Annotated in this window: 59 protein-coding genes, 3 tRNA genes and 1 pseudogene (2 of these 63 only partly in view); 32 read left to right on the forward strand and 31 right to left on the reverse strand. The window is 70.7% G+C overall.

The genetic code is table 11. The features are described 5' to 3' along the window. The 3 genes in view from ACFXAE_RS07300 to ACFXAE_RS07310 are tightly spaced (at most 46 nt apart) and all read left to right on the forward strand, a layout consistent with a single transcriptional unit that may run on beyond the window. Positions 1-973: the 3' portion of an ABC transporter ATP-binding protein gene (locus ACFXAE_RS07300; protein WP_384709371.1), read on the forward strand. The gene continues 11 nt to the left of window position 1, outside the view; the window shows 973 of its 984 coding nt (coding positions 12-984); the start codon falls outside the window, past its left edge; the stop codon is at positions 971-973. Continuing rightward, positions 960-1,832 (forward strand): ABC transporter permease, encoded by an 873-nt coding sequence (locus ACFXAE_RS07305; RefSeq protein ID WP_384709374.1) that lies wholly within the window; start codon positions 960-962, stop codon positions 1,830-1,832. The genes ACFXAE_RS07300 and ACFXAE_RS07305 overlap by 14 nt, the downstream gene beginning before the upstream one ends. Before the next feature lie 46 nt (positions 1,833-1,878). Continuing rightward, a complete protein-coding gene (locus tag ACFXAE_RS07310; protein WP_384709377.1) occupies positions 1,879-2,469 on the forward strand; it encodes a hypothetical protein in 591 nt (196 codons plus the stop codon). A 13-nt stretch (positions 2,470-2,482) separates the two neighbouring features. Here the strand turns inward: ACFXAE_RS07310 and ACFXAE_RS07315 are convergent, their stop codons facing one another. The 3 genes from ACFXAE_RS07315 to ACFXAE_RS07325 all read right to left on the reverse strand — a co-directional run bounded on the left by ACFXAE_RS07315 (position 2,483) and on the right by ACFXAE_RS07325 (position 4,844). Continuing rightward, the gene (locus ACFXAE_RS07315; RefSeq protein WP_384709606.1) at positions 2,483-3,067 is read right to left on the reverse strand and encodes a flavodoxin family protein; all 585 of its coding nucleotides are present in this window, start codon (positions 3,065-3,067) and stop codon (positions 2,483-2,485) included. 110 nt (positions 3,068-3,177) lie between these two features. After that, a complete protein-coding gene (locus ACFXAE_RS07320) occupies positions 3,178-4,290 on the reverse strand; it encodes an amidase (protein WP_384709380.1) in 1,113 nt (370 codons plus the stop codon). A gap of 56 nt (positions 4,291-4,346) precedes the next feature. Continuing rightward, positions 4,347-4,844, reverse strand: a complete 498-nt coding sequence (locus ACFXAE_RS07325) for a hypothetical protein (protein WP_384709383.1) — start codon at positions 4,842-4,844, stop codon at positions 4,347-4,349. A 180-nt stretch (positions 4,845-5,024) separates the two neighbouring features. Between ACFXAE_RS07325 and ACFXAE_RS07330 the strand changes: the two genes are divergently transcribed. Beyond that, positions 5,025-6,266: a tetratricopeptide repeat protein gene (locus tag ACFXAE_RS07330; RefSeq protein ID WP_384709386.1), complete on the forward strand. Its 1,242-nt coding sequence runs from the start codon at positions 5,025-5,027 to the stop codon at positions 6,264-6,266. Between the two features lie 28 nt (positions 6,267-6,294). Here ACFXAE_RS07330 and ACFXAE_RS07335 read toward each other — a convergent pair whose 3' ends face one another. From ACFXAE_RS07335 to ACFXAE_RS07345, 3 genes are all read right to left on the reverse strand, one after another. Then, positions 6,295-6,768 (reverse strand): VOC family protein, encoded by a 474-nt coding sequence (locus ACFXAE_RS07335; RefSeq protein WP_384709389.1) that lies wholly within the window; start codon positions 6,766-6,768, stop codon positions 6,295-6,297. A gap of 39 nt (positions 6,769-6,807) precedes the next feature. Then, the gene (gene rarD, locus ACFXAE_RS07340) at positions 6,808-7,818 is read right to left on the reverse strand and encodes an EamA family transporter RarD (RefSeq protein ID WP_384709392.1); all 1,011 of its coding nucleotides are present in this window, start codon (positions 7,816-7,818) and stop codon (positions 6,808-6,810) included. 161 nt (positions 7,819-7,979) lie between these two features. Next, entirely contained in the window at positions 7,980-8,834 is an 855-nt protein-coding gene (locus tag ACFXAE_RS07345) for an SDR family oxidoreductase (protein ID WP_384709395.1), read from the reverse strand. Positions 8,835-8,933: 99 nt separating this feature from the next. Between ACFXAE_RS07345 and ACFXAE_RS07350 the strand changes: the two genes are divergently transcribed. Continuing rightward, the gene (locus ACFXAE_RS07350) at positions 8,934-9,314 is read left to right on the forward strand and encodes a winged helix-turn-helix transcriptional regulator (RefSeq protein WP_384709398.1); all 381 of its coding nucleotides are present in this window, start codon (positions 8,934-8,936) and stop codon (positions 9,312-9,314) included. 33 nt (positions 9,315-9,347) lie between these two features. On the opposite strand, the gene ACFXAE_RS07355 is transcribed toward ACFXAE_RS07350, so the two are convergent. The 5 genes from ACFXAE_RS07355 to ACFXAE_RS07375 all read right to left on the reverse strand — a co-directional run bounded on the left by ACFXAE_RS07355 (position 9,348) and on the right by ACFXAE_RS07375 (position 16,054). Continuing rightward, entirely contained in the window at positions 9,348-10,397 is a 1,050-nt protein-coding gene (locus tag ACFXAE_RS07355) for a 2-oxoacid:ferredoxin oxidoreductase subunit beta (protein WP_384709401.1), read from the reverse strand. Continuing rightward, entirely contained in the window at positions 10,390-12,318 is a 1,929-nt protein-coding gene (locus tag ACFXAE_RS07360; protein ID WP_384709404.1) for a 2-oxoacid:acceptor oxidoreductase subunit alpha, read from the reverse strand. The genes ACFXAE_RS07355 and ACFXAE_RS07360 overlap by 8 nt, the downstream gene beginning before the upstream one ends. Positions 12,319-12,450: 132 nt before the next feature. Beyond that, positions 12,451-13,122 (reverse strand): response regulator, encoded by a 672-nt coding sequence (locus tag ACFXAE_RS07365; protein ID WP_384709408.1) that lies wholly within the window; start codon positions 13,120-13,122, stop codon positions 12,451-12,453. A gap of 187 nt (positions 13,123-13,309) precedes the next feature. Continuing rightward, complete coding sequence (locus tag ACFXAE_RS07370; protein WP_384709411.1) at positions 13,310-14,674, reverse strand: sensor histidine kinase; 1,365 nt, start codon at positions 14,672-14,674, stop codon at positions 13,310-13,312. A 108-nt stretch (positions 14,675-14,782) separates the two neighbouring features. Further along, positions 14,783-16,054, reverse strand: coding sequence for a sensor histidine kinase (locus ACFXAE_RS07375; RefSeq protein ID WP_384709414.1), 1,272 nt, complete (start codon positions 16,052-16,054; stop codon positions 14,783-14,785). A gap of 232 nt (positions 16,055-16,286) precedes the next feature. Between ACFXAE_RS07375 and ACFXAE_RS07380 the strand changes: the two genes are divergently transcribed. The 13 genes from ACFXAE_RS07380 (at position 16,287) to ACFXAE_RS07440 (ending at position 28,658) form a co-directional block, all read left to right on the forward strand. Next, positions 16,287-16,679: an NADH-quinone oxidoreductase subunit A gene (locus tag ACFXAE_RS07380; protein ID WP_030860845.1), complete on the forward strand. Its 393-nt coding sequence runs from the start codon at positions 16,287-16,289 to the stop codon at positions 16,677-16,679. Further along, positions 16,670-17,284 carry an NADH-quinone oxidoreductase subunit B gene (locus ACFXAE_RS07385; protein ID WP_384709419.1) on the forward strand — a complete coding sequence of 205 codons (615 nt, stop codon included), beginning with the start codon at positions 16,670-16,672 and terminating at the stop codon, positions 17,282-17,284. Before ACFXAE_RS07380 ends, ACFXAE_RS07385 begins: the two co-directional genes overlap by 10 nt. Further along, positions 17,281-18,759, forward strand: coding sequence for an NADH-quinone oxidoreductase subunit C (locus tag ACFXAE_RS07390; protein WP_384709422.1), 1,479 nt, complete (start codon positions 17,281-17,283; stop codon positions 18,757-18,759). Before ACFXAE_RS07385 ends, ACFXAE_RS07390 begins: the two co-directional genes overlap by 4 nt. After that, positions 18,756-19,724 carry an NADH-quinone oxidoreductase subunit H gene (locus ACFXAE_RS07395; RefSeq protein WP_384709425.1) on the forward strand — a complete coding sequence of 323 codons (969 nt, stop codon included), beginning with the start codon at positions 18,756-18,758 and terminating at the stop codon, positions 19,722-19,724. The genes ACFXAE_RS07390 and ACFXAE_RS07395 overlap by 4 nt, the downstream gene beginning before the upstream one ends. Positions 19,725-19,726: 2 nt before the next feature. Beyond that, a complete protein-coding gene (locus ACFXAE_RS07400; RefSeq protein WP_384709428.1) occupies positions 19,727-20,302 on the forward strand; it encodes a NuoI/complex I 23 kDa subunit family protein in 576 nt (191 codons plus the stop codon). After that, the gene (locus ACFXAE_RS07405; RefSeq protein ID WP_384709431.1) at positions 20,299-20,931 is read left to right on the forward strand and encodes an NADH-quinone oxidoreductase subunit J; all 633 of its coding nucleotides are present in this window, start codon (positions 20,299-20,301) and stop codon (positions 20,929-20,931) included. The genes ACFXAE_RS07400 and ACFXAE_RS07405 overlap by 4 nt, the downstream gene beginning before the upstream one ends. Then, entirely contained in the window at positions 20,931-21,338 is a 408-nt protein-coding gene (gene nuoK, locus ACFXAE_RS07410) for an NADH-quinone oxidoreductase subunit NuoK (protein WP_384709434.1), read from the forward strand. Before ACFXAE_RS07405 ends, nuoK begins: the two co-directional genes overlap by 1 nt. Continuing rightward, positions 21,335-23,332, forward strand: coding sequence for an NADH-quinone oxidoreductase subunit L (locus ACFXAE_RS07415; RefSeq protein WP_384709437.1), 1,998 nt, complete (start codon positions 21,335-21,337; stop codon positions 23,330-23,332). The genes nuoK and ACFXAE_RS07415 overlap by 4 nt, the downstream gene beginning before the upstream one ends. Positions 23,333-23,338: 6 nt before the next feature. Further along, positions 23,339-24,913 (forward strand): NuoM family protein, encoded by a 1,575-nt coding sequence (locus tag ACFXAE_RS07420; RefSeq protein ID WP_384709439.1) that lies wholly within the window; start codon positions 23,339-23,341, stop codon positions 24,911-24,913. After that, the gene (locus tag ACFXAE_RS07425; protein WP_384709442.1) at positions 24,910-26,409 is read left to right on the forward strand and encodes an NADH-quinone oxidoreductase subunit N; all 1,500 of its coding nucleotides are present in this window, start codon (positions 24,910-24,912) and stop codon (positions 26,407-26,409) included. The genes ACFXAE_RS07420 and ACFXAE_RS07425 overlap by 4 nt, the downstream gene beginning before the upstream one ends. Before the next feature lie 262 nt (positions 26,410-26,671). Then, the gene (gene htpX, locus ACFXAE_RS07430) at positions 26,672-27,535 is read left to right on the forward strand and encodes a zinc metalloprotease HtpX (RefSeq protein ID WP_384709445.1); all 864 of its coding nucleotides are present in this window, start codon (positions 26,672-26,674) and stop codon (positions 27,533-27,535) included. Further along, a complete protein-coding gene (locus ACFXAE_RS07435) occupies positions 27,532-27,924 on the forward strand; it encodes a YccF domain-containing protein (protein ID WP_384709448.1) in 393 nt (130 codons plus the stop codon). Before htpX ends, ACFXAE_RS07435 begins: the two co-directional genes overlap by 4 nt. 167 nt (positions 27,925-28,091) lie before the next feature. Then, on the forward strand, positions 28,092-28,658 hold the full coding sequence (locus ACFXAE_RS07440; RefSeq protein ID WP_384709451.1) for an SMI1/KNR4 family protein: 567 nt from the start codon (positions 28,092-28,094) through the stop codon (positions 28,656-28,658). 133 nt (positions 28,659-28,791) lie between these two features. Here ACFXAE_RS07440 and ACFXAE_RS07445 read toward each other — a convergent pair whose 3' ends face one another. Beyond that, on the reverse strand, positions 28,792-29,241 hold the full coding sequence (locus ACFXAE_RS07445) for a hypothetical protein (RefSeq protein ID WP_384709454.1): 450 nt from the start codon (positions 29,239-29,241) through the stop codon (positions 28,792-28,794). Positions 29,242-29,333: 92 nt separating this feature from the next. Here ACFXAE_RS07445 and ACFXAE_RS07450 point away from each other — a divergent pair, with 92 nt between their 5' ends. After that, positions 29,334-29,600, forward strand: coding sequence for a GlsB/YeaQ/YmgE family stress response membrane protein (locus ACFXAE_RS07450; protein WP_384709457.1), 267 nt, complete (start codon positions 29,334-29,336; stop codon positions 29,598-29,600). 128 nt (positions 29,601-29,728) lie between these two features. Here the strand turns inward: ACFXAE_RS07450 and ACFXAE_RS07455 are convergent, their stop codons facing one another. Further along, positions 29,729-30,217, reverse strand: a complete 489-nt coding sequence (locus ACFXAE_RS07455; RefSeq protein WP_024883143.1) for a YajQ family cyclic di-GMP-binding protein — start codon at positions 30,215-30,217, stop codon at positions 29,729-29,731. 245 nt (positions 30,218-30,462) lie between these two features. On the opposite strand from ACFXAE_RS07455, the gene ACFXAE_RS07460 reads away from it, so the two are divergent. Beyond that, a tRNA-Tyr gene (locus ACFXAE_RS07460) sits at positions 30,463-30,544 on the forward strand. A gap of 174 nt (positions 30,545-30,718) precedes the next feature. On the opposite strand, the gene ACFXAE_RS07465 is transcribed toward ACFXAE_RS07460, so the two are convergent. From ACFXAE_RS07465 to ACFXAE_RS07520, 12 genes are all read right to left on the reverse strand, one after another. Continuing rightward, positions 30,719-32,098, reverse strand: coding sequence for a tyrosine-type recombinase/integrase (locus tag ACFXAE_RS07465; protein ID WP_384709460.1), 1,380 nt, complete (start codon positions 32,096-32,098; stop codon positions 30,719-30,721). A gap of 65 nt (positions 32,099-32,163) precedes the next feature. After that, a complete protein-coding gene (locus ACFXAE_RS07470; protein WP_156698646.1) occupies positions 32,164-32,349 on the reverse strand; it encodes an AlpA family transcriptional regulator in 186 nt (61 codons plus the stop codon). A gap of 469 nt (positions 32,350-32,818) precedes the next feature. Continuing rightward, the gene (locus tag ACFXAE_RS07475; RefSeq protein WP_384709609.1) at positions 32,819-34,297 is read right to left on the reverse strand and encodes an ATP-binding protein; all 1,479 of its coding nucleotides are present in this window, start codon (positions 34,295-34,297) and stop codon (positions 32,819-32,821) included. A 2-nt stretch (positions 34,298-34,299) separates the two neighbouring features. Beyond that, positions 34,300-35,148, reverse strand: a complete 849-nt coding sequence (locus ACFXAE_RS07480) for a bifunctional DNA primase/polymerase (protein ID WP_384709463.1) — start codon at positions 35,146-35,148, stop codon at positions 34,300-34,302. Continuing rightward, positions 35,145-35,873 (reverse strand): DNA methylase, encoded by a 729-nt coding sequence (locus ACFXAE_RS07485; RefSeq protein ID WP_384709466.1) that lies wholly within the window; start codon positions 35,871-35,873, stop codon positions 35,145-35,147. Before ACFXAE_RS07485 ends, ACFXAE_RS07480 begins: the two co-directional genes overlap by 4 nt. An 87-nt stretch (positions 35,874-35,960) precedes the next feature. Then, positions 35,961-36,425: a hypothetical protein gene (locus tag ACFXAE_RS07490; RefSeq protein WP_384709468.1), complete on the reverse strand. Its 465-nt coding sequence runs from the start codon at positions 36,423-36,425 to the stop codon at positions 35,961-35,963. A 207-nt stretch (positions 36,426-36,632) separates the two neighbouring features. Next, a complete protein-coding gene (locus ACFXAE_RS07495) occupies positions 36,633-38,747 on the reverse strand; it encodes an ATP-binding protein (protein WP_384709471.1) in 2,115 nt (704 codons plus the stop codon). Between the two features lie 89 nt (positions 38,748-38,836). Continuing rightward, positions 38,837-39,073, reverse strand: coding sequence for a hypothetical protein (locus ACFXAE_RS07500; RefSeq protein ID WP_384709474.1), 237 nt, complete (start codon positions 39,071-39,073; stop codon positions 38,837-38,839). 74 nt (positions 39,074-39,147) lie between these two features. Continuing rightward, on the reverse strand, positions 39,148-39,465 hold the full coding sequence (locus tag ACFXAE_RS07505; RefSeq protein WP_384709477.1) for a hypothetical protein: 318 nt from the start codon (positions 39,463-39,465) through the stop codon (positions 39,148-39,150). Continuing rightward, a complete protein-coding gene (locus ACFXAE_RS07510; RefSeq protein WP_384709480.1) occupies positions 39,462-39,812 on the reverse strand; it encodes an RRQRL motif-containing zinc-binding protein in 351 nt (116 codons plus the stop codon). Before ACFXAE_RS07510 ends, ACFXAE_RS07505 begins: the two co-directional genes overlap by 4 nt. Continuing rightward, complete coding sequence (locus tag ACFXAE_RS07515; protein ID WP_384709483.1) at positions 39,812-40,672, reverse strand: protein spdB; 861 nt, start codon at positions 40,670-40,672, stop codon at positions 39,812-39,814. Before ACFXAE_RS07515 ends, ACFXAE_RS07510 begins: the two co-directional genes overlap by 1 nt. Continuing rightward, positions 40,669-40,938, reverse strand: coding sequence for a DUF6284 family protein (locus tag ACFXAE_RS07520; RefSeq protein ID WP_384709485.1), 270 nt, complete (start codon positions 40,936-40,938; stop codon positions 40,669-40,671). The genes ACFXAE_RS07515 and ACFXAE_RS07520 overlap by 4 nt, the downstream gene beginning before the upstream one ends. Before the next feature lie 500 nt (positions 40,939-41,438). Between ACFXAE_RS07520 and ACFXAE_RS07525 the strand changes: the two genes are divergently transcribed. Both ACFXAE_RS07525 and ACFXAE_RS07530 read left to right on the forward strand, forming a co-directional pair. Then, on the forward strand, positions 41,439-42,206 hold the full coding sequence (locus ACFXAE_RS07525; RefSeq protein ID WP_384709488.1) for an XRE family transcriptional regulator: 768 nt from the start codon (positions 41,439-41,441) through the stop codon (positions 42,204-42,206). Positions 42,207-42,208: 2 nt separating this feature from the next. Then, the gene (locus ACFXAE_RS07530) at positions 42,209-42,682 is read left to right on the forward strand and encodes an NUDIX domain-containing protein (RefSeq protein ID WP_384709491.1); all 474 of its coding nucleotides are present in this window, start codon (positions 42,209-42,211) and stop codon (positions 42,680-42,682) included. On the opposite strand, the gene ACFXAE_RS07535 is transcribed toward ACFXAE_RS07530, so the two are convergent. Then, positions 42,670-43,236 (reverse strand): HD domain-containing protein, encoded by a 567-nt coding sequence (locus ACFXAE_RS07535; protein WP_384709494.1) that lies wholly within the window; start codon positions 43,234-43,236, stop codon positions 42,670-42,672. The two genes, ACFXAE_RS07530 and ACFXAE_RS07535, sit on opposite strands and share 13 nt — an antisense overlap. 1 nt (position 43,237) lies before the next feature. Beyond that, the gene (locus tag ACFXAE_RS07540) at positions 43,238-43,699 is read right to left on the reverse strand and encodes a GntR family transcriptional regulator (protein ID WP_384709497.1); all 462 of its coding nucleotides are present in this window, start codon (positions 43,697-43,699) and stop codon (positions 43,238-43,240) included. Positions 43,700-43,987: 288 nt separating this feature from the next. Between ACFXAE_RS07540 and ACFXAE_RS07545 the strand changes: the two genes are divergently transcribed. From ACFXAE_RS07545 to ACFXAE_RS07555, 3 genes are all read left to right on the forward strand, one after another. Beyond that, positions 43,988-45,319, forward strand: a complete 1,332-nt coding sequence (locus ACFXAE_RS07545; protein ID WP_384709500.1) for a hypothetical protein — start codon at positions 43,988-43,990, stop codon at positions 45,317-45,319. 251 nt (positions 45,320-45,570) lie between these two features. Further along, on the forward strand, positions 45,571-46,710 hold the full coding sequence (locus ACFXAE_RS07550) for an MrcB family domain-containing protein (protein WP_384709503.1): 1,140 nt from the start codon (positions 45,571-45,573) through the stop codon (positions 46,708-46,710). Between the two features lie 245 nt (positions 46,711-46,955). After that, entirely contained in the window at positions 46,956-47,168 is a 213-nt protein-coding gene (locus tag ACFXAE_RS07555; protein WP_344560881.1) for a hypothetical protein, read from the forward strand. A gap of 10 nt (positions 47,169-47,178) precedes the next feature. Here the strand turns inward: ACFXAE_RS07555 and ACFXAE_RS07560 are convergent, their stop codons facing one another. Together ACFXAE_RS07560 and ACFXAE_RS07565 are read right to left on the reverse strand one after the other, a co-directional pair. Then, positions 47,179-47,835: an NAD(P)H-binding protein gene (locus ACFXAE_RS07560; protein WP_384709506.1), complete on the reverse strand. Its 657-nt coding sequence runs from the start codon at positions 47,833-47,835 to the stop codon at positions 47,179-47,181. A gap of 109 nt (positions 47,836-47,944) precedes the next feature. Then, positions 47,945-49,234 carry an amidohydrolase family protein gene (locus tag ACFXAE_RS07565; RefSeq protein ID WP_384709611.1) on the reverse strand — a complete coding sequence of 430 codons (1,290 nt, stop codon included), beginning with the start codon at positions 49,232-49,234 and terminating at the stop codon, positions 47,945-47,947. 200 nt (positions 49,235-49,434) lie between these two features. On the opposite strand from ACFXAE_RS07565, the gene ACFXAE_RS07570 reads away from it, so the two are divergent. From ACFXAE_RS07570 to ACFXAE_RS07600, 7 genes and pseudogenes are all read left to right on the forward strand, one after another. Further along, a tRNA-Thr gene (locus ACFXAE_RS07570) sits at positions 49,435-49,507 on the forward strand. A 46-nt stretch (positions 49,508-49,553) separates the two neighbouring features. Further along, positions 49,554-49,626 (forward strand) — tRNA-Met (locus ACFXAE_RS07575). Between the two features lie 89 nt (positions 49,627-49,715). After that, positions 49,716-49,880, forward strand: a complete 165-nt coding sequence (rpmG, locus tag ACFXAE_RS07580) for a 50S ribosomal protein L33 (RefSeq protein ID WP_003948671.1) — start codon at positions 49,716-49,718, stop codon at positions 49,878-49,880. Positions 49,881-50,009: 129 nt separating this feature from the next. Further along, positions 50,010-50,462: a MaoC family dehydratase N-terminal domain-containing protein gene (locus tag ACFXAE_RS07585; protein ID WP_384709509.1), complete on the forward strand. Its 453-nt coding sequence runs from the start codon at positions 50,010-50,012 to the stop codon at positions 50,460-50,462. Between the two features lie 8 nt (positions 50,463-50,470). Beyond that, the gene (locus ACFXAE_RS07590) at positions 50,471-50,899 is read left to right on the forward strand and encodes a MaoC family dehydratase (protein ID WP_384709614.1); all 429 of its coding nucleotides are present in this window, start codon (positions 50,471-50,473) and stop codon (positions 50,897-50,899) included. Positions 50,900-50,946: 47 nt separating this feature from the next. Beyond that, the gene (locus ACFXAE_RS07595; RefSeq protein ID WP_384709512.1) at positions 50,947-52,002 is read left to right on the forward strand and encodes a UDP-N-acetylmuramate dehydrogenase; all 1,056 of its coding nucleotides are present in this window, start codon (positions 50,947-50,949) and stop codon (positions 52,000-52,002) included. A gap of 64 nt (positions 52,003-52,066) precedes the next feature. Further along, positions 52,067-52,736 (forward strand): annotated as a pseudogene (locus ACFXAE_RS07600) (hypothetical protein). On the opposite strand, the gene ACFXAE_RS07605 reads toward ACFXAE_RS07600, so the two are convergent. Together ACFXAE_RS07605 and ACFXAE_RS07610 are read right to left on the reverse strand one after the other, a co-directional pair. After that, a complete protein-coding gene (locus ACFXAE_RS07605; protein ID WP_384709515.1) occupies positions 52,717-53,757 on the reverse strand; it encodes an adenosine deaminase in 1,041 nt (346 codons plus the stop codon). The pseudogene ACFXAE_RS07600 and the gene ACFXAE_RS07605 overlap by 20 nt on opposite strands. A gap of 125 nt (positions 53,758-53,882) precedes the next feature. Beyond that, positions 53,883-54,150, reverse strand: partial view of a pyridoxal phosphate-dependent aminotransferase gene (locus ACFXAE_RS07610; protein ID WP_384709517.1) — the final stretch only. 959 nt of this gene lie beyond the right edge of the window; only the last 268 of its 1,227 coding nucleotides appear in the window; the start codon falls outside the window, past its right edge; its stop codon occupies positions 53,883-53,885.

Here is a 54,150-nt window from a genome sequence, read left to right on the forward strand (position 1 = left end):
GTCCGCCACGGAGCCGGAGCGGCGCGACAGCGAGACCACGGATGACGGCGTCATCGTCACCCGCGCGCTCACCAAGCGCTACCGCGGCGGACAGCTCGCCGTCGACGGTCTGCACCTGACCGTCCCGGCGGGCAGCGTCTTCGGCTTCCTCGGCCCCAACGGCTCCGGCAAGACCACCACCATCCGCATGCTGATGGGCCTGATCGAACCGACCTCCGGCACGGCGCACGTCCTGGGGCGCCCCATGCCGCGCTCCGCGCGCGCCGTGCTGCCGCACGTCGGGGCCCTCATCGAGGGCCCCGCCCTGTACGGCTTCCTCTCCGGCCGGGACAACCTCCTGCGCTACGACGCCGCCGACCCGACCGCGGACCCGCGCACCCGGCACGCCCGCGTCGCCGCCGCACTGGACCGGGTGGGCCTCACGGCCGCGGCCGGCAAGAAGGCGAAGGCGTACTCCCTCGGCATGAAGCAGCGCCTCGGCCTCGCGGCCGCCCTGCTCCAGCCGCGCCGGCTGCTCGTCCTGGACGAGCCGACCAACGGCCTCGACCCGCAGGGCATGCGGGAGATCCGCACGCTGGTGCGCGAACTGGCCTCGGACGGCACCACCGTCTTCCTCTCCTCCCACCTGCTCGACGAGATCGAGCAGGTGTGCACGCACGCCGCCGTGATGGCCCGGGGCCGGCTGATCACCCAGGGCCCGGTCGCCGACCTGGCCGCGGGCGCCCGGGGCCGGCTGGTGGTGACCACACCGGACCCGGCGGACGCGGCCCGGGTGCTGAAGGAGCAGGGGGTCGCCGATGTCGTCGTGGCGGAGGACCGGGTGACCGGCGAGGTGCCCGAGTGCGACCTCGCCGAGGTGAACGCCGCACTGGTCACCGCCGGGGTCCGGGTGCGCGGCTTCGGGGTCGAACGGGCCTCGCTGGAGGACGCGTTCGTGGCGCTGACCGGGGAGGGCTTCGATGTCGCAGGCTGAAGCGGTGCGGAGGGCGAGCCCACTGTGGACCCTCGGACTGCTGAGCAGCGAGCTGCTCACCACCTTCCGGCGCTGGCGCACCCTCGCCCTGCTCGGGGTGCTGGCCGCCGTACCGGTCCTGGTCGGCATCGCCGTACGGATCGAGACCGGTGACGGCTCGTCGGCCGGTGGCGGGGGCGGCGGGGAAGGACCGGCGTTCATCTCGCAGATCACCAACAACGGCCTGTTCCTGGTCTTCACCGCGCTCGCCGCCACGCTGCCGTTCTTCCTGCCCATGGCGATCGGGGTCGTAGCGGGCGACGCCATCGCCGGCGAGGCGAACGCCGGCACCCTGCGTTACCTCCTGGTCGCCCCCGCGGGCCGCAGCCGCCTGCTGCTCACCAAGTACGCGACGGTCATGGCCTTCTGCCTGGTCGCCACCCTCGTGGTCGCCGTGTCGGCCCTGGTCACCGGCGCGCTGCTGTTCCCGCTGGGCGATCTCACGACCATCTCGGGCACCCGGATCAGCTTCTCCGAGGGGCTGGCCAGAGCCCTGCTGATCGCCCTGGTCGTCGCCGTGTCACTGATCGGGGTGGCGGCGCTCGGCCTGTTCGTCTCGACGCTGACCAACAGCGGCATCGCGGCCATGGCGACCACGGTCGGGCTGCTGATCACGGTCCAGATCCTCGACCAGATCCCCCAGCTGCATGCCCTGCACCCCTACCTCTTCTCCCACTACTGGCTGTCCTTCGCCGACCTGATGCGCGAACCGGTCTACTGGGACGACCTGACGAAGAACCTCGGCCTCCAGGCCCTCTACGCGGCCGTGTTCGGCTCGGCGGCCTGGGCGCGGTTCACGGCGAAGGACATCACCGCGTAGGAAATACGGTGGCGGGGGCGGGACGGGGCGTGTGACGGTTCGGGCCATGGGCAACTCGAAGGCGTACCCCGTCCTGCGGACCACCGACGCGGCCGAGGCGTATCGGCAGGCCAGGCGGTTGTGTGCGCTGCTGAGAAACATTGAGGACAAGGTGTGGCTGTTCGCCGAGCCGGCCACGGTCCGTGAGGTGCGGGAGATCGCCGCGATCGCTCCCGGACTGCCCTTCGACTACTCGGAGAACCGGACCGATCCGGCGACGGGTGACTATCTCCGGTTCGACCTCGACGTGACGGCACTGGACGACGCGGCACTGGCGGAACACCTGCCGCTGACCTTTTCGGAGGACGTCGAGCGGGAGCGCGTCGAGGCCGGGATCCTGGCCGCGCTGGGCGACGGCATGGCCTCCATCGAGTGGCACGGGCGCTGGCCGGACGACTCGGACGCGGAGGTGGATTGGCCCTCGAAGTACGACGGGATCCAGGTCTTGTTCCACGGTGACGAAGCCCAGTGGGGCGACTGGACGGAGGAGCACACCGTCTTCGTCCATGTGACCAAGTGGGGAGACCTGCCCCTCGCCCAGGAACTCGCCGCCCACATAGGCAGCGAGGTCCTGGGCGAAGCCCAGCTCGGCTGGTGAGGCGGCGCCGGTCTCAGCCGGCCTCGTACGGGAAGCGGGCGAGGGGCGCCTCCCGCGCGAAGAACGTCTTGGCCCGCGCCAGCGCCTCCGTGTCCTTCAGCACGTCGCCCGGCTTGCTGCCGTTGCCGAGCAGCACCCCGCCGAAGCGCATCCCCAGGTACGCGGCCGAGTTGTTCAGCGTGCCCACCAGCGGGTCGGCGACCTCCGGCTCCTCGTGCGCGAGCGCGGTGACGCCCCAGAGGGTCCGTCCCGCCATGGCCGCCTTGAAGTCCAGACCGGGGGTGCGCAGCCAGCCGGACCAGTGGTCCAGGTAGCGCTTGGTCTGCGCGGACACCGCGTACCAGTACAGCGGCGAGGCGATCACCAGGTCCGTCGCCGCGAGGGTGGCGTCAAGCAGCAGGGCCACGTTGCCCTCCGTGGGGCGGACGTGGTCGCTGTCGTGGCGCAGGTCCTCGAAGTCGGGCAGCGGGTGGGCGGCGAGGTCGATCCACTGCTGCTCCACGTCCGGGGGCAGCTGTTCGGCGGCACGGCGGGCCAGCAGTTCGGTGTTTCCATCGGGGCGGGCGCTGCCCAGGACGAAGAGGAAACGACGGGCCATGATCATCCCCAGATGCTCGGCGTACGTCAATTACAGGCACCTGCATCATATGCATGTGCATCTACGTGTCAAAAGGGTGGCGTGGCTCCGAGCGCAGGGGGGCCGGTCGCTCAGTGGGTGGGGGCCGCTCCGCGCCGTTCCGCCTCCCGCGCCACCGCGAGCAGCAGATCCTCCCGCCCACGCGGCGCGACCAGTTGGAGCCCCGCCGGGCAGCCGTCGGCGCCGAACCCGGCCGGGAGGCTCAGCGCGGGGTGCCCGCTGACGTTGAACGCCCAGGTGAGCGCGGTCGAGTAGACCTCGCCGGGGCCCTCGTGGCCGTGCGGTGCGGTGGGCGTCGTGGGGGTGAGCAGCAGGTCGGCACGGGCGAAGAAGGCGTCCAGGCGCCGGTCGTTCTCCGCCCGGACACGGTGGGCGTCGGCGGGGTCGGCGCCGGGGGTGCGCAGGGCCAGCCATGCCGGGGCGGGGTCGAGGAGCTCCGGCGGCGACGAGGGCCGTACGAGCCGTACGACACCGGCGTCGGCCAGCCGGTCGACCGCCGCCCGGGCCAGGGCGACGGGTTCCGCGTCGGGGCCGGCGAAGCCGAGGCCGGGGGACCAGCAGGCGGAGACGGGAAGGGGGGCCGGGGCCTCGTCAGCGGTGAGCCGCCCCGACACCACCCGCCACCAGGCCGCCGCGTCCGAGGCCGTACGGGTGAGGACCCCGGGCGTCGCCAGGCCCGTACGGTCGGCCGAGGGGAGCCGGCCGCCCGTGACCTTCAGCCCGACGACCCCGCACCACGCCGCCGGGATCCGCACCGACCCCGCGCCGTCACTGCCCGTCGCCAGGGGCACCAGCCCGGCCGCCACCGACACCGCCGCCCCGGCCGAGGAACCGCCCGGCGTACGGTCCGCCCGCCACGGGTTGACGGTACGGCCGTGCGCCCCGAGTCCCCAGGTCTGCCAGGGCGTTCCCGGACCGGGCACCGACGTGGCTCCCACGGCGACACCACCGGCCGCGAGCAGCGGACCCGCGGCACGCAGCCCGTGCCGCCCCTTGACCGCGACCGGCACCCCGGCCAGCGGCAGCCGCTCCCCGGCGGCGACCCGCGCGTCCACCTCGTCCGCCCGCCGCAGCGCCTCCTCGCCCCACACCTCGAGGAACGCGCACAGCACCGGATCGGCCCGCTCGATCCGCTCCAGCGCCTCCGCGACCACCTCCACGGCCCGCAGCCGCGTCCCGCCCACGGCGGACGCGATCTCCTCGACCGAGGCGGACGCATGAGGGCCGTACTCCCGGCTGCTCAGCGCATCGCGCCCGTCAGGCGGGCCAGCGGCTCCGTCCCGCGGGGCGGCCGGCCGCTCAGGTCCCCCAGGCGCCACTCGTTCACCCAGGGCACGCGGTACACGTCGATCACCGATTCGACGATCCGGAGCCGGTGGGCGAGGGGACGCGGCAGCCGTCCCGGCGCGTCCGCCACCAGGACCACGGCCTCCAGGCCGAGTAGTCCCTGCGGCGCCTCGCCGCGCCGGACCGTGTCCACCGCCGGGACCACGGCGTCCAGGCCGGCCGCATGGGTCCGGGCGACGAGCAGCACCGACCGCGGATCGGCGGGGCCGGGCCAGGCGCGTCCGCTGTCGTGACCGCCGTAGACCGCGGCGAGCGTGGAGACGCCCGCGCCGCCGTGCAGACCGACCCAGGAGAAGCGGCGGGCCGTCGCCCGCGCGGGGGCGGGCTCCGGCGGGGCAGCCTCCGGCACCGCCACCGGCCCCCGGATCCAGATCTCCGGTCCTTGTCCCATGTCCCCTCTCCTGTCCGCCGCCTCGATTCTCCTGCTCTCCACCTCGGTCTTCATGCCGCCGGACGGACGGGAAACCGGCGCGGACGGCCGTTGGGACGAGCCTGTGACAACGCGGTGACGTGAGAAGCGCGGGCGAGCGGACAGACTCGACGGTAGGTGTACGACCCGAATGAGGGAACGATGTCTCGACTCAGCCGCGAGAAGAAGCGGGAACAGCAGCAGGCCGCCCATGCGGCGAACCTTGCGGCAGCGCCGATCGACGTCCGTGTCCCGGTCGGCGGGGCGGATGCGGGCCGGGCGTCGGTCGGCGGGGTGACGGTGATCGCGGGGCCCGGCGAGGAGATCCAGCGGGCGGTGCTGAACCGCCTCCACCGCATCGCCATCGCCTCCGGTCACGCCGTCCTCGCCACCGTGCACGACGAGCGCCTCGGCTATGTCATTCCGCTCCAGGTCGACCCGGACGGCTCCAGCCACTTCACGGCGCAGCCCGCCCCGACGGCACCGGCGCAGGGCCGGGAGCCGGTGCGGGAGCCCGATACGGAGCGGCCGACGCACCTCCTGCACCCCGTCCCCGAGCCGGCACCGGCGCCGACGCCGGAAGGGAAGTCCGGACCGGCTCCCGTACGGGACACCACCCCCACCTTCGAACTGTGCCCCGTCCCCGAGCCGGAGACTCCCCGGGACGCCGTACCGACGTTCCGGCTGCGCGCCGTGCCCGAGTCGGCGGAGATCACGCCGCCCGGTACGGTCGCACCTCCGAGGGGCGAGTTCGGCCCGCCCCCGGCCATGGACGCGAGGCCGCGTCCCTACTTCGGGACGGACCGGTCCCGGACACACGAAACCGCACCATCCCCCGAGCTCGAGCTCGAGCCCGTACTCGACCCCTGCCCCAAGCCCACCCCGCCCCGGGGTTTCGACGCCGTGGCGGAGGCGGTGCTCGGGGACGAACCCCTCGCCGCCGGCGCGGGCCACCTCGCCGAACCCATGGCCCGGGTCAACGACGCCGTCCGGGCGGGCAGGATCGACGCGGCGGCCCGGCTGGCCGAGGAGACCGTGGCGGAGGCCTCGGGAACACTGGGGCCGGAGCACCCGGAACTGCTGCGGCTGCGCGAACTCGCCGCCTACATCGCCTACCTGGCCGGTGAGCCGCTGCGCGCCTTCCGCATCTCCCTCGACCTCGCCGTGATCTGCCGCCGCGCGGGGGACGCGGAGGCCGCCTACGGCAACGTCCGCAGCGCGGCGACCGCATGGCGCGCGGTGCGTGACCCGCTGCTCGGACTGGAACTCGGGCACGAGCTGATCGCCCTGTGGACCGAGCTCACCGCCGAGGACGGCCCCGCCGCCGACGAGATCGAGGAACTGGAGTCCGCCCGCGCCCGCATGGGCCGGCTGACCTCCCGCGCCCGCACGCGGCAGACCTGAGCGGTCCCGCCGCACCCAGGGGTTTTCCCTAGTGCAGGCAGAATTCATTGCCTTCCGGATCGGTCATCACCAGCCACCCTCCGGAAGGCTCCTTCACCCGCCGCAGCACGCGCGCGCCGAGCTCCTCCAGCCGGGCGAGCTCCTCCTCGCGGCGCCCCGCACCGGGATGCAGATCGAGATGGAGCCGGTTCTTGACCGTCTTCTCCTCCGGCACGCGCTGGAACAGCAGCCGCCGTCCACGGCCGGTGCCGCTCTCCTCCTCGTACGGGTCGTCGGGGTGCCGTACCGCCGCCAGGTCGCGCCAGGCCCGGCGGCCGTGGGACTCGACGGTCAGCTCGGCCGGGACGGCGCCCGCACCCAGCAGTTTTTCGATGAGCGCGCTGTTGTCCTCGACCACGTAGCGCAGGGCGGCGGCCCAGAAGTCGGCCTGCGCGTGCGGGGCGGCCGCGTCGATGACGACCTTCCAGTGCACGGGGGTGGCCGGTGTCGGTGTCTGCGTCATACGACCAGTTATAGGACGCGGCTCCGACAACGCCCGGCTCTACGGCCTGGCCTCCAGCCGGCCCGCCTCGGCCGCGGCGGGCACGCTCCCGGTGCTCACCGTGCCGGCGGCCGGCACGCTGGCCCCGGTCACGCCGGTCTTCCCGGCCGGCGCACGGGCACCCCGGCGGGCGGTGCGCAGCGCGTCCCAGGTGAGGAGGGTGAGCGCCAGCCACACCAGCGCGAAACCGGCCCAGCGCTCGGGCGGCATGGCCTCCTTGAAGTAGAGGATGCCGAGCAGGAACTGGAAGACCGGCGCCAGGTACTGCAGCAGCCCCAGCGTGGACAGCGGTACGCGGATCGCGGCGGCGCCGAAGCAGACCAGGGGGAGTGCGGTGACGATCCCGGTCGCGGCGAGCAGCGCGGCGTGCCCGGCCCCTTCGGCGGCGAACGTGGAATCGCCCCGGCCGCTCAGCCACAGCAGGTAGCCGAGCGCGGGCAGGAACTGGATCGCGGTCTCGGCGGCCAGCGACTCGACGCCGCCGAGGTTGACCTTCTTCTTCACCAGCCCGTACGTGGCGAAGGAGAAGGCGAGGCAGAGCGAGATCCACGGCGGCTGGCCGTAACCGACGGTGAGGACGAGCACCGCCGCGGCGCCCACCCCGACCGCCGCCCACTGCGCGGGCCGCAGGCGCTCCTTCAGCAGCAGCACGCCCATCGCGATCGTGACCAGCGGGTTGATGAAGTAGCCGAGGGAGGCCTCGACGACGTGCCCGGAGTTCACGGACCAGATGTAGACGCCCCAGTTGACGGTGATGACCGCCGCGGCGACCGTGATCAGCGCCAGCTTGCGCGGCTGCCGCAGCAGCTCGCCGAGCCAGGCCCAGCGGCGTATGAAGAGCAGGGCGGCCGCGACGAAGAGCAGTGACCAGACCATCCGGTGGGCCAGGATCTCCACGGCCCCGGCGGGCTTGAGCAGGGGCCAGAACAGGGGGACGAGCCCCCACATCCCGTACGCGGCGAAGCCGTTCAGCAGTCCTGTGCGCCGCTCTGCGGCCGGCTTCCCGGTCACGGGCCCCTCCTTCGTGTCCGACGCGTGCCCTGTCCTCGGCGATGCCCGCGCACGCGCGCGGTGCTCGCCGGACGACGGTAACGCCGGACACCCCCGCGTGTCATGTCCGTACCGGCATACGGTCATGACCGGCGGGGGTGAGGGCCGGGTGGACCTTCGGGTCAGCCCTTGAGGGCGGCGGCGACGGCCTCGGCGAGCGGGGTGGTCGGACGGCCGGCCAGCCGGGACAGATCGCCGCTGTCGACGACCAGCTCCCCCTTCTCGATCGAGACGTCCACGCCCGCCAGCACGGCGGCCATCGGCTCGGGCACCCCGGCACCGGCCAGGATGCCGGTGAGCGCCTCGGGCGTGACCGGGTTGTAGACGATCTCCCTGCCGGTCTGCCGGCTCAGCTCCGCCGCGTACTCGGTGAAGCTCCACGCCTCGTCGCCGCCCAGCTCGTACGTCTTGTTCTCGTGCCCCTCGCCGGTCAGTACGGCGACGGCGGCGGCCGCGTAGTCGGCCCGCGAGGCGGAGGAGATCCGGCCCTGACCGGCGGCGGCGACCACCGCGTCGTGGGCGAGCACCGGGGCGAGGTTCTCGGTGTAGTTCTCGTGGTACCAGCCGTTGCGCAGCAGCACGTACGGGACGCCCGAGCCCAGCAGCGCCTCCTCGGTGCCGCGGTGGTCGTCGGCGAGTGCGGTGGTCAGGGGGCCGGGGGCGCTGGTGTACGCGAGCAGGGCGACGCCCGCGGCCTTCGCGGCGTCGATGACGACCCGGTGCTGACCCACCCGGCCCTTGTCGAACTCGTTGCCGGAGACCAGCAGGACCTTGTCGCCGGCCGCGAACAGGCCGTCGAAGGTCTCGGGGGCGTTGTAGTCGGCGACCGCGATCCGCACCCCGCGTCCGGCGAGGTCCGCCGCCTTCTCCGCGCTGCGGACGACGGCGGTGACCTGCTCGGCCGGAACCTTCTCCAGCAGCTGTTCCACGACGTGACGGCCGAGGTGTCCGGTGGCGCCGGTGACGACGATGCTCATGATGCAGAACTCCTGTGGGGATGCGTGTGCGGGTGTGCCACTCACCCTAGGAGTTACGCTAACTAATGGAAAGTACCCACTTTGAAGTAAGGTACTGGCATGGCGGTAAGTGATGGTGTCCGGTGGAACGACGGCGAGGCGATGTGCCCGCACCGGCTGGTCCTGGAGCATGTGACGAGTCGCTGGGGCGTGCTCGTGCTGATCCAGCTGCTGGAGCGCCCGTACCGCTTCAGCGAACTGCGCCGGGCGATCGGCAGGGTCAGCGAGAAGATGCTCACCCAGACCCTCCAGACCCTGGAGCGCGACGGCATGGTCCACCGCGACGCCAAGCCGGTCATCCCGCCCCGCGTCGACTACTCCCTCACCGGCCTGGGCCGCGAGGCGGCCGAGCAGGTGCGCGACCTGGCGCTGTGGACCGAGAAGCGCATGGCCGACGTCCTCGCCGCCCGCCAGGCGTACGACGAGACCCGGGCGCCGTAGCGCACCGGGCCTCGTTCGAGCCGTCGGCGGGGTTCAGCCCACGACCGTCCAGGTGTCGCCGCCGGTGAGCAGGGAGGCGAGGTCGCCCTTGCCCTGCTGTTCGACGGCGGTGTCGAGCTGCTCGGCCATGAGGGTGTCGTAGACGGGCCGGTCGACGGAGCGGAAGACGCCGATCGGGGTGTTGTGCAGGGTGCTGGGGTCCGCGAGCCGGGACAGCGCGAACGCCGTGGTGGGGGACGCGGCGTGGGCATCGTGGACGAGGATGTCGGCCTCGTTGTCGGCCGTCACCGTGACCACCTTCAGGTCACCGGTGGCCGGGTCGCGCACGACGCCCTTGGAACCCTCCGCGCCGAAGCGGATCGGCGCGCCGTGCTCCAGGCGGATGACGGCCTCCTCGGCCTGCCGGCGGTCCTTGAGGACCTCGAAGGCGCCGTCGTTGAAGATGTTGCAGTTCTGGTAGATCTCCACCAGGGCGGTACCGGGGTGGTCGGCGGCCTGCCGCAGGACCTCGGTGAGGTGCTTGCGGTCGGAGTCGACGGTGCGGGCGACGAAGGACGCCTCGGCACCGATGGCCAGGGACACCGGGTTGAACGGCGCGTCCAGCGATCCCATCGGGGTCGACTTGGTGATCTTGCCGACCTCGGAGGTCGGGCTGTACTGGCCCTTGGTCAGGCCGTAGATCCGGTTGTTGAAGAGCAGGATCTTGAGGTTGACGTTGCGGCGCAGGGCGTGGATGAGGTGGTTGCCGCCGATGGAGAGGGCGTCGCCGTCACCGGTGACGACCCAGACGGACAGGTCGCGGCGGGAGGTGGCCAGGCCGGTGGCGATGGCGGGGGCGCGGCCGTGGATGGAGTGCATCCCGTAGGTGTTCATGTAGTACGGGAAGCGGGAGGAGCAGCCGATGCCGGAGACGAAGACGATGTTCTCCTTCGCCAGGCCGAGCTGGGGCATGAAGCCCTGGACGGCGGCCAGGACGGCGTAGTCGCCGCAGCCGGGGCACCAGCGCACTTCCTGGTCGGACTTGAAGTCCTTCATGGACTGCCGGCCCTCGGCCTTGGGCACCAGCTTCAGTGCTTCAGTCATCGATGGCCTCCTTGAGGACCGTGGCGAGCTGCTCCGCCTTGAACGGCATGCCGTTGACCTGGTTGTACGAGTGGGCGTCGACCAGGTACTTCGCCCGGATGAGCGTGGCGAGCTGCCCGAGGTTCATCTCGGGGACCACCACCTTGTCGTACCTCTCCAGGACCGTGCCGAGGTTGTGCGGGAAGGGGTTGAGGTGGCGCAGATGGGCCTGCGCGATCCGGCCGCCCTCCTTGCGGATACGGCGCACGGCGGCCGTGATCGGCCCGTAGGTCGACCCCCAGCCCAGCACCAGGGCCTTCGCTCGGTCCGGGTCGTCGACCTCGATGTCGGGTACGTCGATGCCGTCGATCTTCGCCTGCCGGGTGCGGACCATGAAGTCGTGGTTGGCGGGGTCGTAGGAGATGTTGCCCGTGCCGTCCTGCTTCTCGATGCCGCCGATGCGGTGCTCGAGACCCGGGGTGCCGGGGACGGCCCAGGGCCGGGCCAGGGTCTGTGGATCCCGCTTGTACGGCCAGAACACCTCGGTGCCGTCGTCCAGCGCGTGGTTCGGTCCCCGCGCGAACCGCACGGTCAGGTCCGGCAACTCCTGGAGGTCCGGGACGCGCCAGGGCTCGCTGCCGTTGGCGAGGTAGCCGTCGGAGAGGAGGAACACCGGCGTGCGGTAGGCCAGGGCGATGCGGGCCGCCTCCAGGGCGGCGTCGAAGCAGTCGGCCGGGGTGCGGGGCGCGACCACCGGGACCGGCGCCTCGCCGTTGCGGCCGTACAGGGCCTGGAGCAGGTCCGCCTGCTCGGTCTTGGTCGGCAGGCCGGTGGACGGGCCGCCGCGCTGGATGTCCACGATCAGCAGCGGCAGCTCCAGCGACACCGCCAGGCCGATGGTCTCGGACTTCAGGGCCACACCGGGACCGGAGGTGGTGGTGACCGCCAGCGAGCCGCCGAAGGCCGCCCCCAGTGCCGCACCGATGCCGGCGATCTCGTCCTCGGCCTGGAAGGTCCGCACGCCGAAGTTCTTGTGCCGGCTCAGCTCGTGCAGGATGTCCGAGGCGGGGGTGATCGGGTAGGAGCCGAGGTAGAGCGGCAGATCCGCCTGGCGGGACGCGGCGATCAGTCCGTAGGACAGGGCCAGGTTCCCGGAGATGTTGCGGTAGACGCCGGGCGGGAACGCCTTCGCCGCCGGGGCCACCTCGTAGGAGACCGCGAAGTCCTCCGTCGTCTCGCCGAAGTTCCAGCCCGCCCGGTAGGCCGCGATATTGGCCGCCGCGATGTCGGGCTTCCTGGCGAACTTCGACCGCAGGAACTTCTCCGTGCCCTCGGTGGGCCGGTGGTACATCCAGCTCAGCAGCCCGAGGGCGAACATGTTCTTGCTGCGCTCGGCCTCCTTGCGGGTGAGGTCGAACTCCTTGAGCGCCTCCACGGTCAGCGTGGTCAGCGGCACCGGGTGCAGGCTGTAGCCGTCCAGAGAGCCGTCCTCCAGCGGGCTGCTGTCGTAGCCGACCTTCTGCATCGCCCGCTTGGTGAACTCGTCCGTGTTGACGATGATCTCCGCGCCGCGCGGCAGGTCCCCGATGTTGGCCTTCAGCGCGGCCGGGTTCATCGCCACCAGCACGTTCGGCGCGTCGCCGGGGGTGAGGATGTCGTGGTCGGCGAAATGGAGCTGGAAGGACGACACACCGGGCAGGGTGCCGGCGGGCGCGCGGATCTCGGCCGGGAAGTTCGGCAGCGTGGAGAGGTCGTTGCCGAACGACGCGGTCTCCGAGGTGAAACGGTCACCGGTGAGCTGCATACCGTCACCCGAGTCCCCCGCGAACCTGATGATCACTCGGTCGAGCCGGCGGACGTCCTTCGCACCCGCCGCTCTGCGCTGCTCCCCTACGACTGCTCCGTCGGCTTGCTCCGCTGGACTGCTGACCTGACTGGTCACTGAACTGGACCTCCTCGAGGCGGCTGTCCGGGACGGCCTTCCCGTAGGCCTTCCCCGCATAAACCCTACGTCCGTAAGGGTCGCCTTCCTCGGGTCATTCGCATGGTGGACACGACTTCGAGACGTCCTCGCTCAGGAATTGAGGTAGGTGAGAACGGCCAGTACCCGGCGGTGATCACCGCCGCTCGGGGACAGCCCCAGCTTCAGGAAAATATTGCTGACGTGCTTCTCCACGGCGCCGTCGCTGACCACCAGCTGCCCGGCGATCGCCGAGTTCGTCCGGCCCTCCGCCATCAGCCCCAGGACCTCCCGCTCACGCGGGGTGAGTCCCGCGAGCACGTCCTGCTTGCGGCTGCGCCCCAGCAACTGCGCGACCACCTCGGGATCCAGAGCCGTGCCGCCCCGGGCCACGCGCACCACCGCGTCCACGAACTCGCGGACCTCGGCCACCCGGTCCTTGAGCAGATAACCGACGCCACGGCTGGAACCGGCGAGCAACTCCGTGGCGTAGCGCTCCTCCACGTACTGCGACAGCACCAGCACACCGATGCCCGGATGCGTCCTGCGCAGCTGCACCGCGGCCCGTACCCCCTCGTCCGTGTGCGTCGGCGGCATCCGTACGTCGGCCACCACGACGTCCGGGAGGAGGTTCTCCCCGTCCAGCTCGGTGATGGTCTTGATCAGCGCTTCACCGTCACCGACACCGGCCACGACCTCGTGCCCACGGTCGGTCAGCAGCCGGGTCAGGCCCTCCCGCAGCAGCACCGAATCCTCGGCGATGACCACCCGCACCCTGTTCTCCACGTTCCTCGGCCCCCATGCCCCTGATCCGGTCCCGCCCCCATGGCGGGCCCGGTCGTCGGATCCAGCATCCCAGCATCCGGTGGGGGATGCGGCAGAGCAACGTGATGGGGGGTGTCGTCGCGGCGGGCGGGTACGAGGCCGTGGCCCGCACCCGTCCACCGGTTCCGTCAGCGAAGCCGGACCGCCCTCATCCTGCCCGCTGCGCCCGCCACGGCAGCTCGGCGGTCACCCGCGTCGGGCCGCCGACCGGGGAGTCCACCACCAGGATCCCGTCCACCGCGTCAAGCCGCTCCGCCAGACCGGCCAGTCCGGAACCCTCGGACACATCGGCGCCGCCCACGCCGTTGTCCACGACCTGGAGCATCAGCCGGTTCTCCGTTCGCCACACCTCCACGGCCGCCCAGGTCGCCCGCGAATGCTTGCTGATGTTCTGCAGCAGCTCCGAGACCGTGAAGTAGGCGATGCCCTCGATGGCCGGCGCGGGCCGCTCCGTCAGGTCCACCTCCACCTGCACCGGCACCGTGCACCGCGAGGCCACCGCCGACAGCGCCGCGTCCAGCCCCCGGTCGGTCAGCACCGCCGGATGGATGCCGCGGGCCAGGTCACGCAACTCCTGCAGCGCCGTCTTCACCTCGCCGTGCGCCTCGTCCACCATCTGCGCCGCGACCTGCGGATCCTCCCGCAGCTTCTCCTTCGCCAGCCCCAGATCCATGGCCAGGGCCACCAGCCGGGCCTGCGCCCCGTCGTGCAGATCGCGCTCGATGCGCCGCAGGTCCGCCGCCGCCGTGTCCACCACGACCCCGCGGTCCGACTCCAGCTCCACCACCCGCGTGGCCAGCCGCGACGGTCCGAGCAACCCGTGCACCATCACCCGGTCCACCATCGTCAGCGCCCGCACGATCCACGGCGTGGCGAGGGTGAACAGCAGACCCACTCCCGCGGTCACCGCGATCTCGAACGAGTTGTCCAGATGGATCTGGTGGTGCTCGTCCCCGTACAGCTGTATGCCGTCCTGCCCGGTGTACGCCGGGAAGACCCAGAACCACAGCGGATAGGTCAGCAGCGACCAGCCCACCGACCAGACGGTCACGCTGACGCAGAAGGAGAGCACCGCCCACGGCAGCTGCAGCACCGCGTACAGCAGGGCCCGCCAGGAGGCGCCGCTCTTGAGCACGGCCCCGGTCCACGCCATGAACCCCTGCCGCCTCATCCGCAGCGGCTCCGGCTCGGCCACCTCCAGACCCAGCAGCCCTCGTGCCCGCGCTCGCTCCACCGCCCCGAACCCACGGCAGCCGGCGAGCGCCGCCGCCAGCACCGGGACGCCGAGGAACGTCACCAGCAGGCCCGCCCCCAGCGACACCATCGTGACCGCGTAGGTGAACAGCAGAATGCTGATCGGCAGACTCAGCAGCACATATCCCAGCTCGCGCCAGGTGCGTCCCTCGACCGGCGCCCGCAGCGCGGCCGGCAGCCGGTGCCGCCGTCCCTCGGCGTGCCCGGGATGTCCGGGCTCCGCGGGGAGCCCGTAGCCCTGTCCGTACTCCGTGGCCATCGGCTTCGTCCTTCTCTTCGTCCGGGGCTGTGCTGTCGTACCTCCAGGCTCCTCCGCCGCAGGTCGGCGGACCATGGAGTCCGTCGCAGTCTTGGGCGGGGGTTTTCCCTACCTCCGGCCGCGGACGGGCACTTCCTCGGACGCCCTCCTGGCCCTGCCGGTGTCCTCGGCCAGGACACCGGAACGGTCCCGCCACGGCAGTTCGGCCGTCACCGTCGTCGGACCGCCCTCCGGCGACTCCACGACGAACAGACCGTCCACCGCGCCCAGCCGGTCGGCGAGACCCCGCATACCCGTCCCGCCGTCCAGGCTCGCGCCCCCGCGCCCGTCGTCCCCCACCTGTATGAGCAGCCGGCCCTCCGACTGCCACACGTCCACCGCGGCCGACCGGGCCCGGCTGTGCTTGCTGACGTTCTGCAGCAGCTCCGAGACGGTGAAGTAGGCGATGCCCTCGATGGCGGCGGCCGGCCGCTCGTCCAGGTCGACCGTCACCTTCACCGGCACCGTGCAGCGCGAGGCGACCGAGGACAGCGCGGCGTCCAGGCCCCGGTCGGTCAGGACCGCGGGATGGATGCCCCGTGCGAGATCCCTCAGCTCCTGCAACGCCAGCTTCACCTCGCCGTGCGCCTCCTCGACCATCGACGCCGCGGCGTCGGGATCCTCCAGCAGCTTCTCCTTGGCCAGACCCAGCCCCATGGCCAGGGCCACCAGCCGGGCCTGCGCCCCGTCGTGCAGATCGCGCTCGATGCGCCGCAGGTCCGCCGCCGCCGCGTCCACCACGACCCCGCGGTCCGACTCCAGCTCGGCTATGCGCCGCTCCAGTTCGTCGGAGGGCGACAGCAGGCCGCGCACCATCGCCCGGTCGGCGTTGGCCAGGCCCCGCACCACGAACGGCAGCACCGGCCACAGCACGAACAGACCGGTCAGCGTGACGACGAAGGTGACGATGCCCCACGGCAGCCGTATCAGCTCGTACAGGACGGTCCGCCAACCCACCGGGTCCTTGACCGCCATCCACAGCTGCGGCCAGAACCCGCCGGAACCGCGCACCGGCAGCCGGCTCGGCTCCTCCACCCGCACCCCGAGCAGCTTTCTCGCCCGCGCCCGCTCCATCCTGCCCAGCAGCCGGGCACCCATCAGCCCGAGCGCGAGCAGAGGGAACCCGACCACCGTGACGGTCAGCCCGACACCGGTGAACAGCATGGTCACCGTGTAGACGAAGCCGACCAGTGCAACCGGCAGGTTCGCCAGGAGGTGGGCGATCTCCCTCCAGGTGTGCGCGTCGTACGCGAAACGGGCCGGTGGCGGGCGGTCGCCGTGCTCGGCCGGTTCCGGGACTGCCGTCACGGGCGTGCCCGGACTCGGGAATGGTTCGGTCATGGGCACAAGCGTGCCCGGAGCCGGGGGCCGGCGCCATGAGGTGGACCGCCAGGATGCACTGAGGAAAACCCCACCCCCCGCATGCCGAGTGGTGACAGGCTGCTTACGGTGCATTTATGAGGGCCTAGACTCCCGTGCGTACAGATCGTCGGACCGTGACGTTCACCGGCACGGATCAAGGGCACGGCACAGGCATGGGCCAGGGCGCCGATCAAGGGAGTGAGGGGCGGACGTGCGGGAAACGACCGTCGTCGCGGCGGACTACTTCCAGTCCTACTCGGTCGTCGGACTGCTCGCCGTCGTCGGCCTGCTGTTCGTCGCCGTCGCCTTCGGAGCGGGACGCCTGCTGCGGCCGGTGGTTCCCACGCCCGAGAAGCTCCTGACCTACGAGTGCGGAGTCGATCCCGTCGGCGAGGGCTGGGCCCACACCCAGGTCCGCTACTACGTCTACGCCTTCCTCTACGTGATCTTCGCCGTCGACTCGATCTTCCTCTTCCCCTGGGCGACCGTCTTCGCCGCCGACGGCTACGGCGCGACCACCCTCGTGGAGATGTTCATCTTCCTCGGCTTCCTCGCCGTGGGTCTGCTGTACGCATACAAGAAGGGCGTCCTGACATGGACGTGAACCCTGCCGCCCCCGAGCCCGTCCTGCTTCCGGAACCGAAGAGGCTCGGCGCGCTCGCCCGGCTGGCTCCCGAGCCGATGAAGGTGGTCCTCAACTGGGGCCGCCGCTACTCGCTGTGGGTCTTCAACTTCGGCCTCGCCTGCTGCGCGATCGAGTTCATCGCCGCGTCGATGGCCCGCCACGACTTCATCCGCCTCGGCGTCATCCCCTTCGCGCCGGGGCCGCGCCAGGCCGACCTGATGGTCGTCTCCGGCACGGTCACGGACAAGATGGCGCCCGCGGTGAAGCGCCTGTACGAGCAGATGCCCGAGCCCAAGTACGTCATCTCCTTCGGCGCGTGCAGCAACTGCGGCGGCCCGTACTGGGACTCCTACTCCGTCACCAAGGGTGTGGACCAGATCATTCCGGTCGACGTCTACGTCCCCGGCTGCCCGCCCCGGCCCGAGGCGCTGCTCCAGGGGATCCTGAAGCTCCAGGAGAAGATCGCACGGGAGTCGCTGGGGGAGCGGTACGGATCCGGCGGCGGCGCACGGCCGTCCGCGGCGGCGCTGCAGAGCGGGCTGGTCCGGCCGCCGGCGCCGTCCGGTGAGGGGGAGGGCCGATGACCGCGGTCGGCTGGCTCCCCGCCGACGCCGAGGAACTGTTCGGTACGGAGGCCACGGCGGAGGAGTCGTACGGCGTCCTGACCGTCGACGTACCGCCCGCCTCCTGGATCACCGCGCTGGAGGCCGCGCGCGACCGCGTCGGCTGCACCTTCTTCGACTGGCTGAGCGCGGTCGACGAACCCGGCACCGGGTTCCGCGTCACGGCGCACGTCGCCGCCCTGGCCCCGGTACGGCGCCTGCTGCTGCGCACCACGGTGCCGCACGAGGCCCCCACGCTGCCCTCCGCCGTGGACGTCTACGCGGGTGCCGCGTGGCACGAACGCGAGACGCACGAGATGTTCGGCGTCGACTTCGCGGGCCACCCGGGCCTGGACCACCTGCTCCTGCCGGACGGTTTCGAGGGGCATCCCCTGCGCAAGGACTTCGTCCTCGCGGCCCGGGTCGCCAAGGCCTGGCCCGGCGCCAAGGAACCCGGGGAGCCTGCGGCGGGTGCGGCACACGGCGGCCCCAAGCGCCGCCAGATGCTTCCCCCCGGCGTCCCCGACCCGAACGAATGGGGTCCCCTCAAGGGCCAACTCCCCCCGGCCCCGGCCCGCCCGGCCCGAGGCGCGGGCAGGACGGCGGCCGGCGCGGGACGAGCGGCAGGAGACCGCCCGGCCCCCGACAGCCCACGCCGAACCCGCACGGCGGCGGAGGGGTCCGCGAGCCAGGCGGCCACCCCGGAGTCCTCCGACCGGCCCACGACCCCGCCGCGCCGCACGCGTGCGGCGGCGCAGGGCTCCGCGAGCCAGGCGGCGGAGGCGCGCCCCGAGTCCGCCGCTCCCCCCGCGCGACGGGCGCGGAGTGCGAGCGAGGGGTCGGCGTCGCAGCGTTCCGGCACCGACGGCCCGCGCCGGGCGCGCACCGCGTCCGAGGGGTCGGCGAGCCGGCGCACCGCGTCGGAAGCGACGGCGTCGTCCGACGAACCCGCAGCGGCGGGCGACGAGCTCACACCCGCGCCCACCGAGGGCCGACCGGAGCGCAGTTCTCCCGCCGCGCCGTCCCGCAGCTCGGACGCCCCCTGGCACCACGCCCGCCCGGCCTTCGCCCGCCCCGAGGCGGAGGACGGCACGGAAGCCGATGCCGGCGCCGGTCCTGCCGGGGAGGCGGCGACGGCTCCCGGGCCCGATGCCGGTCCGGTCGGAGGGGCCGGGGCTCCTGCCGGATCCGGTGCGGAGTCCGAGGACGCTCGGCCGGAACCCGGACCGGTCCGGGAGTCTGCCCCCGGACCCGACACGGACGCCGGTCCCAACGCCACGCCCGAGTCCGGCCCGGAGTCCGGCCCGGAGTCCGGCTCTGAGTCCGGCCCGGAGTCCGGCTCTGAGTCCGGCCCGGAGTCCGGCCCGGAGTCCGGCCCCGACGCCGAGACCGGCCCGCAGGCCGAGAACAACCCCGAGACTCCCACCCCCGAAGACCCCTCAGGAGGCCCGCGGTGAACGACGTGCTCGACGTCGCCCTGCGACTCCTGGTCGTGTTCGTCGTCTTCCTCACCTTCCCCCTGATCGTGGGCCAGACCGAGCACAAGGTGATGGCCCACATGCAGGGCCGCCTCGGCCCGATGTACGCCGGCGGCTTCCACGGCTGGGCCCAGCTCATCGCCGACGGCGTGAAGTTCGCGCAGAAGGAGGACGTGGTCCCGGCCGGCGCGGACCGACGTATCTTCCAGCTCGCTCCCGCCGTCGCCCTCCTGCCGTACCTCCTCGTCCTGCTCGCCGTCCCGATCGGCCCGGGCGAGGGCGCGGTCGGCCAGGTGATCGACGCGGGCGTGTTCTTCGTCCTCGCCGTCATGGGCGTCGGCGTCCTCGGCTCGCTCATGGCCGGCTGGGCCTCCGCCAACAAGTTCTCCCTCCTCGGCGGCCTGCGCACCGCCGCCCAGCTCCTCGCGTACGAACTCCCGATGCTGCTCACCGCCGCCTCGGTGGCGATGGCGGCCGGCACGGTCTCCCTCGTCGGCATCCTCGACGCGTTCGAGTGGTGGTGGCTGCCCTGGCAGATCACCGGCGCACTCGTCTTCTTCGTCGCCGGCCTCGCCGAGCTCCAGCGCCCGCCCTTCGACATGCCGGTCGCCGACTCGGAGATCATCTTCGGCGCGTACACCGAGTACACCGGCCTGCGCTTCGCCCTCTTCCTCCTCGCCGAGTACGCCGGGATCGTCGTCCTGTGCGGCCTGACCACCGTCCTGTTCCTGGGCGGCTGGCACGGCCCCTGGGGCGCCGACGGACTCGGCTGGGTCTGGACCCTGCTGAAGACCGCGGTCCTCGCCTTCGTCGTCATCTGGCTCCGCGTCACCTACCCCCGGCTGCGCGAGGACCAGCTCCAGAAGCTCTCCTGGACCCTCCTCGTCCCCCTGTCCCTCGCCCAGATCGCCCTCACCGGCATCGTCAAGGTGGTGATCCGGTAACCATGGCTGAGCCTCTCCCGCCCACCCGGCCCCGCATCCCCGGCTCCGGCCTGGCCAAGGGCCTGGCCGTCACCCTGCGGACGATGACGAAGAAGTCCGTCACCGCCCCGTACCCGGACACCCAGCCCGACCTCCCGCCCCGCACCCGCGGTGTGATCGGCCTGTTCGAGGAGAACTGCACGGTCTGCATGCTGTGCGCCCGCGAGTGCCCGGACTGGTGCATCTACATCGACTCCCACAAGGAGACGGTCCCGGCGGCGACCCCCGGCGGCCGTGAACGCAGCCGTAACGTCCTCGACCGCTTCGCCATCGACTTCTCCCTGTGCATGTACTGCGGTATCTGCATCGAGGTCTGTCCCTTCGACGCCCTGTTCTGGTCCCCGGAGTTCGAGTACGCCGAGACCGACATCCACGACCTCACCCACGAGCGCGACAAGCTCCGCGAGTGGATGTGGACCGTCCCGGCCCCGCCCGCCCTCGACCCCGGCGCCGAGGAACCGAAGGAACTCGCCGCCGCCCGCAAGACCGCCGACAAACTCGCCGCCGCCCAGGCCGAACCGCAGGAGGAGGAGTCGTGATCCTCGCCGCAGCCGCAGGAACGGCCGCGCACGCCACGACCACCACCGCCCCCGGAACGCACGGCTTCCTCTCCCCGACCGGCGTGGAGATCGCCTTCCTCCTCGTCGGCCTGGTCACCTTCGGGGCCGCCGTCATCACCGTCACCACCCGGCAGCTGGTGCACGCCGCCCTGTGGCTGGTGGTGGCCCTCGGCGGCCTGGCCGTCGAATACCTCCTGCTCACCGCCGAGTTCATCGCCTGGGTGCAGGTCCTCATCTACGTCGGTTCCGTGGTCGTCCTCCTCCTGTTCGGGCTCATGCTCACCAGGGCCCCCATCGGCCGCTCACCGGACGCGGACTCCGGCAACCGCTGGGTCGCCCTCACCGTGGCCGGCGCCGCCGCGGCGGCCCTGGTCTGGGTCGTCGTCGACGCCTTCCGTACCACCTGGATCGACCTGGACGGCGCCCCCGCCGGCTCCACGGACGTCACCGGCGCGAGTCTCTTCCAGCACTGGGTCCTCCCCTTCGAGGCCCTCTCCGTCCTCCTCCTCGCCGCCCTCGTCGGCGCGATCGTCCTGTCCCGCAAGGCGAAGGCCGACGCCGCGTCCGGCGCGACGGACACCCGGCGCGACACGGAAGGGGCCCGCTGATGCACCTCGCCTATCCCGCCGTTCTGTCCGCCCTCCTCTTCTGCACCGGCCTGTACGGCGTCCTCGCCCGCCGCAACGCGATCCTGGTGCTGATGTCGGTCGAGCTGATGCTCAACGCCGTCAACCTGAACCTGGTCGCCTTCGACGTCTGGCTCAGCCGGACCGCCGAGGACACCCTGCACTCCGGCCAGGCCCTCACCCTGTTCACCATCGCCATCGCCGCCGCCGAGATCGGCATCGGTCTGGCGATCGTCCTCGCCGTGTACCGCAACCGCGGCACCTCGGACATCGACAAGCTCCGCGACACCGCCGAGGGTCACGAGCCCGACGGCCCGGACAGCGACGCCACCGGCCGCGAAGCCCCCGCACCCCGGACGGCCGGCGAGAAGGCCGAGGCCACCGCGTGACCACGACCACCCTCGCCGTCCTCGTCCCCCTCCTTCCGTTCCTCGGCGCGCTCGCCGGGCTGCTCCTGGGCCGCACGGCCCCCGGCTTCGTCCGCCCGCTCGCCGTCCTGCCGACGCTCGCCTCCCTCGCACTGGCCGTCACGGTCGCCTGGCGCCAGGGCGGAGACCAGCCCGTCGACGCCGCCACCGAACTCACCCCCACCGGCTCGGTCCCCATCGAACTCGCCCTGCACATCGACGGCTTCGCCGCGCTGACCGCGGTCCTGGTCACCGTCGTCGCCACCTGCGTGCAGATCTACTCGACGGGCTACCTGCGCGACGACCCGCGCTACCCCTCCTACGCCGCCCTCGTCTCCCTGTTCACCTCCGCGATGCTCCTGGTCGTCTACTCCGGCGACCTGATGGTGCTGCTGGTCGGCTGGGAAGTCATGGGCATCTGCTCCTACTTCCTCGTCGGCCACTACTGGGAGACCCCCGAGGCCCGCGCCGCCTCCCTCAAGGCCTTCCTGGTCACCAAGCTCGGCGACGTCCCCTTCCTCATCGGCCTGTTCGCCCTGGCCACCGAAGCCGGGTCCTTCCGCATCACCCGCATCCTCGGCGCCGTCGCGAGCGGCGGCATCGAACACCCCACGCTGATCGCCCTGCTGCTCCTGGCGGGCGTGGCCGGCAAGTCGGCGCAGTTCCCGCTGCACACCTGGCTCCCCGACGCGATGGCGGGCCCGACCCCCGTCTCCGCGCTGATCCACGCCGCGACCATGGTCGCCGCCGGTGTCTACTTCGTCGCCCGTCTCCTCCCGCTCTTCGAGGCCTCGCAGGCCGCGATGACCGTCCTCGCCGTCATGGCCGCCGTGACCATGGCCGGCTCGGCGCTCGCCGCCCTCGCCCAGGACGACATCAAACGCGTCCTCGCCTACTCGACGATCGGCCAGCTCGGCTACCTGACCGGCGCCCTCGCCGTCGCCGACCGCGGCGCCGCCGTCTTCCACCTCCTGTCCCACGGCGCCTTCAAGGCGCTGCTGTTCCTCGCGGCCGGCGTGATCATCCACGCCGCCGGCACCAACTCGCTGGCCGCCATGTCCCGCATGGGCCACCTGCGCGACCGGGTCCCCGACGCCTACTGGACGATGACCGTGGCGCTCCTCGCGCTCGCCGCGATCCCGCCGTTCAGCGGCTTCTTCTCCAAGGAGGCCGTCCTCGGGGCCGCCGAACACGTCGTCACCGGCCACACCGAACACGCCCCCGCCGCGGCGGGCTGGATCGTCCTCCTCGCCGGTCTGCTCACCGCCCTGCTCACCGCGGCGTACGCGATGCGCCTGTGGCTGCTGGCCTTCCGCGGGCACGGAACCGAAGCGCCCGACCACGGCAGGCAGCCACTGACCATGACCGTGGTGCTGTGGGTGCTCGCCGTACCGTCCCTCGCGCTCGGCGGTTTCGCCTTCCGCGTGCTGCCCGACTGGTTCGACGGCCACGACCTGACCCCGACGCTCACCACCTCCGTGCTCGGCACGGGCGTGGCCCTGGTCGGCGGCATCATCACCTACGCCACCTGGCGGCACACCACCGCGCACGCGGCCGCCCGCGTCCCCCTCGGTGCCGTCGCCGCCCATCCCGAGGGCGACGCCGGGCTGGTCGAGGCGGAGGCCATCGCCACCCACGAACCGGCCTACGGAGACATCGCGTACGCACCCGACCCGTCGGACCCCGGGCGGCTGCTGCTCGGCCCGCTGCACCGCCCCGCGGCCGCCGGCTTCCACCTGGACGCCGTGTACTCGGCCCTCTTCGTCCGCCCGGTCCGTGCCGGCGCGAGCCTCGTCCGGTTCCTCGACCGCGAGGTCGTCGAGACCTACGTACGCGGCGCGGGCACGCTGCCCCGCTGGCTCGGCGCCGCCGTACGACGGGCCCAGACGGGCAATCTGCAGACCTATGTGAGCGCGCTGCTCGCCGGCACCGTCGTCCTCGCGGTCGCCGCCGTCCTCGTCGCCACGGGAGCGTGAGCAGGCGTGATCGATATCAACGAGTCCGTGATGCAGTTCCTTCTGGCGTTCCTCGTCGTAGGCCCGCTCCTCGGCGCCGCCGCCGCTCTCCTGCCGGCCCCGCCCGGACTGAAGGGGAAGTCACCCGACCAGGCGGTGCTCCGCCACGGCGTGACCGTCACCGGCGCGGTCCTCGTCGCGGCGATCGTTCTCGCCCTCGGCTTCGACCACGACCAGCCGTCAAAGATGCAGGCCACGACCGACATCAGCTGGATCCCCGCGCTCGACGTGCGCATCCACCTCGGCACCGACGGCATCTCCCTCCCCCTTCTGGTCCTGACCGCGCTGCTGACCTTCCTCTGCGCGCTCCACTCGTACTTCAAGCCGCCCGCGGGACCGTCCCCGAAGGCCTTCGTCGCCCTGCTGCTCGTCCTCGAGTCCGGCACCCTCGCGACCTTCGCCGTCCTCGACCTGATCCTGTTCTTCCTCGCCTTCGAGACGGTCCTCATCCCGATGTACTTCCTCATCGCCCGCTGGGGTGGCGAGGGCCGGGCCGAGGCCGCCTGGAAGTTCATCCTCTACACGCTGCTCGGCTCCGTGGTCATGCTGCTCGGCCTGCTCCTGATCGGAATCACGGCGGGCACATTCGACATGGTGGCACTCGGCACTGACAACGGCCGGGCGCTGACCGCATCCGTGCAGGTCATCGCCGTTCTGGCGATCGGTGTCGGGCTCGCGGTCAAGACCCCGATGTGGCCGCTGCACAGCTGGCTGCCCGACGCCCACACCGCCGCCCCGACGGTCGGCTCGGTCCTGCTGGCCGGCGTCCTGCTGAAGATGGGCACGTACGGGTTCGTCCGGATCCTGCTGCCCGCCGCGCCGGACGGCTTCCGCACCTTCGCGCCCTACCTCGCCGCGTTCGCCGTCGTCGGCATCGTCTACGGGTCCCTCGCCTGCCTGGCCCTCGCCAAGCGGGGCGCGAAGGGCGACCTCAAACGCCTCATCGCCTACTCCTCCGTCGGCCACATGGGCTTCGTCCTCCTCGGCATCGCGACCATGACCCCGACCGGCGTCAACGGCGCCCTGTTCGCCAACGTCGCCCACGGCCTCATCACCGGCCTGCTGTTCTTCCTGGTCGGCGCCCTCAAGGACCGCACCGGCAGCACCGACCTCGACACCCTCGCGAAGGAGACCGGAGCCGCCCTCTACGGCAAGGCCCCCCGCCTCGGCGGCCTGCTCGCGTTCGCCGCCGTCGCCTCCCTCGGCCTGCCCGGCCTCGCCGGATTCTGGGGCGAGATGCTCGCCCTGTTCGGCGCCTTCGACCCCGCAGAAGGCCTCAGCCGCCCCGCCTTCCTCACCTTCATGGCCATCGGCGCGTTCGGCACCCTGCTGACGGCCGCGTACCTGTTGATCGTGGTCCGCCGGGTCTGCATGGGCGCCGCACCCCAGGACGCCCCGGAACTCACCGACGTGCGCTCCTACGAGTTCGCGGCCTGGACCCCGCTCGTCGTCCTCACCGTCGTCGCCGGACTCTGGCCGAGGGCCCTCCTCGGACTGACCGACCCGGCCGTGCAGCAGCTCCTCGCAGGAGGCACCCGATGAGCTCCCTCGTCCAGTCCGTCGACTGGCTGGCCATCGCGCCGCCCACCATCGCGGCGGTCGTCGGACTCGTCGTCCTCGTCGCCGACCTCTTCGTGAGCGAGGCCAGGAAGCCGCTCCTCGGCTGGCTCTCGGTGGCCGGACTGACCACCGCCACGCTCATGCTGCTGCCCCTCCTCGACGCCGACCGCAGCACCTTCTGCCTGGTCGGTGACGAAGGCGTGTGCAGCTACACCGCGGACCGTTTCACCCTCGTCATCCAGTTCCTGGTCCTCGGCGGCGCCCTCCTGGCCGCCCTCCTGTCCGTCACCGCCCTGAAGGACGAAGGCAAACGGCTCCCCGCGGGCGAGTACTGGTTCCTGTTCCTCTCCTCCGCGGCCGGCGCCGCCCTCCTGCCCGCCTCCCGTGACCTCGCGACCCTCGTCGTCGCCCTGGAGGTCGCCTCCCTGCCCGCCTTCGCCCTGGTCGGCCTGCGGCACGGCGACCGGAAGTCCTCCGAAGCGGCCCTGAAGTTCTTCCTGTCCTCCGTCACCGCCACCGCGGTCAGCCTGCTGGGCATCAGCTTCGTCTACGCCGCCACCGGAACCCTCCACCTCACCCTGGTCGCCGAACGCATCCAGAACGTCGACGGACAGCTCCACACACTCACCCAGACCGGCGTCGTCCTCACTCTCATCGGCTTCGCCTTCAAGACCGCCGCGGTCCCCTTCCACTTCTGGGTACCCGACACCTACGTGGGCGCCCCCCTGCCCATCGCCGCCTACCTGTCGGTCATCGGCAAAGCGGTCGGTTTCTCCGGCCTGATCCTCGTCACCGTCGTCGCCCTTCCGTCGTACGCCGACGTCTGGGGCCCCGCGCTCGCCGTGCTGGCCGCCCTCACCATGACCGTCGGCAACGTGGGCGCCCTCAGGCAGCAGGCCACGCGCGCGTACAGCGCGGTACGCCTCCTCGCCTGGTCGTCCGTCGGCCAGGCCGGCTACCTCCTGGTGCCGATCGCCGCCGCCGCGTACTCCGGTGACGCCGAGAAGTCGATCGGCTCCACCGTCGCCTACGCCCTCATGTACGGCGCCGTGAACCTGGGCGCGTTCGCCGTGGCCGCCCTCGTCGGCCGCGCACACCGTCTCAACCGCGTCGCCGACTACCGCGGCCTCTACGCCTCCAGCCCCCTCACCGCGCTCCTCCTGGGCTTCTTCCTGCTCTGCCTCGCCGGACTCCCGCCGGGCATCATCGGCCTCTTCGCCAAGGTCACCGTGTTCTCCGCGGCCGTCGACGCCGGACTGGGCTGGCTCGCCGTCGTCATGGCCGTCAACGTCGTCATCGCGCTGGTCTACTACCTCCAGTGGACGGCCCTGCTGTTCCGCGCCCCCGAGGGCGAACCGGTGAAGCACCGACTCCCCGCCCCCCTCACCGCCGCCCTCGCCCTGACCGGCGTCCTCGGCATCGCCCTGTCCGGCGCGCCCCAGCTGGTCCTGCGCTTCACCGGCACCGGGCTCTTCTGAGCACACCGGGCCGCGCCCCGCACGCGCGCGTACGGCCACGGCACGCCCACGCGCGCGTGCCGCCCGGGACGCTCCGGACAGCCGTCACCCGGGCGGGTGACACGCGCCACCGCGCGCACAAGGGAACTAGTGCCCTTCGTCTGGCGTTGACCGGTACGGGAGGGTCCACTGGACGTGACACCGCGAGACCAGTGGGCAGCGCAGGTCAGAAGGAAGATCAGCAAGCAAGGGTCCCCCTGCCGCACGACTTGGAGGGCGTACCGTGCACCGCCGGCACAACGGGCTCAGGACAGCGGTCCTCCTCGGGGGACTGTCCGCACTCATCATCGTCATCGGCAGCTTCTTCGGCCGTATGGGGCTCGTCGTCGCCGTCCTGATCGCGCTGGGCACCAACGCGTACGCGTACTGGAACAGCGACAAGCTGGCCCTGCGGGCGATGCGCGCCCGCCCGGTGAGCGAGTTCGAGGCCCCGGGGCTGTACCGCATGGTCCGCGAGCTCTCCACCCAGGCCCGCCAGCCCATGCCCCGCCTGTACATCTCCCCGACCGAGGCCCCCAACGCCTTCGCCACCGGCCGCAACCCGCGCAACGCCGCCGTGTGCTGCACCGAAGGCATCCTGCGCCTGCTCGACGAGCGGGAGCTGCGCGGCGTCCTCGGCCACGAGCTCAGCCACGTCTACAACCGCGACATCCTGATCTCCTCGGTCGCCGGCGCCCTCGCCTCCGTGATCATGTTCCTGGTCAACTTCGCCTGGCTGATCCCGATCGGCCGCTCGGACGACGACGACGGCCCCGGCCTCCTCGGCATGCTGCTGATCATGATCCTCGGCCCGCTCGCGGCGTCCCTCATCCAGCTGGCCATCAGCCGTTCCCGGGAGTACGAGGCCGACGCCTCCGGTGCTCAGCTCACCGGCGATCCACTTGCCCTCGCCGGCGCCCTGCGCAAACTGGAACACGGCACCAAACAGCTCCCCTTGCCCCCCGAGCCCCGCATCGAGACGGCCAGCCACATGATGATCGCCAACCCGTTCCGCCCGGGCCAGGGGCTCTCGAAGATGTTCTCCACCCACCCTCCGATGGCGGAACGCATCGCCCGGCTCGAGAAGATGGCAGGTCACCACCAGTGAAGACCATCCTGAATCTCATATGGCTCGTCTTCAGCGGCTTCTGGCTGTTCCTCGGCTACCTGCTCGCGGGCGTGCTGCTCTGCATCACGGTCATCGGCATCCCCTTCGGCGTCGCCGCCTTCCGTATCGGTGTCTACGCCCTGTGGCCCTTCGGGTACACGACGGTCGAGCGCCGGGACGCGGGAGCCCCTTCCTTCCTCGTCAACGTGCTGTGGCTGCTTCTCGCGGGCTGGTGGCTGGCGCTCGGCCACATCCTCACCGGCATCGCCCTGTGCGTGACGATCATCGGAATCCCGCTCGGCATCGCCAACTTCAAGCTGATCCCGGTCTCACTGTTCCCGCTGGGCCGCGAGATCGTACGGACGGAACAGTCGTTCACACAGCGCTGACAAGGCGGGAGACGCACTCGCCGGCCGTGTAATGGCCTGGGCGTTGTCCACCTCTCCTGCCGGGCATTCACCCCGGCCCTTTCGGGGCCGGGGTGAATGCCCGTTCCCAACCCGGAGGTTGTCCACAGGCCCGCACGGATGTCAGTGGCGGCCCGCATGATGAACCCATGACCGAGCACGAGCAGTTGCTGACACAGGTGGCGGACAAGGCCCGCAACACCCGCCCATGGGGCTGGCCTTCCCTCCCCGAGCCCATCGACGCGGCCACACTGGCACGCGCCGAGGCCACGCTGGGCTTCGACCTGCCCCCGCTGCTCGCCGAGCTCTATCTGCGTATAGCGGACGGCGGATTCGGCCCCGAGTACGGACTGCTGCCCCTGCTGGACAGCGCACCCTCCGGTGAACCCGCCGCGGTGGCCCAGTACCTCGCCCACCGCAGGAGCGGCATCGAGGACCCCGACTGGCCCTGGCCCGAGGGAATGCTGCCCATATCCCACTGGGGCTGCGGCATGTACGCCTGCGTCGACTGCCGCTCGCCCCGGGCCACCGTCCTCCTCTTTGAACCCAACCCGGGCGACCCCGACCACGCCTGGTTCCTCGACGCGCCCGGCCTCACGGACTGGCTCCACTCCTGGGTCCAGGGCACGGGCTGGTACGAGGAGGAGAACGAGGGGACGGACCTGGCCCCCTGGACCGGTTTCGCGGGCCGCGGGGTGCCGGCGTCGGCGTCCTGACCGAGCTCCGCGAAGGCCGCTGCGACGTCCCGGAAAAACGTCCCCGAACTCAAGGCCTGAGGGGGCCTGGCGTCCCCCGGGAACCCGCCGCACCTGTGAACACGACCCGTCTCGCGCCCGGGTCCCGCCACGACTACCGAATACCGACTACCGCCCGCCTCCGACCCCGACGCACGGCGTAAGCCACCACCCCCGCCACCAGCACCTCCGCGCCCACGGTCACCGAGACCCACGGCGCGAGAACGCCAGCGCCAGGCACCCGGCGAGCCCCACCGCCGGTACCACCCGCGTCGTCGGCCATGAATGGCCATGAATCGAGTGTCCAGGCCGATGCGTTGGCCACCGCGTAGTACGTCAGCACACCGAAGGAGTGGAGGACGGCGAGGCGAGCCGACGACATGGCGTTGCAGTAGGCGACCACGGCAGCGCCCGTCAGCCCGAGGAACAGCCCGGAACCGGCCGCGTGCGCGGCAGGGGCCAGGGCGGCGAAGACCCTGGCTCCCACCCTCGAGCCGAGACCGACGACCACGGCATCGCCGACGTCGAGCGTGTGCCGCAGCGTGGAGCCGAATATGTCCGTCACGAGACCGCCCCCTACTGATCATGTGCAACCGGCGGGTGTACGCGTGACGTCCTTCATGGTGCAAGGGCGGCAGGAAAGGGCAGGTACGCGGCATGACGATCATCAGCTGGATCATCCTGGGACTGCTGGCCGGAGCGATAGCGAAGTTCCTGCTGCCCGGCCGCGACCCGGGCGGCCTCATCGGCACGACGCTGATCGGCGTCGCCGGCGCGTTCACCGGCGGCTGGATGTCGGCCCGTTGGCTCGACCACCCGATCACCAAGGACTTCTACGACGGCACCACCTGGGCCGCCGCGATCGGCGGCTCGCTGGTCCTCCTGATCGCCTACCGCATCCTGTTCGGCCACTCACGGGACTGACCGGGCACCGCACCCCGAACCACAGCCGACAGGCGAGAAGGGCGGTCACCACGCAGGTGCCCACCCTTCCTCTCCTCGTACCCGTGCGGGACGCGAACGCCACCGGTCCCCGGCCCGGTCGGCCGGACCTACCGGTAGTTCACGAACTGCAGGGCGAAGTCGAAGTCCTTGCCCTTGAGCAGCGCGATGACGGCCTGCAGGTCGTCGCGGCTCTTGGAGCTGACCCGCAGCTCGTCGCCCTGCACCTGGGCCTTCACGCCCTTCGGGCCCTCATCGCGGATGATCTTCGCAACCTTCTTCGCGTTGTCCTGGGAGATGCCCTCCTCGATCGACGCGAAGATCTTGTATTCCTTGCCCGAGAGCTGGGGCTCACCCGCGTCCAGGGCCTTCAGGGAGATGCCCCGCTTGATCAGCTTGGACTGGAAGACGTCGAGGACAGCCTTCACCCGGTCCTCGGAGTTCGCTTCCATGAGGATCTTCTCCCCGGACCACGAGATCGAGGCACCCACGCCCTTGAAGTCGTAGCGCTGCGAGATCTCCTTGGCGGTCTGGTTGAGGGCGTTGTCGACCTCCTGCCGCTCGACCTTCGAGACGATGTCGAAACTGGAGTCGGCCATGTCCTGTGGCTCCTTGTATCGGGGTGCGTACCGGGCTGCGCACCGGGTGCGTACCGGATGCGTACCGGCGTACGTGAGGCGGCCCCGAGCCCGGCGTCGGTCCCCGGCCGCATCCGGACCAGCCTAGTCACCCCCAGGCCTTCGGGTGGCGATCAATCGGGTGGCGAAGCACCCCTGTCCATCGGGTATTGTTTACGTCGTTGCCAAGGAGCACCGCCGAAAAGCGGTTCGATGGCAGCAACCCCGGCGGTGTGCCCGAGCGGCCAAAGGGAGCAGACTGTAAATCTGCCGGCTCAGCCTTCCCAGGTTCGAATCCTGGCGCCGCCACACTGGGGAAGACCCCCTCCTACCAGCCATCACGGCAGGTAGGAGGGGGTCTCTCGTTGTTGACCCCCGTTCGATTCGTCGTGGACGGGACGCGGACGTGTCTCACCTCATACCGCGTGTATCCCACTGTCGATCAGTGTGCGTCCCCCAGGTGTCCCCCGGGGGAGAGCATGATCACTCCGGCTCGTTCCACTCCCGGAGAGCCGCGTCGATCCGGCTGTTCGCACGCTCGCGAGTCTGGTCAAGCACCTTGGCGTACACCTTGTGCAGCACTGCGATGCTGTGGCCGGCGCGGCGGGCACACTCCATCGCGTCAACGCCGGAACTGAGCCAGAAGGACACTCCAGCGTGCCGAAGGTCGTAGGGGCGGCGGGCCAGCAGCGAGGCTGTCTCTGCCTCGCTCAGCACGTCCCGGCGGGCCTTCGCCCACACCTCCCCATAGCCAGTCTCCTGCAGCAGACCGTTGCGGTTCGTCCGGAAGAGCCGGCCATCGGGTGCCGTGCCCTGCTCTGCGATGTGCTGCCGCAGCATGCGGACGAAGTGCGGAGGGATGGGTACCGGTCGGGAATCCCTCTCGGCACGTGCCTTGAGGTGGCGCGTCTCGTGAGCCGTCCCATCGTTCGTCCAGCTCCGTCCGGCGCGGACGATGCCTTGCCGCAGGGTGAGCATGCCCCATCCCGTTTCCGGGAGGTGGCACTGATCCGCGCGCAGTCCGGCGGCTTCGGCCGGCCGCATGGCCGCGTAGTACAGGCAGCCGAAGAACGCCTCCAGATGCCGCCCGCGGGGCCCCTGCTCGCGGACTCCCGCCAAGAGGGCGCGCACCTGACGCGGATTGGCGACGCTTTCGGGGTCCACCGCCTCTACCGACTTCGGCGCGGTCCACTTCACGGCCGCGAGCGGGTTGACCGGGACGGTGAAGTACTTCTCCTCCACGGCGAGCCCTAGAACGTCACTCAGGCACGCACGCTTCCGCTTTGCGGTGCGCGGTGACGCTGTCTTCCCGTCCAGCCGCAGCGAGAGGGCGTCCAGGGCCAGGCGTACGGTCGCGGAATCCTCCAGCGCGGACACCGGCATGGAGTGCTTGGCGACCCAAGCCAAGGCGCGGGCAACGTCGTCCGGCGGGGTCTCGTTCCAGCGGTTGCGGTTGTACGCCCACCCGTAGAGCGCCCGCCGCATGAGTGCGGCGTCCGGCATGCCCACCCTTGTCTTCACGAGCGCGGGAGTGATGGTGGCCAACGCGTCGGCATAGTTCCGCCGTGACTTCGCTGGGGCTTGCGTCCATTTGCGGTCGACGTAGGCACGGCTGTGCTCGTACCAGGTGATGGAGTTCTGTTTGGCGCGCAGCTCGGAGACCGGGAGGCCCGTCTCTTCGTCGAACTGGTCACCGCGCCGTACGGCGGACATGAGTTCCGAGCGGCGCCCCTCCGCCTGCACCTTGAGTGTGTAGCTCTTGGAGTGCTTACGCTCCCCGACCAGCCAACGAAGGCGGTATGGCTTCGGCCGATCTTTGCGGATCTCGATGGAGTAGAGGCGAACGTCGTACGTGAGTGGCATGCAAACTCCAGAGGGGCCCGCTGGAAGCGGGCCCCTCGTGTCTCGTGTGTGCAGGTGGTGGTCGATCAGGCGGCGTCTTCCATCGACGACCACCAGGCGTCAAGGTCGCTGCGGCGGCAGCGGAGCTGTCCGTTCGGGAGCTTGATGAGCTTGGGAGCCTTGCCGCGGGCGCGCATGCGGTAGAAGGCGGCGCGGCTCATCTCGATCTCTTCCAGCACTTCCGGGAGCTTGAGCATCTTGGGGGCAGCCAAGGCAAAGACTCCTTCTCAGGGTTCGGCGGGAGGGGTGGCGAACTCCCCGGGGCGAGGGGCTCGCGTCTGTCCGAGGTGCGGATTTCTGCGTCACCTGCGTCACCCGCCGTTGTGACCTGCGGTTTCGCGGTGACGCAGCACGGTGGAGGTGCGTCACAGGTGACGTAGACCTTCGTCATCGGGTGACGCGGGTGACGCGGGGTGACGCAGGGATCGGCCGTCTGCGTCACCGCTATTTCGGCAGGTCACTGGCTGTTTGCGGGGTGCGGGTGACGCAGGTGACGCAGCGTCTCTCTACTTAGGACAAAGAGGGGGTGGTGTCTGTTGTGGTGCGCGGCTCAGAGCGTGAAGAAGGAGCCGCTTCGCGGCGCGTCCATCGCAGGGCGGCTGCCGCCGCCGAACAGCAAGAGGAGCACGCGCGGCGCGGGTGCTCCTCTTGCTTGTGCGGGGCGGTCGTGGTGCCGCGCGGTCAGAAGGCCGCTTCCTGCTCGGGCGGGGGTGGCGCGGCGGTCGGCCGGGCGATCTCGATGTAGCGGGATGTGTTGGTGCGGCCCCAGTCGATGAGGACGCCGCGGGCGGCGAGGGTGGGCTGTAGGCGCTTGAGGCGGTCTGAGAGCACCTTGCCGGTTGTCGGCCACCCTTTGGGCAGGGGACGGCATTCCTCGCCCGTGTAGAGGCCCGTAAGGCTGTGCAGCCACTCGGCGGACGTCATCCGCTGCTCGGTGCCCGGGTCGATGCCGGCGGCGTGCTTGAGCACGGTCTGCGCCAGCAGGTCGCCCTCGATGACGTCGTCGTTGAGGTCGTCCAGGCTGGCCCGGTAGGCGGCGAGCGCTCCCAGACCGGTGGCCGCATCCAGTTGCGCGCACAGGTGCGCGAAGTCGGCCATGCGCAGGTCGGTCGGGATGTCCGCATCCGCTGCCCGCACCTGCACGGTGAGGTCCAAGAGAGAGCCGAGGATGACGGGCAGCACCTGGGCGAAGTCGGACCACAGTTCCGCCTCGGTGCGCCGGACGCGGGGGCGTTCCAGGCGCAGGGGCAGGAGTCGTTCGGCGAGGTCGGGGCGGATGACGCCGACGTCGATGCCGGTCAGGAGCAGGGGGCGGCGGTAGCCGATGCGGAAGACGTCCCCGTCGGTGAACAGGGCGCGCTTGACGTTCTCGGCCCCGGTGACGATGCAGCACATCGCGTCGGACAGTTCCGGGGTCATGTGGGAGAGGTTGTCCAGGGCGGTGACCCAGCCGGCCGCCACCGCCGTGATCAGGTTCTCCTCGTCCTTGGGCGCCCGACGCAGGTCCCCGGTCATGCCCTCGATGATCCGCACGAGCATCCGGCCGCCGGTGGACTTGCCGGCGCCCTGCGGGCCGGTGAGGAACGGGGCCGGGACGGGCACCGATGGTGCGAGACAGCCGATCAGCCAGGCGATGGCCAGGCACTCGGTCTCGGCGGTGGCGAAGTTGCACAGCCGCATCAGCAGGTCGATGCCCTTGCCGTCGGTGTCCTTGACCGGCAGGGGCAGTTCCCCTGTGAGCTGGGTGCGGCGCCAGCAGACTTCCCGCGGGTCGGGGGTGCGGATGTCCCATCCGGTCGGGTGGATGCGCACGGACTGCCCGTCGCTGCGCCCCAGGTCCAGCCACGTGGCCCCGCCGTAGCCGGGGGCGACGCGGATGTGCACGGGCTGGACGTCCTCGGTCAGCGCGAGCGCTTCGATCAGGTCGAGTGCCTCTTTCATGGCGGTGCCGTTGAACATGCCGATGCCGTCCTTGAACAGTCCGACCATGAGTTCCTGGCGGTGGCTGCCGGTGGTGCCCTGGGAGCGGATCGGGCGGGCCACGGGGTGGCCGTTGCGCTGCGCGTACACGGTGCCATCGGCGGTGCGGAAGTACCGGAAGTGGGATTGCGCGTAGTCGGTGATGATCTCGCGGGCGGGAGTCTTGTCGTCGTCGGACATGGTCACAGTCCCAACGTGGTGCGGGCGTTGGTCCACGCGTCCGCGCAGTGCCGGACCGTCTCGCCCTTGCTCTGCGCGGCGGTGAACAGGCGGGCGACGTGGGCGTCGGTGAGGCAGCCGCATCGGCCGTGCTTGGACAGCACCGCGAGGAACGTCCGGTACACGGTCGCGTGCACCGCACTGCGGGCCGCAGTGATGCGCTGCTCCGCCATGGCGATGCCACGGTCCAGGAAGACGGGTGTGCGGTGCGGGCACTGCCCGCCGCCGGATCGTGCGGGCACGGTGACGGCATGCGACGCCGGGCGGGCCGGGGAGGATTCCTTGACGGCCAGGGCACGGACGGCGTCCGGCAACTCGACCATCGTGCCCGTGCCGGGGCCAAGGTAGCGGGCGTAGGCCATGGTCGACTTGATGTCCACGCCGGGGCGCACCGCGTTCACGGAGCGCATAGCGCCCCGGTAGATCCAGTGCTCACCGCGCGTCGTCGGCACGGTCCGCGTCGCGGGCAAGGTGGTGCGGGCCCAGGCGATGGCGTCCGCGTCATCCAGGTCGACGACGGTTAGCCCGGCGCCGCCGGGGTGGTAGCCGACGCACACCGCCCGCCGCCACGCCGCCGCCCACGGGGGCGAGACGATGACGGTCGGGTCGGTGGTGGCGGCGGCCCAGGCATGGCAGACGCCGGGGCACCGGCACGGACCCGGAATCTTCATGTTCGGCCGGCCGCCGCACGCGTTGTCCGCGCACGTCGTGCAGTTGCCGAACGGGACCTTGCCCCGGCGCAGGGGCAGCACGGGCACGCCGGACGCGGCGAGGCTCAGCGCGGTGTGCTGGGGGCGCAGCGTCTCGCTCACGCCGCCACCCCCAGCGCGGCCGTGGCCAGGAACGCGGCGCCGATCCACTCGGTGTAAGCCGGGGGGATGGCCTCGGTCAGTTCCTCGCGCACGTCGGTCCAGTCGATGCCCATCGCCGCTTGCAGCTCCGGGATGCTGGGCTTGCCGCCGCCGTTGCCGTAGGCGGCCACGTACGGGCCGTCGTAGAAGCGGCCGTGCCGGTAGCCGCGCACGCGGCCCCGGTGCGAGCGGTGCGCCGGCTGTGCGATGGTCCAGCCGCCGGCTTCGAAGTTGCGGTGCCGGATGACTCCGAGGCCGAACATCTCGCCGCACAGGGTGAGGTCTTTGCGGATCTTCGCGCGGCCGTTGGGCTGCTCGATGACGTACGGCAGGCCGGTGGCGTCCAGCAGCTCACGGGTGGGGGCCACGAGGTCGACGTGCGCGCGTCCCCAGCCCTGCGAGGCGTTCGTGCCCACGGTCAGCGCGCACCCGTGCTGGCAGGGCGGGGAGGCGTGCACGAACGCGTACCGACGGATCTCACCCGTGGCGATCAGGTGGGCGAGATAGGTGAGAGCGTCACCCCGGTGGCGGGGGAAGGGGTAGTTCGGTCGGTCGGCGATGTCGCAGCCGTAGACCGCGAATCCGGCGCGGGCGTAGCCCACGGCGGCGCCGCCGGCGCAGCAGAACAGATCCAGCAGGCGCGGCCGGTGGCCGGGCACTCGCCGGATGGTGGTGAGTTGCGTCATGCTAGGAGACCTCCACAGGTCAAGTGGTTGGCAGGTGGACAAGAGCGGCCCCGGACTTTGGCGAGACGGGGGCCGCTCTTGGCGTAGCTAGCCGTGGAAGTGGTTGCGCTTGATCACGGCTCGGCGGATGTTGACCGTGGTGCCGCCCTTGTGGCCGCTCGCGCTCAGGACCTGGACGGCGATCCAGCCGCCGAAGATGACGGCGGCGAGGGTGATGAGCTGGCCGATGAACGCGGTCAGCGCGGCGATGAACGAGGTGAGCAGCAGCAGTCCGCCGCACACTGCGAGGAACCCGACGCCTCCGAGGGCGACGTTCACCGCTGTCCGCGAGACGGCCGGCTTCGCGGTGACCGGCTCCGGGCGGACGGCGTCGATGGCGTAGCCGGTGACGATCCGGCCGTCCGGCAGGACGATGCTCGCGACCGCCGGAACGGTGCCCGGCTGGACGGGGACGACCGGTGCCGGGTGGACGACGGCGGGCGGTATTGGGGTGGTCTGGTGGACTTCCACGGCCCGTTCTGCGGGTGCGTGGCGGGCGGGTTCGGGGTACATGCGGAATCCCTTCCGGTGCTGGTTCAGGGAGGCGGAGGCACCCCCTGTCGGGGGCGTGGTGGAGGGGTGCTTCGGGGGTCTGACCTGCGTGCCTCCCTGACTCCCTGCACGATCATTCGTGCAGGTCAGGGCCAGGGAGGCGGGTCAGGGAGGCGGTCAGGGAGTTCTCCCTGCCTCCCTGACCCATCGCGGGTCGGCTCCCTGCCGTCAGTGAGCGGAAGCGGAACCCTCGGTGTCGCGGTTGGCGAGGGCGCGGGCGACGCGGTCGCGGCCGACGACCATGCGGCCGTCGGACTTGTACGGCTCCGCGCCGGCGTCCTCCAGCACGCGCTTGAGGTCGCCGGGCGTCCAGGTGCCGTAGGCGTCCTCGCTGAGCGCGGACAGCCGCTTGAGGACGTCCGCGGTCAGGACACGGGAGGCGTCGCCGAGGACGGCGGCGATGTCGGCGAGCGGGTCACGCTCCTCGCCCCGCTCGATGACGTGCAGGGTGGTCACGCCATCGCGCAGGGCCTTGGCCCGCTCGGCGATCGCGTGCGCGTCGTCGGTGCTGATGTAGTGCGTGCGTACCGTGATGGACGACTGCCCCTTGGGGATCTCGATGCCGTCGGAGGCGACGACCAGGGTTCCCTTGTCCAGGCCGGGCCGCAGCAGGTTGGGGGCGGCGCCGCCGTCGACGGCTTTGTCCCCGAGTGCCATGCGGGCCTGCGACTCGGTGCCGAGGGCGAGGGAGGCGCGGGTGTGGGCGCCCTCGCGGACCAGCTTGGGCAGGTTCTGGTCGGTGGGGTCCTGGGTGCCCTGCCACAACAGCACGTTCACCGCACGGCCCTGGTTGTGAATCTTGCGGGCCCCCATGAAGTAGCGGGAGGTGGCGCTGGACCCGCCATAGGGGCGCTTGTCCTCGCCCTTGACCGGGCACATGAACGCCACCTGCGCTTCGTCGACGATGACGACCAGCAGCGGGAAGTCGGTGCCGGGCGGTGCCTGGAGGCGGCGGTTCATCTCCTCCACGGCGTCCTCGAGCATCTCGGTGACCTGGATGACGTGGTCGTCGGTCGGGCCCTGGATGAGCCGGGCGGCGATCCCGTCGAACATGGCCCAGTCGCCGGCGCCCTTGAGGTCGCCCATCCAGAACTCCACCGACCGGTCCAGCGCCAGCCACAGGGCGAGCGCGCGCAGGGCGGCGGTCTTGCCCTGGTTGGACAGACCGGTGATGAGCAGGTGCCGCTGATACAGCGACAGCTCGGCCGCGTCCCCGCGCAGGTCCTGCCCCCACGGGGCCCGGCCGGTCTTGTAGTTCGCGGTCAGCGTCTCGTCGGTGACCAGCGGGGAGGGGCCGATCGGCTCGTCCAGCGCCCCGCTGTCGGCGATCCACAGCCGCACCGTGCGGGCCGCCTCCGGGATGGTGATGAACACCTCGTGCTCGTGCCGGGTCAGGTTCTCGGCGAGCTTGCGGCGCCGGTTCTGCACCTCGTTCGTCGACACCCCCGAGGGCAGGGTGACGTCCACCTCGACACCGCATCCGGCGATCCGGATCGGCCCGAGCATGGACGCGCCGGCGTCGCCCATCTCCTTGATGGCCCGCGCCAGGGCGGGCACCCCGAGGTCGCGCAGGGCCTTGACCACGATGGACGGGGTGATCGGCTCCCCCTCGCCCGAGCGGACGTTCGCCGGGAGAGCCCAGGCGGGGGCGGCGTGCTGCTTGCGACCGACCGACCACAGGGCCAGCAGGGCCAGGAACGGGCCAATCGTGAGCGCCGGACCCCACACCACCTGAACGATCCGGATCAACAGGGCGATGAAGTCGATCGTCGCGGACAGCGGCGTGACGACGTCCCCGGCCTGGCCGGTGCTGATCGCCATGACGATGCCGAGGGCGACCAGCAGACCGACGCTCATGCCGGCGCCGACGGCCACGCCCTTGGCCGCGTCGACGGGGGAGTGCAGCAGGTCCATGCGGCGGTGGTGGCGGGCGGCGCGGAAGCGCTGCAACCGCTCCTCCCACTCCTCGGCCGCTTCCAGGTTCCCCGCGGCCTCCGCCGCCCGGATCATCCGCTCATACCGGGACCCGGTACGGCCGTCCCACGTGCGGCGGGCCACGATCCGCCCACCGTTGACCGTGTACATCCCATGCCGCGCCATCGCGCGCACGGCCGCCTTCGTGCCCTCGTGCGTGACGGCCGACTTCATCACGCGGCCGGAGCGCACCCACAGCGGCACCGGCCGCGCCGGCGGCGCGTCGGGCACCACGGTGAGGGTGGTCACGGCCGCCGCGTCGGCGGCCGGGTCGGTGTGCTTGTGCAGGTGAACGACGTTGTCGCTCATGACGGAACGTCTCCTGACTGCCCCTACCGGGGCGGGAAGGTGAAGGGGCCCGGTGGCCGCACCGCGTACGGCACGGCCACCGGGCGGGTTCAGCGGCCGTGCCACTTGCAGTTCTCGGTGTGGCTGAGCAGGGACGGCTCGGTGCGCGGGCCGTCGGCCCAGCAGAAGGGGCGCAGGGTGCCGGCGGCGGTGAACACGCGGATCGCGGCGCCGGCCGGGGCGGCGGGCAGTGCGTAGACGCGGCCCCCTTCGAGGGAGGCCAGCAGCCGGGCGGCGTGGTGCTCACACCCGTCCGCGCCGGCGCCCACGGCGTCCAGTACGGTCACCGCGACCGCACCCACGCACGGAGTCGGGTCGTCCGGGTGAGCGGACGGACAACGACCGGTCAGCGGCGCCATGGTCACCACCAGCCGGACGACTTCTTGGCGGCCTTGGTGCGGGCGGCCTCGGTGATGAGCCGCTGCCGCTCACCGTGCAGCGCGTTCAACTCCGCCGTCAGCCGCATCTCAGCGGCCGACCCGGTGGACTCGATCCGCTGCTCCGCGCGGCCGGCGCTGCGGCCCCGCAGGGTGCGGTAGGCGCCGGAGGTGACGGCGCGGGCCATGGCGCGCCGCTCGCGGCCGTTCAACGGCCACAACTCCCCCCGCCGCACGGCCTCCAACTTCTTCGTCGTCACCCGGATCTCGCGGTCCAGGCGGCGCAGGTCGGCGTTGCTCACAGGGTGCTCCCTTCCGGCCCGTACGGGCCGGGATAGGCGCAGGGCACGCAGGTACCGAGCGCGGTGGGAATGATGTATCCGGCGTCATGCCGGCAGGCGGGGCAGAGGCGGCGGGCGGCGTTCGCCTTGGCCAGCGCTGCCCACCGGGCGGGTGTCATGGGCCGGACCGGCAGGGCGCGGTCGACGAGGTAGAGGTAGGCGACCAGCGGGCCGCGCCGACGGCGGGGACGTTCGAGCTGCGCGGCCACGTCCTGCCCACCGGGCCGAAGACCGAGGGCGCGCAACTGGCGGCGGGTAGCGTAGCCGTCCGGGGCCAGGCGCCACCGGTACACCGGCAGCGCCCCCATCACGCGACCCGCTTCCACGCCGCCCGAAGCCGGACCTCGGAGGCGGAGTGCCCGGCGGCTCGGAACCGGGACGCCATCTCCCGGTACGACAGGGCGGGGGTTTCGCTGGTGCGGATCTCGTCGACGACGACGTCCAGCGCCTCATCGGTGAGTGCCGGACCGACCTCCAGCGAGCGGGCCGCAACCGGCTCCGACGGGCCCCACACGGGGAGCTCCCAGTAGGGTGTGACACCGGGTGTGACGCGGCTCGTCACGCTGGTGAGCGCCCTGCCGGTCTCCTCGCCGGCGCGGGCCGTCTCCAGTGTCGACCACGCCCCGGCGAGGGTTTGTGCGGTCCGTGCTTGGACGCGTGCGACGCGGGCCCCGGCCTCCGTCACGGTTGTCAGCCGCGTCTCCTCGGTGGTCGCCTCGGCGCGCAGCCGGGCGCGGGCCACGGCCGCCTCATCGCGCGCCTCCTGCTGAATCCCCCGGATTGCATCCAGCGCGACCGAGGTGAGCGCGGTGCGCTCCCACAGCCCGTGCACGAGCCACAGGGCCTTGGCCGCGATCGGCAGCCAGGCCACGGCCAGCCACGCGCCGGCGGAGTGCTCGACGGTCAGGGCGTGTGCGACCAGGACACCGGTGGCGATGAGTCCGAAGGACCAGCCGACGGCGGTCACGGCGCGGTTGTGGTCGCCCTGCGCGGCGAGGCGGCGTTCGTAGGCGAGGGTGGCCAACCATCCGCCGTCGATGCCGAGACCGACGACCACGGCGACCGGCCACGGCACCGCCGTACCCAGCCACATCACCACCACGGCCAGGGTGAGCACCATGGACACGGCCGTCATCGCGACGGCCGGCAGAACGGTCTTCGCCCTCACGCCGCACCCCCCGGAAGGCTTGCGGCGGCGGTGCGGTTGAGCAGGGCGACGCGGGCGGCGAGTGCGCGGCGGCGGGCCCGGCGGATGCGGCGGGCGTCCAGCTCGGTCGGCGTGCGGTCCAGGGTGACGATCTGCGCGTCCAGCAGCTCGACGTCCGCCAGGATGACGGGCATCTCCCGCTCGATCACGTCCAGCTCGGCGTTCGTCGGCTCCATGAAGTCGGCGAACGCGGTAACAGCGTCCTGAACAGTGACGATGTGCTCCATGGGTCGTGGTTCTCCCTCGCAGGTGAAACGGCCCAACAGCGGCCCCGGGTGGCTAGACCCGGGGCCGCGCGCCGTTGTTGGTGAAGCCGCGCATCAGGCGCGGCATGGCCGCTGAGCAGCGGCCGCAGTGCCCCGGACCGGACTCGAACCGGTCGGGTTGCCGTACGGGGCACGCCGGTCTTCTCCGCCTTGTTTCCGACCCCTTCGGGCAGGCGGACCACGGGTTACCGGCAGTTCCCTGTGTGGAGTTGTCAAGGCACTGACGCTTCCTTCGTACTCACCCCTGCGGGCTTTCCTTCGGGCGTTGCGATACCTGTTTTACAGGTATCGCATAGGGAGCCGTCAAGTACGGCGACGCAATCTCTTGGTCTCGCGCCGGGACGTCTTGGCGTACTCTCAGAATCCCCGCAGGTCAGGGGAGTTGGTTACCCCACTCATGGACAGCTCTGGGACTTCTGGCTACGGTCAAGAAGTCCCTAGACGTCCCACCGGGGGTGCAGATGTCGAACGAGCGCTTACGAAGCGCCCTCCTCGCCCGCGGCATGACCGTGCAGAGCCTCGCTGAGGCGATCGAGGTGAGCCCCAAGACGGTCGAACGCTGGATCACTCAGGGCAAGGTGCCGTACCTGCGTCACCAGTACGCGACGGCAGCGGCCCTCAAGATCGACGTGACCACACTGTGGGAGGACGGGCGGACCGTCGACAGCGCGGCCGACCTGACCAAGGCTGAGATCACGACGGTCTACCCGCATCGCCACACGGTGCCTTCTGGGCTCTGGCGAGAGCTGTACGGACGTGCCGAGCGCAACTTAGACGTCCTCGTGTACTCCGGGCTTTTCCTGTCCGAAGACCCGCTCTTCCACGACCTCGTGAGGGCGAAGGCGGAAGCCGGGGTGCAGGTGCGCATCCTGCTCGGGGACCCGGGATGTGCGGCCGTCCGGCAGCGCGGCATTGACGAGGGGCACCACATCATGGACGGCAAGATTCGCAACGCGCTCGTGCTGTATCGGCCCCTCATGCGGAGTCACCCGGACATCGGCTTCCGGCTGCACGATTCGACGCTGTACAACTCGATCTATCGGGCCGATGACGAAATGCTCGTCAACCCTCACGTCTACGGCATCGGCGCCTACATGGCGCCCGTACTGCACCTGCGGCGACTCCCCGGCGGAAGCCTTTTCGACACGTACGCGAATAGCATCGATCACACCTGGGAGAACGCACGCCCGATCACTGACCAGGACGTCACGAGCATCACGGGAGCCTGACCATGGGACGTATCGACTACCTGCACGACCCGGACGCCCCGCTGGCGAACTCGGTAGTGCCGTCCGTCGTCGCTTTCGTGCAGAACGACGCGGGGCAGGTGTTGATGATCCAGCGTTCTGACAACGGCAGGTGGGCACTGCCCGGCGGTGGTCACGACGTGGGGGAGTCCATCAGTGACACGGTGGTGCGTGAGGTCTGGGAAGAGACCGGCATCAGGGCGGAAGTGGTCGACGTGTCCGGCCTCTACACAGACCCCGGGCACGTCATGCAGTACGACGATGGTGAAGTCCGTCAGCAGTTCAGCATTTGCTTCCGGGCCCGGCCGGTCGGCGGCGACCTTCGTACGAGCAACGAGACGACTCAGGTCCGCTGGGTTGACCCGGCGGACCTGGTGACGCTGGACGTACACCCCACGATGCGGCTCCGGATCGAGCACGCCATGGACCGGACGCGCACGGCGCCTTACATCGGCTGACGCTTGGCGGCGGCGACCCGTTCGAGGACGCGGCATGTGCACGCGAGGATCTCGGGTTCGGCACGCCGGATGAACCGGCCGATCAGGCTGTCCGGCCCGTAGCGCCCGGTGATTTCGTTGATCCGGTCCACGGGGTTGGTCGGTGTGCCGTCCGGGGTGGTGTTCATGTCGCAATAGCAGAGCGCATCGTTCAGGTGCTCGCTCTCACGGGGAAACTCGCCGTCCAGCTCAGCACGCAAGCCGCGCGCGTCAGCCTCAAGCCATGAGCACGAGTGATGAGCGACCAGGTTGACAACCCGCTCGTCAGCATCGGCCACGTCTCGGAGATACCGCGCGCCGTCCAAGGGATGAAAGCCCGTCTTGGCGAGATCCGGCGCATAGCCGATGTCATGCAGAACCGCCGCAGCCTCCAACAAGTCCGCATCTTGATCGAGGATGAGCGCGATGGTGCGCGCTCTCTCAGCGACCCCGAGGCAGTGTCTCCAGCGTCGCGGCAGTGGCTCAGCGAGCAACGACTCAGCTAGGGGATAGGCCCACTCCGTCAACGTCGACAAGCTATGAACGCCCCTCTCGCGCCGGCACGGCACGGACCGTCCGCACCTTGCCCTGTCCTCCACCCGCCAGCACGCCGGCGGCCTCCAACTTTTCCAGCGCCTTGGTCACGGTCGGACGTGACACCCCGAACCGTTCGGCCAGCACGGAAGCGCTCGGGAACGCTTCCCCTGCTTTGAGCCCTTCAGTCGCGATGATCTCCGCAACCCGCTGATCGAGCGGGCGCCGGTCAACTTGCGCCCCCGCGCGTACGACGCGCCACCGTTCGCCCGGTACCGGCTCGGCCACGCCCTCCTGACGCAGCACGCCAAACGCACGGAGGGCGACCCCCCGCGAGACCTTGTGGTCGCGCATGACCTCAGCCAGAGACGGCAGCTCCGCCATGTCCGGGTCGTCCTCGATCTGCCTCTTTATGGAGTCGGCGATCTTCAGGAAGGTTCCCCGAGGGTTGGCCTGCTGCGACACTCATTCTTCCTCTCCGTCGCCCGTCGTCATCCCAAGGCTCCCACGACTCGCCACGGCTGCGGAGTGGACCTAGACCATGACGCATGGGCACCAGGATGGCCTCAATCATGGTTTCAATCCACCCGGGATCCGGGAGCGTCCGGCACCATCCGTTGAAGTTCAGGAGCTGCCCTCAATGGGCTTCCCGTCCACGGAACGCTGTGAGTACCAGCGCGGCGGGCGAAGTCGCAGGGCGCGGTAGTCGGAAAGACGTTCCGCTGGGGGGCGGCACCTGGCAGAATCAACCGGGTGAGCGATGAGAGGGGAAATATGGGTTCTCCGCAGTTGGTGTTCGACGCAGAAAGCCTTCTCACGGGACTGCAGTTGGTTCTTCCAGGGGCTGTAGACGCGGACGGGGGATTTTTTGTTTCCGATGCGGTCCCGCTTTCAGATGGGAGGTCCGTTGACCGTTTGCAAGTAAATGAGATTGTTGAAGTTTTGGAGAATTTGAAAAAGGCTGATATTGACAGCTTAAGTTCCCTTCGATGGGATCTCAATGCGGAGTTCTCGCTGGTTTCCCTTGATGCGCGATGGGGCTTTGACAGGTTTTTTGAAAGGAATCATTTTGTTGGCCAGGGGGAGAATCCCGTCACCTATGCAGTGGGAAGGCCGTCCGTAAATTTCGTGGCCTTCCTCTTGTGTGTTCTCGGGCAGGATCCTGCGGCGGCACGCAGGTCCCCGCGGTTGATGATCATTAGGCGCAGAGTGAGGAATCTTGTTGAAGATGGGATGCGTAGTAGGCGGATTGATCAATTAACTGGCGATTCCTTGCTGGATTTCGTAGGCGAGGTGCTTTCCGTCACTACCTTGCAGGTCAGCGCGGCTTCGGGTGGCGTAGACTTTGAGGGGCTAGCTAATTCTTTCCTGTTTCATGCTGCCTATAACCTGGATGCCGCTGCCCGCATCGGGGTTGATTCGTTGTTGGAGCCGAGGAGTATTCAACGGGTCCGGAGAGGGAAAGGTTCCACTCTCGATGCTCCGCGACAGTCTTACAAGGTCGACCTGGTTCAGCACTATCTCATGGGGGTGGCGGCGGAAATTCCATTGTTGGAGTACCTTTCCTACTACCATATCGCTGAACACTTCTTTCATAAGGTGTTCAATGATGACCTTGTCGAGCAAGTCAGAAAGGGGATTACGGATCCCTCGTTCTCGGCTCGGCGATCGAGGGATGTGCAGGGAATTATCAAGACGGTCGACAGGGCTCTGCGCCAGACTCGCGAGGAGGGCGGGTTCAATGAACCGAAGGCGCTGCAATTGGTAATGGAAAGGTTTGTCAGTTTGCCTCGGTTGATTCAAGATCTAGATTCCTATGATGGAACCCTCATAGAGTATTACGCCACTAACGATGTTCCGTTTGCGGGTGCTGGAAAGCTTGCCCTGCGCGACACAAATGAAGGCAAGGCTCATGATGCGCTTGCGAAGAGAATCTACAAAGTGAGGAATGCTCTGGTTCACGCCAAAGAAGGTGATTTGCCAAAATATGCCCCGTTTACTCATGATGCGGAGTTGCTTAAGGAGATTCCGCTTATGAGGTTCGTTGCGGAACAGGTCATCATCGAGCATGGAAAGCCGCTCTGAATTCGTGCCCATGGAGCGGAAGCCGACGTAGTGATGGATACGCCTGTTCATCGAAAACCGAGCTCGTTCGCTGTAGACGACATGCGGGCGGTGGCGTGCTATTTGCACGGATGCCGAACGAAGCGCCTGGTCAGCGTGGGGGGGGGCAACAGGTGAACCCATGCAGGTTGTAAACCTCCCGTGGGCGACAGCCACCCGTGCGTGGCGCCGCGGTGAGGGCAGTGCCGGTGAGCGGAGTTACGCTGCGGCGCATGGATGATCTCCTGGCTAAGGTCCTTGACCTGCAACCGACTTGGGTGTCGACGAACACGGAAGAGATGCAGGAGCGAGGCATAGTCGTCCGGCGGCAACTACCCGATTTGATACGGGCGCACGGCGCGGTTTTGGCGACCGAGCTTGATACGCCCGTCGGGAACTTGGGCGTCGAGGGGCGAGACGGCACGGGTCTCAAGGCTGAGATCCCTTGGGTTCGGGTGTTCAGTCGAGACCAGTCCCCTAGCTCGACCACTGGGTGGTACGTGGTCTACCTGTTCAGTGCCTCTGGCCGGCAGGTCTACCTGTCGCTGAATCAGGGGACCACTATCTGGACGGGTGGTGTGTTCAAGGCGCGCAAGGCCGAAGACCTTCGTGCCCGTGTCGAATGGGCTTGGCCCCTGGTGGCGGAAGCGGCGGCCACGCGTCCCGGTTTGCACCGCACGATTCAGCTAGACGCCAGAACGCCTCTGGGCAGCGGCTACGGCCCTGGGAACGTGGTGGCCATCGCCTATGAGCGTGAGCAACTGCCCTCGCAGGAGATTCTGCTGAAGGATTTGCTCTTTATGACAAGCCTGCTCAGCACCCTCTATGAGGCGGAACGCCTCGCTCCATACATCCCGGGAGACCCGACGCCAGAGGTTGTGGAAGCGGAGCAGAGCGCGGCCAAGACCGCTGGCCGTCGTGCCCGTAGCGGTACTCGGTCATCTAGGCCGGGGCAAGGCTTCCTGCTCACCGCAAGCGAACGACGTGCTGTCGAGCACCACAGCGTGCGGATGGCCACTGAGCATTTCAAGGCCCAGGGCTGGTCGGTCAAGGACGTTGGCGCCACGGAGTCCTTCGACCTCCTGCTTACGAGGGGAGAGGAGCGGCTGCATGTCGAGGTCAAGGGCACGACGTCTGCAGGGCAGGAAGTGATTCTGACCCGAACCGAAGTCGAGAAGCAGCGCAAGTACTACCCGAAAAACGCCCTGGTCGTCGTGCACTCAATCAAGCTGGATCGCACCGCAGTCGAGCCGACCACCTCCGGAGGCACCCTCCAGTGCACGTCTCCGTGGGCCCTCCAGGACGAAGATCTGACGGTGATCTCTTACGCCTACCGGACGCCAATCGGCAAGATGAGCTCCAAGGAGGATTAGGGAGAACCGGGCTTCTTTCCCCCACACGTCCCCCAGCAGTGGCAGAAGCGGGGAGAAACGCAGATCACGGAGGGGCGACACGGCCCGCTGTAAATCTGCCGGCTCAGCCTTCCCAGGTTCGAATCCTGGCGCCGCCACACTGGGGAAGACCCCTTCCGGACTGCGGAAACGTAGTCCGGAAGGGGTTTTTCGTGTCTGCGGACGCTTCCTGTTCGCGGGCGCAGACCCTGGGGCACACTGCCCCCATGTCGTCCCGTCGCCGTTCCTGCCCCGAGTGCCGTCGTGAGATCGCCGTCGTCGCCGGGCGGTACGCGCGACACGATCCGCCCGGCGCCCGGGGGAGCGGGGAACTGACCTCGTGCCCCGGGTCACGCAGGCATGCCCGGCTCGGTGCGGAACAGCCCTCGCTGGACGGCTACGCGGTGCCGGAGTTCCCAGGGCAGATGCCCCTCTTCTAGCCCGGCCGGCTCAGTTGCCGGCCACCGACTTCACGGCCACCGACACCGGAGCGGGGCCGCTGATCAGCTCCAGGGTCAGGCCGGCCGTCGCGGGGGTGTCCACCAGCTCCGCCAGCACGGCGGCCACGTCGTCGCGCGGGACCGGGCCGCGGCCCGTGTGGGCCTCCAGGCGGACCAGGCCGGTGCCGGCGTCGTCGGTGAGCTGACCGGGGCGCAGGATCGTCCAGTCCAGGGCGTCCAGACCGCGTACGTACGCGTCGGCCTCACCCTTGGCGCGCAGGTACACGTCGAAGACCTCGTCGCCCTCGTGCGCCGGGTCCGCGCCCATGGACGACACGATCACGAAACGCCGTACGCCCGCGCGGACGGCCGCGTCGGCGAAGAGGACCGCCGCCGCCTTGTCCACCGTCTCCTTGCGGCCCACACCGCTGCCCGGCCCGGCACCCGCCGCGAACACCGCCGCGTCCGCGCCCTCCAGCCGCTCCGCGACCTCCTCCACCGACGCCGACTCCAGGTCGAGCACGACCGGTTCGGCGCCCAGCCGCCGCAGTTCGTCGGCCTGTTCGGGTTTGCGGATGATGCCCGCCGCCTCGTCCCCGCGCGCGGCGAGCAACCGCTCCAGCCGCAGCGCGATCTGACCATGACCACCAGCTATGACAATGCGCATGCCTCCGACCGTACGCCGGAGCGCCCCCGTCCGCCCCGCAACGCCCCGGCGCCCCCGTCCGCCCCGCAACGCCCCGGGGACCCGCCCGGCTCTATGCGCTGCCCCGGCTCTATGCGCTGCCCCGGCCCTGCCTGGGCAGCCCCGGCTCAACGTCCGCCGCTGACGCCGCTGACGCCGCCGACGCCGCCGAACCGCGGTACTCCCGCACCGCGCTCGTCCGCGCCACCACCCGCCCCCCGTGCACCACGATGCGGCTGTACCCCAGCGACAGCGCCCCCGGGAGCCCGTCCCCGCGGACCGCCAGCAGTTCGGCCGGGAATCCCGCTTCCACGCGTACCTCGGGCAGTCCCAGGACCGCCCGCGCCGACGCGCTCACCGCGGCGTAGGCGTCCTCGGCGGAGAGCCCGTGGCGGGAGGCCAGCAGATACGCCGCCTCCAACGGGTCGCCGCGGCCCACCGGGTTCGACACGTCCCGCAGGGCACCGCTCCCGGCGGCCACCCGCACCCCCGCCGACCGCAGCAGCCGTACCGGAGCCGTGCCCCGGCGGTCCACGGCGCCGCAGCCGCCCTGCGGCAGGCACACCACCGTCACCCCGGCCGCCGCGAGCCGGTCCGCGGCCCGAGCGGCCGGCTCGGCGGGCAGCCGGGCGAGACCACCGCACGGGCCGAGGGCGACCCCCGGCCGCAGCCCACCCGCCATGGCCGCGAACCGGGCCAGTCGGGCGGGGTCGACGGCGTCCGTGTGCAGGTCGACGGGACAGCCGTGTTCGGAGGCGACCTCCAGGACCGCCTCCACATATCCCGTGGGATCGGGGTCGAGATCGGGACAGCCGCCCACCACGGACGCACCCATCTTCACCGCGTCCCGCAGCACCGCGAGCCCGTCCGCCCCGGCCACCCCCGTCAGCACCCGCGGCACCGCCACCGTCGTCAGCTCGGCCAGCCCGCGCAGCGAACGCTCCGCCCGCAGCACGGCGGTCAGCGCGCCGAGCCCGGCCATGTCGCCCACGCGCACATGCGCCCGCAGGGCCGTCGCGCCGTGTCCGAGCTGGAGCAGCGCCGCCTCCGTCGCGCGGCGCTGGACGTCCCGGGGATCGTACGAGACGGGGCCGCCGCCGTCGGCGGACAGGGCCGTGTCCGCGTGGACGTGGGGCTCGACGGGGGCCGGCAGGAGGAGATAGCCGGTGAGGTCGACCTGGGTGCCGCACGCGTGCGTGCCGTCCGCCGCCAGGCTGCCGGCCGTACCGACCGCCTCGATGCGCCCGCCGCCCAGCCGTACGTCCACGGTCCGGCCGTCGGTGAGACGCGCGCCGCGCAGCAACAGCGGGGCCGGATCGGCCGGAACCGGACCCGAGGACGAGGGCGGACGGGGCGGTGGCTGCGGCCGGCTGTCGGGCATCGCGTTCCAGGGGCTCGGGCTGCGCACGGAGGGCAAGGTCACGCAGGCAAGATCACGCAGAGTGAGTCGAGCCTAGGCCGGGGGCCCGCCCCTCGCCGGGAGGAGCCCAATAGTCGTACCGGTGTGGTCCGGCCCCGGGAGAAGGGGGCGGAAACGGATTTGGGCGAACGGCGGCGGACCGTGTAATGTCTTCATCGCTCGCCCCAATAGCTCAGTCGGCAGAGCGTCTCCATGGTAAGGAGAAGGTCAACGGTTCGATTCCGTTTTGGGGCTCTGGTGTGTGAGGTTCCCGCCGCGAGGCGGGGCCCGATCGCATCAAAGCGGTGTAGCTCAGTCGGTAGAGCAAGCGGCTCATAATCGCTGTGTCACCGGTTCAAGTCCGGTCACCGCTACAGACAGTAGCCGATTGCGGGGTCGGTCCTTCGATCGGCTACTCTTCATTGCGTCAATACAGTCAATCCGTTCGTCAAGGAGCACTCACGTGGCTGCCACCGACGTCCGCCCGAAGATCACGCTGGCCTGCGTGGAGTGCAAGGAGCGGAACTACATCACCAAGAAGAACCGGCGTAACAACCCGGACCGTCTTGAGATGAAGAAGCACTGCCCGCGTTGCAACGCGCACACCGCGCACCGCGAAACGCGATAAAACAGGCTCGTACACGAGGCCGTCCCCCCAGCCAGGGGGGCGGCCTCGTGTCGTTTTCCCGTCGGCCGGACACGGTCAGGACCGGCCGACCGCAGGCAGACACAGTCAGACACAGGAGGTGCCGCGCGCATGGCGCTCGACCAGTCCTTCGTGGGGCGGACCTACCCGCCCACCGAGCCCTACGAGGTGGGCCGGGAGAAGATCCGCGAGTTCGCCGAGGCGGTGGGGGACACCAACCCGGCGTACACGGACGCGGAGGCCGCCAGGGCGCTCGGCCACCCCGATGTGATCGCCCCGCCCACCTTCGTGTTCTCGATCACCTTCAAGGCCGCCGGGCAGGTCGTCGCCGACCCGAAGCTCGGCCTCGACTACAGCCGGGTGGTGCACGGCGACCAGAAGTTCGCCTACGTCCGTCCGGTGCGCGCCGGTGACCGGCTCACCGTCACCTCGACCATCGAGGCGATCAAGTCGATGGCCGGAAACGACATACTGGACATCCGCGGCGAGGTGCACGACCAGGACGGCGAACACGTCGTCACCGCCTGGACCAAGCTGGTGGCCCGCGCGGCCGAGGAGGCGTGAGCAACACCATGACGGCGAAGATCTCCTACGCCGACGTCGAGGCCGGCACCGAGCTGCCCGCGCAGACGTTCACCGTGACCCGGGCCACCCTCGTCCAGTACGCGGGCGCCTCCGGCGACTTCAACCCCATCCACTGGAACGAGAAGTTCGCCAAGGAGGTGGGGCTGCCCGACGTGATCGCGCACGGCATGTTCACCATGGCCGAGGCGATCCGCGTGGTGACCGACTGGGCGGGCGACCCGGGCGCGGTCGTCGAGTACGGCGTCCGCTTCACCCGTCCGGTCGTCGTCCCCAACGACGACCACGGCGCCACCATCGAGGTCAGCGGCAAGGTCGCCGCCAAGCTCGACGACCACACGGTCCGCGTGGACCTCACGGCGACCAGCGCCGGACAGAAGGTGCTGGGCATGTCACGGGCGGTCGTGCGGCTGAGCTGAGCCGGACGCGTCGGGGGCTGTCGGTGCCGTCTCGTAGTCTTGGGCCCGTGCAGGAACTCCACGACGCCCCCCTCGCCCCGCTGACCACCTTCCGGCTGGGCGGCCCCGCGGCCCGGCTGGTCACCGCGACGACCGACGACGAGGTGATCGCCGTCGTCCGCGAGGCCGACGACAGCGGTACGCCGCTGCTGGTCATCGGCGGCGGCTCCAACCTGGTCATCGGCGACAAGGGCTTCGACGGCACCGCCCTCGTCGTCGCGACCAAGGGCTTCACCCTGGACGGCACGCGACTGGAGCTGGCCGCCGGCGAGGTGTGGACCGACGCCGTCGCCCGCACCGTGGAGGCGGGCCTCGCCGGCGTCGAGTGCCTGGCCGGCATCCCCGGCTCGGCGGGCGCCACCCCGATCCAGAACGTCGGGGCGTACGGCCAGGAGGTCTCCTCCACCATCACCGAGGTCGTCGCCTACGACCGCCGGACCCGCGAGACCGTCACGCTCGGCAACGAGGAGTGCGCCTTCTCCTACCGCCACAGCCGCTTCAAGGCCGACCCCGAGCGTTACGTCGTCCTGCGGGTCCGCTTCGCACTGGAGGACGCGGGCGGCCTCTCCGGCCCCGTCAAGTACGCCGAGACGGCCCGCGTCCTCGGGGTCGCGCCGGGCGACCGGGTACCGCTGGCCACGGCCCGCGAGACCGTTCTGAAGCTCCGTGCGGGCAAGGGCATGGTCCTGGACCCCGAGGACCACGACACCTGGTCGGCCGGCTCCTTCTTCACCAACCCGATCCTCGACGACGCGGCGTTCGCGGCCTTCCGCGTGCGCGTACGGGAGCGGCTCGGCGACGGCGTCGAGCCGCCCGCGTATCCCGCGGACGGCGGCCGCACCAAGACCTCCGCGGCCTGGCTGATCGACAAGGCCGGCTTCACCAAGGGCTACGGCCGGGGCCCGGCCCGCATCTCCACCAAGCACACGCTCGCCCTCACCAACCGGGGGGAGGCGACCACGGAGGATCTGCTGGCGCTCGCCCGCGAGGTCGTCGCGGGTGTGCACGAGGCCTTCGGCATCACCCTGGTCAACGAACCCGTCACGGTGGGCGTGAGCCTGTAGCGGCCGAATCTCCGTTGCCGTCCGGCGCACGGACCCGCGATCCCGGGCCCGTGAGGCCGACCGCATGCAGCTGGGACTGCGCCGGTTTTGACCCCGTACGGGCCCGCGCGAGCACCGAGTCGTCCAGCCCCGGCACCCCCTGCCACACCTCGTTGCGCGCCCCGGAGCCCATCGGCCTGCTCCTCGGTGACCACGACGGACTGAACCGGCTCGCCGGCCTGTTCTCCTTCGCGGCCTACTCGCGCCACACGATCGTCCACGTGCCGCTGCGGGACGGCGTCCCGCCGGACGAGGGCCTCGGAGAACGCGTCGACCTCGTCCCGGCCCACCACTCCTACGGACTGCGCCCCAGCACGTGGCCGGAGCTGCGCCGCTCACTCGGCCCGGGCACCCCCCTGACCGTCCGCACCGGCGAGGCGCGCACGGACCGGGACGCCACCGCCCGGCGCCGGCGGGCATGGCGCCCGGACTGCCGGGACGAGCTGCGGCACACCACCCACGCGCGCACCTTCTTCCTCCTCGGCAGCCGGGACGTCTTCGCCGAGGCGGCCACGTCCCTCGCGTACGCGGCGGGCCGGGGACCACACCGGAAGGGCGTCACGAAGGGGCGACCGGCGATGATGTCGGGTGTCCCCGGCCTCACACGGAGTCCCGGCGGCGGACACCCCCACGAGGTCCTGGTCTGCTTCAAGCCGTATCCGCCCTACGCCCGCTTCAAGCGACCGGGGTGGTGAGCCAGTCGTCCACGCCCGACAGCAGCTTCGCCTTCACGTCCTCCGGGGCCGCCGAGCCCCGCACCGACTGCCGGGCCAGCTCCGCGAGCTCCGCGTCCGTGAAGCCGTGGTGGAGCCGCGCGCTCTCGTACTGCGCCGCCAGCCGGGAGCCGAACAGCAGCGGGTCGTCCGCGCCCAGCGCCAGCGGGACCCCCGCCTCGAACAGGGTGCGCAGCGGGACGTCCGTCGGCTTGTCGTAGACGCCCAGCGCCACGTTCGACGCCGGGCACACCTCGCACGTCACCTGACGGTCCGCCAGCCGCCGCATCAGCCGCGGGTCGTCCGCCGCCCGCACCCCGTGCCCGATCCGGTCCGCCTCCAGGTCGTCCAGGCAGTCCCGAACCGACGCCGGCCCCGCCAGTTCGCCGCCGTGCGGCGCCGACAGCAGCCCGCCCTCGCGCGCGATCGCGAACGCCCGGTCGAAGTCGCGGGCCATCCCGCGCCGCTCGTCGTTGGACAGTCCGAACCCGACCACCCCCCGGTCCGCGTACCGCACCGCCAGCCGGGCCAGCGTGCGCGCGTCCAGGGGATGCTTCATCCGGTTGGCCGCCACCAGCACCCGCATCCCGATCCCGGTGTCCCGCGTCGCCGCGTCCACCGCGTCCAGGATGATCTCCAGCGCCGGGATCAGCCCGCCCAGCCGGGGCGCGTACGACGTCGGGTCCACCTGGATCTCCAGCCAGCCCGAGCCGTCCCGCACCTCCTCCTCCGCCGCCTCCCGCACAAGGCGCCGGATGTCGTCCGGCTCCCTGAGACACGAGCGCGCCGCGTCGTACAGCCGCTGGAAGCGGAACCAGCCGCGCTCGTCCGTGGCCCGCAGTCTCGGCGGCTCCCCGCCCGTCAGCGCGTCGGTCAGTGCCTCGGGCAGGCGCACCCCGTACTTGTCGGCCAGCTCCAGCAGGGTGGTGGGCCGCATGGACCCGGTGAAGTGCAGGTGCAGATGGGCTTTCGGCAGCGCGGAGACATCACGTACACGTTCCATTGCAGGATCCTGCCGCACGCCCCCGCCGTCCCGGTAGCGCTTTCCCCTTTCGTGGTCTTGCTCGCACAAACGAACAGGGGCGCCCGGGCGGAAACCCGGGCGCCCCTGTGGCGGAAGGACGAACGTCAGTCGCGTGCCTCCGCCAGCAGCTTCTGGATCCGGCTCACGCCCTCGACGAGGTCCTCGTCGCCCAGCGCGTACGACAGCCGCAGGTAGCCAGGCGTGCCGAACGCCTCACCCGGGACCACCGCGACCTCGGCCTCCTCCAGGATGAGCGCCGCCAGCTCGACCGAGTCCTGCGGTCGCCTGCCCCGGATCTCCTTGCCGATCAGTGCCTTCACCGAGGGGTAGGCGTAGAAGGCGCCCTCGGGCTCCGGGCAGACCACGCCGTCG

Origin of the sequence: Streptomyces sp. NPDC059454, from assembly GCF_042749965.1 — a bacterium.
GTDB lineage: Bacteria > Actinomycetota > Actinomycetes > Streptomycetales > Streptomycetaceae > Streptomyces.

What these genes read in the sequence shown, in the direction of transcription:
- ACFXAE_RS07305 (WP_384709374.1), top strand. Translation starts at nt 960, where the DNA reads ATGTCGCAGGCTGAAGCGGTGCGGAGGGCGAGCCCACTGTGGACCCTC.
- ACFXAE_RS07310 (WP_384709377.1), top strand. Translation starts at nt 1,879, where the DNA reads ATGGGCAACTCGAAGGCGTACCCCGTCCTGCGGACCACCGACGCGGCC.
- ACFXAE_RS07315 (WP_384709606.1), bottom strand. Translation starts at nt 3,067, where the DNA reads ATGGCCCGTCGTTTCCTCTTCGTCCTGGGCAGCGCCCGCCCCGATGGA.
- ACFXAE_RS07325 (WP_384709383.1), bottom strand. Translation starts at nt 4,844, where the DNA reads ATGGGACAAGGACCGGAGATCTGGATCCGGGGGCCGGTGGCGGTGCCG.
- ACFXAE_RS07330 (WP_384709386.1), top strand. Translation starts at nt 5,025, where the DNA reads ATGTCTCGACTCAGCCGCGAGAAGAAGCGGGAACAGCAGCAGGCCGCC.
- ACFXAE_RS07335 (WP_384709389.1), bottom strand. Translation starts at nt 6,768, where the DNA reads ATGACGCAGACACCGACACCGGCCACCCCCGTGCACTGGAAGGTCGTC.
- ACFXAE_RS07345 (WP_384709395.1), bottom strand. Translation starts at nt 8,834, where the DNA reads ATGAGCATCGTCGTCACCGGCGCCACCGGACACCTCGGCCGTCACGTC.
- ACFXAE_RS07350 (WP_384709398.1), top strand. Translation starts at nt 8,934, where the DNA reads ATGGCGGTAAGTGATGGTGTCCGGTGGAACGACGGCGAGGCGATGTGC.
- ACFXAE_RS07355 (WP_384709401.1), bottom strand. Translation starts at nt 10,397, where the DNA reads ATGACTGAAGCACTGAAGCTGGTGCCCAAGGCCGAGGGCCGGCAGTCC.
- ACFXAE_RS07370 (WP_384709411.1), bottom strand. Translation starts at nt 14,674, where the DNA reads ATGGCCACGGAGTACGGACAGGGCTACGGGCTCCCCGCGGAGCCCGGA.
- ACFXAE_RS07375 (WP_384709414.1), bottom strand. Translation starts at nt 16,054, where the DNA reads ATGACCGAACCATTCCCGAGTCCGGGCACGCCCGTGACGGCAGTCCCG.
- ACFXAE_RS07385 (WP_384709419.1), top strand. Translation starts at nt 16,670, where the DNA reads ATGGACGTGAACCCTGCCGCCCCCGAGCCCGTCCTGCTTCCGGAACCG.
- ACFXAE_RS07390 (WP_384709422.1), top strand. Translation starts at nt 17,281, where the DNA reads ATGACCGCGGTCGGCTGGCTCCCCGCCGACGCCGAGGAACTGTTCGGT.
- ACFXAE_RS07400 (WP_384709428.1), top strand. Translation starts at nt 19,727, where the DNA reads ATGGCTGAGCCTCTCCCGCCCACCCGGCCCCGCATCCCCGGCTCCGGC.
- nuoK (WP_384709434.1), top strand. Translation starts at nt 20,931, where the DNA reads ATGCACCTCGCCTATCCCGCCGTTCTGTCCGCCCTCCTCTTCTGCACC.
- ACFXAE_RS07425 (WP_384709442.1), top strand. Translation starts at nt 24,910, where the DNA reads ATGAGCTCCCTCGTCCAGTCCGTCGACTGGCTGGCCATCGCGCCGCCC.
- ACFXAE_RS07440 (WP_384709451.1), top strand. Translation starts at nt 28,092, where the DNA reads ATGACCGAGCACGAGCAGTTGCTGACACAGGTGGCGGACAAGGCCCGC.
- ACFXAE_RS07450 (WP_384709457.1), top strand. Translation starts at nt 29,334, where the DNA reads ATGACGATCATCAGCTGGATCATCCTGGGACTGCTGGCCGGAGCGATA.
- ACFXAE_RS07455 (WP_024883143.1), bottom strand. Translation starts at nt 30,217, where the DNA reads ATGGCCGACTCCAGTTTCGACATCGTCTCGAAGGTCGAGCGGCAGGAG.
- ACFXAE_RS07465 (WP_384709460.1), bottom strand. Translation starts at nt 32,098, where the DNA reads ATGCCACTCACGTACGACGTTCGCCTCTACTCCATCGAGATCCGCAAA.
- ACFXAE_RS07475 (WP_384709609.1), bottom strand. Translation starts at nt 34,297, where the DNA reads ATGTCCGACGACGACAAGACTCCCGCCCGCGAGATCATCACCGACTAC.
- ACFXAE_RS07485 (WP_384709466.1), bottom strand. Translation starts at nt 35,873, where the DNA reads ATGACGCAACTCACCACCATCCGGCGAGTGCCCGGCCACCGGCCGCGC.
- ACFXAE_RS07490 (WP_384709468.1), bottom strand. Translation starts at nt 36,425, where the DNA reads ATGTACCCCGAACCCGCCCGCCACGCACCCGCAGAACGGGCCGTGGAA.
- ACFXAE_RS07495 (WP_384709471.1), bottom strand. Translation starts at nt 38,747, where the DNA reads ATGAGCGACAACGTCGTTCACCTGCACAAGCACACCGACCCGGCCGCC.
- ACFXAE_RS07510 (WP_384709480.1), bottom strand. Translation starts at nt 39,812, where the DNA reads ATGGGGGCGCTGCCGGTGTACCGGTGGCGCCTGGCCCCGGACGGCTAC.
- ACFXAE_RS07520 (WP_384709485.1), bottom strand. Translation starts at nt 40,938, where the DNA reads ATGGAGCACATCGTCACTGTTCAGGACGCTGTTACCGCGTTCGCCGAC.
- ACFXAE_RS07525 (WP_384709488.1), top strand. Translation starts at nt 41,439, where the DNA reads ATGTCGAACGAGCGCTTACGAAGCGCCCTCCTCGCCCGCGGCATGACC.
- ACFXAE_RS07530 (WP_384709491.1), top strand. Translation starts at nt 42,209, where the DNA reads ATGGGACGTATCGACTACCTGCACGACCCGGACGCCCCGCTGGCGAAC.
- ACFXAE_RS07550 (WP_384709503.1), top strand. Translation starts at nt 45,571, where the DNA reads ATGGATGATCTCCTGGCTAAGGTCCTTGACCTGCAACCGACTTGGGTG.
- ACFXAE_RS07555 (WP_344560881.1), top strand. Translation starts at nt 46,956, where the DNA reads ATGTCGTCCCGTCGCCGTTCCTGCCCCGAGTGCCGTCGTGAGATCGCC.
- ACFXAE_RS07560 (WP_384709506.1), bottom strand. Translation starts at nt 47,835, where the DNA reads ATGCGCATTGTCATAGCTGGTGGTCATGGTCAGATCGCGCTGCGGCTG.
- ACFXAE_RS07565 (WP_384709611.1), bottom strand. Translation starts at nt 49,234, where the DNA reads ATGCCCGACAGCCGGCCGCAGCCACCGCCCCGTCCGCCCTCGTCCTCG.
- ACFXAE_RS07585 (WP_384709509.1), top strand. Translation starts at nt 50,010, where the DNA reads ATGGCGCTCGACCAGTCCTTCGTGGGGCGGACCTACCCGCCCACCGAG.
- ACFXAE_RS07590 (WP_384709614.1), top strand. Translation starts at nt 50,471, where the DNA reads ATGACGGCGAAGATCTCCTACGCCGACGTCGAGGCCGGCACCGAGCTG.
- ACFXAE_RS07605 (WP_384709515.1), bottom strand. Translation starts at nt 53,757, where the DNA reads ATGGAACGTGTACGTGATGTCTCCGCGCTGCCGAAAGCCCATCTGCAC.